This is a genomic window from Ensifer sp. GW821-FHT05G01 (assembly GCF_059419585.1).
In genome coordinates this window covers 105,452-160,739 of record NZ_JBWKSC010000016.1, presented here as the reverse complement: position 1 = coordinate 160,739, position 55,288 = coordinate 105,452, and the positions used below count along the sequence as shown (strand labels likewise).

The window sequence follows — 55,288 nt, the reverse complement described above, 5'->3', positions numbered from 1 at the left end:
GTGAATTCCACCTCGACCTGACGGGAGAGTTCTTCCGCCCCGGTCTCGTGCACGAGGATCTTGATGCGTGCCTTGTACTTGTTGTCGCGACGGCCATGCAGGTTGTAAACGCGCATGATCGCCGTCGTGTAGGACAGAAGGTCCTCTTCCGGCAGGAAATCGCGGATCTTCTTGGCGATCATTGGCGTGCGGCCCTGTCCGCCACCGACATAGACGGCAAAGCCGATGCGGCCGTTCTCATCCTTCTTCAGGTGCAGGCCGATGTCATGCACCTGGATTGCGGCGCGGTCGCGCTCGGCACCGGTAACGGCGATCTTGAACTTGCGCGGCAGGAACGAGAATTCCGGGTGAACGCTCGACCACTGTCTGAGGATTTCGGCATAAGGCCTTGGATCTGCAACTTCATCAGCCGCCGCACCAGCGAAATGGTCTGCCGTCACGTTGCGAATGCAATTGCCCGACGTCTGAAGCGCGTGCATTTCGACACTTGCCAGTTCGTCGAGGATATCCGGCGTGTCGGAAAGGCGCGGCCAATTGTACTGGATGTTCTGGCGGGTGGTGAAGTGACCATATCCGCGGTCGTACTTGCGGGCGATATGGGCAAGCATACGCATCTGGCGGCTGGACAGCGTGCCATAGGGGATGGCGACGCGCAGCATATAGGCATGAAGCTGCAGGTACACGCCGTTCATCAGACGCAGCGGCTTGAATGCATCCTCGGCCAGTTCGCCGTTCAGGCGGCGTTCAACCTGATCGCGGAACTGATCGACTCGCGAGGAAACGAAGGCATGATCGAATTCATCGTAACGGTACATATCGTGTCGGTTCCTCAGGCAGCAAAGTTCGGGCCGGCGAGGCCATTATATCCGGCGGCATAGGGGATCGAAGGGCCTTCGGCGCGGATGCGTTCGCGCATACGCAGCGGCCGCAGAATGCCGTTGACTTCCTCGACGTCGACGACGTTGGCGTCGACCACCTTGTTGTCGTCAAAAGCGAGTTTGCCGGTCGCTTCGAGCGCGGTGACCGCCTCGGCATGGCGGGCAATGAAGGCCTGCTGGAGCTGCTCGACCCAGTTGCCCGAGGCATCCAGCCAGACGGATATGCCATCCGAGAGCCGATTTGCCGTCAATACCTTGTTCACCATGACGTTTCCCTTAATTCACAAACTGTTCGCTGCGCTCAGCGGCAGCTTCGATCTTCTTATGCTTTGCCGTGCGCTTGCCGGCCACCAGCGGCTCGGAACGCTCGAAATTCGCGCCGGCTACGGCGTCGCCGATGATGACCATGACCGGCCCGGAAAGTTCGGTGCGGCTCTCAAGATCCGGCAGGTCCTTGAGCGTGCCGTGCAACAGCCGGCGGTCGGAGCGGCTGGCGTTTTCGATCACAGCCACGGTCGTTTCCGCGGGCAAGCCCGCCTGCATCAGGCGGCCGGCAACCGAGGCCGCGACGGTGCGCCCCATATAGACCGCGATGGTCGCGCCGGACACGGCCAGGCGCGCCCAGTCCGGCAGCACTTCGCCAGTCAGGTCATGGCCGGTCGTAAAGACCAGCGACGATGCAACGCCGCGCAATGTCAGCGGCAACTCGAAATCAGCGGCGGCGGCAAAGGCAGAGGTGATCCCCGGTACGATCTCATAGGTGATATCAGCCTCGCGCAGCGCGGCCATTTCTTCGCCAGCGCGACCGTAGACAAGCGGATCGCCAGATTTCAGGCGAACGACGCGCTTGCCTTCACTTGCAAGCTTCACCAGCAGCTGGTTGATCTCGTCCTGTGATTTCGTGTGGCACCCCTTGCGCTTGCCGACAGAGAGGCGCTCGGCATCGCGGCGCCCCATGTCGACGATCGCCTGTGGCACCAGCGCGTCGTAGACGATCGCATCGGCTTCCATCATCACCCGCTGCGCCCTCAGCGTCAGCAGATCCTCGGCGCCCGGGCCAGCGCCGACGAGCCAGACGTGACCGGAGGCTGCCTGTGCCGTGTCGAGCAGGCGCGAAGCTTCGCGGCGCGCGGCGGCAACATCGCCAAGCGCAACCTTGTCTGCCACCGGCCCCTGAAAGAACCGACGCCAGAAGAGGCGACGCGCGACACCGCGCGGCACGAGCCGATCGACAGCTTCGCGGTAGCTGGCGGCGAGCGTTGCCACGAGCCCGAGCGACGGTGACAGCATCTGATCGATCTGGGCGCGGATCATCTGCGCAAGCACCGGGCCCGCGCCTTCGGTACCGATCGCAACGGCGACCGGGGCGCGATTGACGAGCGCCGGCGTAAAGAAATCGCAGTAATCGGGCTGGTCGACGGCGTTGGCCGGAATTCTCTGTTCGCGCGCGGCAACGACGATTTCGCGATCTTGCGCTGCATCGCCAGTCGCGGCAAACGCCAGGATCGCGCCTTCAAGTTGTTTCGGAGCGAAGGCGGCGCGTACGGTTTCAATCGCGCGCTCGCTCAGAAATGCAGCGAAGTCGGCCTCCGGTGCATCGGCATAAACGACGATCGCGGCCTCGGTGTTGAGCAGCAGACGCACCTTGGCAAAGGCCTCGTCGCCATTGCCGAAAACCGCCACGCGCTTTTGCGCGACGCGAAAGAATGCGGGGAAGACGGAGAGTTGCTGCGGCATGGTCTTGCAATCTGTTCCTTCTACAGGCTCCGCTCAATATCCCGCATAGCCCACAGCAATTGAAGAAACAGAAATTTCAATGGCTTTGAGGTCCCGTATTGTTTTGCTCGACCACGCGGCATTTTGAGCAAATATCTCCGGGACTGTTGCGCAATACCTGCTGTCGGCAGCCATTGCGCCCAAGGGGCAACCTCCGTTAAATGCCGCAACGCATTTGCCGGAGACTGAAGACATGACGCAATCCGAACTGGCCGAACGGCTGCTCGATGTGATCGAACAGGATATCCTGCCCCTGACGGAAAAGGGTGTGGCCGCCGGCAACAAGGTGTTTGGCGCGGCGATCCTGCGCAAGTCCGATCTTTCTCTCGTTCTCGCCGAGACGAACAACGAGACGGAAAATCCGCTCTGGCACGGCGAAGTACACGCACTCAAGCGTTTCTACGAGCTGGCGGAAAAACCTGATACACACGACTTGATCTTCCTTTCGACGCACGAGCCCTGCTCGATGTGTCTGTCGGCAATCACCTGGGCGGGCTTTGACAATTTCTACTACTTCTTCAGCCACGAAGATTCGCGCGACAGCTTTTCCATCCCGCACGACCTGAAGATCCTCAAGGAGGTGTTTCGTCTTGAGCCAGGCGGCTACGCACAGAACAATGCGTTCTGGACGTCATCGTCGATCGCAGCGCTCGCCAGGGACGCCGACCAGGCAACGCAGGAGAAGCTTGCAGCCCAGGATGCTCGCATCCGTGACCGTTATCAGCGCCTGTCCGACAGTTACCAGTCGGGCAAAAGCGACAACGCCATTCCGTTGAATTGATCTTATGAAACCATCACGCGACATCAAGGGCCTTCTCGATATCATGGAAGCACTGCGGCAGCCGGAAACCGGCTGCCCGTGGGACGTCGTCCAGACGTTCGAGACGATCAAGCCCTATACCATCGAAGAAGCCTACGAAGTTGCCGACGCGATCGAGCGCGGCGACATGCATGACCTTTGCGACGAGCTGGGAGACCTGCTGTTGCAGGTGGTGTTTCATGCCCGCATGGCCGAAGAGGCCGGCGAGTTCGCCTTCGGCGATGTCGTCGAGGCCGTCACGGCCAAGATGATCCGCCGCCACCCGCACGTCTTTGCCCGTTCGGACGCGGACACTCCGGAAGCAGTCAAGGCCCAGTGGGACGAGATCAAGCAGGCCGAAAAGGCCGAACGTCAGGCGCGGCGCGCCAACCGGGGTTTGCCGCACGATGGTGCTGCCAGTCATCTGGGTTCGATCCAGCGCAGCTTCCCTGCCCTCGTGGAAGCGCTGAAACTGCAGGAACGCGCCGCCAAGGTCGGCTTTGACTGGTCGGAGCCGGAGCCGATCCTCGACAAGATCGAGGAAGAGATCGGAGAGTTGCGTCAGGCGTTGAAGGAGAGGGACCGTGCGAAGGTGGCCGATGAACTCGGCGATCTGATCTTTGCGGTCGTGAACATCGGCCGCCATGTCGGCACCGATCCGGAAATGGCGCTGCGCGGCACCAATACCAAGTTCCGCCGACGCTTTGCCCATATCGAGCACGAGCTTGAAGCGCACGGAGAAACGCTCGAGGAAGCCACGCTGGAACGGATGGAAGAGCTGTGGCAGGCGGCCAAGGCCATCGAACGGCAACTGACCTGAGGCGACGATCCGCGCCTCAGTTGCAATGTCTTACCAGTCTTCCGCGGCGGGCTTCGGCCCGTTGCCGAGACGCCGCTCCAGATCCACAGCCTCGTTTTCCGTCAGACGCAGATCGAGACTGACGCTGCCGTCCTCCTGATCTTCGCGACCGTCGACGATGGCATGTTCGTAGACCCAGGGCAGAAGCTGCAACTGATCGACACCGAGAACGACGGTGCATTCTGTCAGGACACCGGAAAGCCTACGGCCGATCTCGGCCAGCAGCCCATCAACGCCCTCACCGGTAATCGCCGAGACGGCCACGGTGTTCTCAGAGCTTGCGGCTTTGTTCGTCAAGGCCTCACGCGCTTCCGGCTCAAGCCGGTCGATCTTGTTCCAGACCTCGACAAGCCGGGCCGCAGCCTCCTTCTCGTCAATCCCGAGATCGGCAAGGATGCGCAGAACGTCGCTTGCCTGCGCCTGATTGTCGGGATCGGAGAGATCGCGGACATGCAGGATCAAATCGGCTTCAAGCACCTCTTCGAGCGTCGCACGGAAGGCCGCGACAAGATGCGTCGGCAGATCCGAGATGAAGCCGACCGTGTCGGACATGATCACCATGCGGCCTTGCGGCAGCTTCAGCCGTCGCAACGTCGGATCGAGCGTTGCAAACAGCATGTCCTCAGCCAGCACGCCGGCTCCGGTCATTCGGTTAAAAAGCGTCGACTTGCCGGCATTGGTGTAGCCGACGAGTGCCACAATCGGATGCGGCACCTTCTTGCGCTTGGAGCGGTGCAATTGCCGTGTGCGGCGAACCTGTTCCAGTTCGCGCTCAAGCTTGACGATACGGTCCTGCAGCAAGCGCCGGTCCGCTTCGATCTGGGTTTCGCCCGGGCCGCCCATGAAGCCGCCACCGCCGCGCTGACGCTCGAGGTGGGTCCAGCTCCTGACGAGCCGGCCCTTCTGATAGTTGAGATGTGCGAGATCAACCTGCAACGTGCCTTCCTTGGTGGAGGCGCGGCGTCCGAAGATCTCAAGGATGAGGCCCGTCCGGTCGATGACCTTGGCGTTCCATTCCTTTTCCAGATTGCGCTGCTGCACCGGGGTCAGCGGGTGGTCGACGATGACCAGGCCAGCATCCTGTTCAACGAGGATGTGACCGATCTCCTCGATCTTGCCGGTGCCGAGAAGCGTGCCTGGCTTTGGCTGTGCCACCGATACGATGGCCCCATGAACGACGTTAAGGTCGATCGCCCGTGCAAGGCCGGCTGCTTCCTCGAGCCGACTTTCGTCGGTGCGGGTGCTGGTCGCAGAAAGAGTTTCAGCCGTCTGCCGGCCGGTCTTTTTCAGAACCGGCACGATGACGACTGCGCGCATGTCGTCGCGGAGCGTTTCAAGCTCCGGAATGATCGACGACGACTTTGAATCCCGTTTGGTAATGTGCCTTACGTCCCGTCAGGATGCGGCTTCTTCGTTCTCGAACATCTGCAGCGGCTGGCCCGGCATGATGGTCGAGATCGCGTGCTTGTAGACGAGCTGCGAATGACCATCGCGGCGCAACAACACACAGAAATTGTCAAATGACGTGACAACGCCCGTCAATTTGACGCCGTTGATAAGAAAAATTGTCAGAGAAATCTTTTGTTTGCGGACCGTATTAAGGAAAAGATCCTGCAAGTTCTGAGAACGTTCCGCCATCGCGCCGATTCTTTCTTATTTGCCGGCGTCGCGCGCCGGTGCATTTTGTCTATTTTTTCAATCAGAGGCGTCACAAGTACCCTTCCCCCGACGCCTCTGTCAGTTTGGTATCAAATCAATGTCTTTTCCGCAACGTCGAAAAAGGCTTCACGAATATTCTGTGCTATGCTTCCTGGATGACCGTTGCCGATCGGTTTGCCGTCGATGGAAACGACCGGAAAACAGATGCTCGTTGCGGCCGTGATGAAGACCTCGCGCGCTGCGAGCATCTCGTCCACTGAGAAGGCCCGTTCCTCGATCTTGATGCCAAGGGGCCTGGCCACGTCCATCAGCGTCGTGCGGGTAATACCCCTGAGAATGCCGTGATCGGCCGGGCGCGTACGCAGGACGCCGTCGCGATCGACGATCCAGACATTGGTCGCAGCACCTTCTTTCACCGTGCCATCAGGATCGACGAAGATCGCCTCCTGGGCGCCCTCCTCCTTGGCCTTCTGGCGGGCCAGCACGTTCGGCAGAAGACCGACGGACTTGATGTCGACCCGATCCCAGCGGTTCTCCGGAACCGTTATCGCCGAGATGCCTTCGGCGCCCTTCCGGGCGATTGCCGCCGTATCGGTACGCTTTGCCGTCACCACGATCGTCGGCGCGGTGTCTTTTGCCGGGAAGACATGATCGCGGCGAGCGACACCGCGCGTGACCTGCATGTAGAACAGGCCGTTTCGCACCCGGTTGCGGCGCACGACTTCACGAATGACATGGGTCAGCGCCGCACGGCTCATCGGCCAGTCGATGCGAAGTTCACTCAGCGATCGACCAAGGCGGTCGAGATGGCGGGTCAGATCGACGATGAAGCCATGACGGATCTCGCAGACCTCGTAGACCCCGTCCGCGAACTGGTAGCCACGATCTTCGATATGGATGGCAGCATCGGCGTGCGGCACGTAGGCGCCGTTGACATAGGCAATTCTCGGCATGGCGTTTGTTTGACCTCAGAAGAACTGGATGCTGACGCGGAAGAGCTGTTCGACGTGGCGGACGGCCTCGGCGGCGGCAAAGAGCACGACGCGATCCCTAGCCTTGATCTTGGTGTCGCCGTGCGGGCGGATGAATGTCTTGTCCCGGTAGAGCGCGCCGATGCGAATGCCATCGGGCAGATCCAGCTCCCGCAGTGCTTTTCCGACCAGTGGCGAGGTTTCCAGCGCTTCGGCTTCGATCACTTCAGCCGTGCCCTTCTGGACGGCATAGACCGAGCGGATACGACCCTTGCGCACGTGCTGAAGCACGCGCGAGATCGTCACCGCACGCGGGTTGATATAGGCATCGACACCGGCCGTTCCCGCGAAATCCTGGTAGGACGGTTCGTTGATCAAAACCAGCGTCGATTTGGCGCCGAGCCGTTTTGCCATCATGCTGCCGAGGATATTGATCTGGTCGTTGTTGGTCAGCGCCACCACCAGGTCTGCATCCTGCACGTCGGCCTGCATCAGGATGCGCTGATCCATCGCCGAACCGTTGAGAACGACAGTGTTGCTGAGCTTGTCGGCCATCATCACCGCACGGTCTCGATCGTTCTCGATCAGCTTGACGCGGGTCCTCGGCTGGTTTTCCTCGATCGCCTTGGCGACGAAATAGCCGATATTGCCGCCGCCGAGAATGACGATGCGGCGCGCTTCCTGCTCTTCGTGGCCGAACAGAGCCAGCGTGCGGCGCGCATGGTCGCGGTCGCAGACGACATAGGCAAGGTCGCCGGTCTGCAACTGATCCGACGAATGCGGCACGATCAGCTTGCCGTTGCGGAAGATGCCGGTGACCGTTGCCTGCAGATCGGGAAACAGTTCGCTCAACTGCTGCAGCGGCGTGTCGACCACCGGGCAGTCTTCCATGCACTCGATCGCGACCATCGCGATCCGGTCGTCGGCAAAGCGTACGACATCCGTCGCGCCCGGGAACGAGATGCGCCGCAGCACCAAGCGCCCGACTTCGACTTCCGGCGAAATGGTCACATCGATCGGCACGTTCTCGCGGGAGAAAAGGTTGGCGTATTCCGGCGCCAGATAGTTCTGAGCGCGGATACGGGCGACCTTGGTCGGCACATTGAAGATCGCATGCGCCACCTCACAGGCGACGATGTTGACCTCGTCGAACAGCGTGACCGCGATCAACATGTCGGCCTGATCGGCACCGGCTTTCGCCAGCACATCCGGGTGGGCGCCGTGGCCGACATAGCCACGCACATCGAGGCTTTCGGTAATGTTGGCAATGAGCGCCGCCGATGTGTCGATCACCGAGACGTCATTGTCTTCCTGGGCCAACCGTTCGGCGATGCCGTAGCCGACCTGTCCCGCACCACAAATGATCACCTTCATGTCGTTCTTTCACCAAGGTACAGGCGGCCGTCAGCCAGAAGAAATCTATCGCTCAAACGCCCAGCGACTTCAGCTTGCGGTGAAGCGCCGACCGCTCCATGCCAACGAATTCGGCCGTGCGGGAAATGTTGCCGCCGAATCGGTTGATCTGAGCGATCAGATAATCCCGCTCGAACATTTCGCGAGCCTCGCGCAGCGGCAGCGTCATGATGTGCTGGTCGCCCTGCGCGGAGATCTTCGGCAAGGTATCGCCAACTTCGGTCGGCAGCATGTCGGCCGAGATCGGCGTATCCGGGCCGTCACTGCGAGCCAGGATCATCAGCCGTTCGATATTGTTGCGGAGCTGGCGAATGTTGCCGGGCCAATCGTGGGCCTGCAACACCGCAAGCGCATCGTCGCCGATCTTGCGCGGGCGGATACCTGCCTGCTCGCTGACCTGGCGCATGAACATGTCGACAAGAAACGGAATATCCTCGCGGCGCTCGGCCAGAGCCGGCACCCGCACCGGGATGACCGCGAGCCGGTGGAAGAGATCCTCGCGGAAGAGGCCTTCGGAGATCATGTTTTCGAGGTTGTAGGCCGTCGAGGAGATAATGCGGACGTCGACCTTGACGCGCTTCGTGCCGCCGACCCGCTCGAATTGCTGATCGACGAGAACCCGCAGGATCTTGTTCTGCGTTTCGCGCGGCATTTCGCCGACTTCGTCAAGATAGAGGATGCCGCTATGTGCCTCTTCGAGAGCACCGGTACGGCGCGGTTGCCCCGGCGTTCCCTCGGTTCCGAAAAGCGCGATCTCCATGCGGTCGGGCGTGATCGCCGCGGCGTTCAGGGCCACGAACGGACCGGTCGAGCGGGTCGACTTGCGGTGGATCATGCGCGCCACCAGCTCCTTGCCGGAGCCGGACGGCCCCTGGATCATGATGCGGCTGTTGGTCGGCGCGACCTTTTCGACGGTCTGGCGGAGCTGCGAGACGGCAACGGAGGTTCCGATCAGTTCGACCGGATCGCCCGACTTCTTCTTCAACTCCGAGACTTCGCGCTTCAGCTTGGAGTTCTCGAGCGCGCGCTCGGCAATCAAGATCAGGCGGTCAGCCTTAAACGGCTTCTCGATGAAATCATAGGCGCCGCGCTTGATGGCGTTGACCGCCGTTTCGATATTGCCGTGCCCCGAAATCATCACCACCGGCAAATCGGGATGGCGCGCCTTGATCTCGTCGAGCAGGGCGAGGCCGTCGAGGCGGCTGCCCTGCATCCAGATGTCGAGAAAGACGAGCCGCGGCACGCGGTCGCTGATCGCCGCCAGCGCACTGTCGCTATCAAAAGCCGTTCGGGTCTCGTGCCCCTCGTCGGACAGGATGCCGGAGACGATCTCGCGGATGTCTTCCTCATCGTCTACAACCAGAATGTCAGCGGCCATCGCTCGTACCCTTACCCTTCAAAGTGTCTTCGCCCGCGGCTTCTCCGGCAGGCGGCAGGATCACGCGGATCATTGCTCCAACGCCGCCATCGAAATCGGCCGGTGCGTCGTGCAATTCCAATTGTCCGCCATGGTCCTCAATGATCTTCTTGACGATCGCGAGCCCGAGGCCCGTGCCCTTCTCGCGCATCGTCATATACGGTTCCAATATTCTATGCCGGTTCTCGGTCGGCAGGCCCTTGCCGTTGTCTATGACATCGACGACTAGCCGGCCGGCGGCTCCATCCTGCTGCGCACGCACGAGCACTGTCGGCTCGCCACGAACAGCGTCAGTCGACACCGCCTCGATCGACTCCACGGCATTCTTGACGATATTGCCAAAGGCCTGTCCGAGCATGCGGCCATCGAACATGCCTTGGAGCGGCTCGTCGCCGAACTCGCGGATGAAGCGGATGTGGTTGTTGCCCATCTCGCGCAGAAACACGGCGTCCTTCAAAATTGCGCGCAGATCCACCTTCTCCTTCGTCGGCTTCGGCATGCGGGCAAAGGCGGAGAACTCATCGACCATGCGACCGATATCTTCGACCTGCCTTACGATCGTATCGGTGCACTGATCGAAGACGGCCTTGTCTTCCTGATCGATCTGCTTGCCATAGCGACGTTTCAGGCGCTCTGCCGAGAGCTGGATCGGCGTCAGCGGGTTCTTGATTTCGTGTGCGATACGGCGCGCCACATCGGCCCAGGCGGTGGAGCGCTGCGCAATGACAAGATCCGTGATGTCGTCGATGGTGATGACGTAGGACTCGTTTGCCTCGCCGCCTTCTTCGCGCGTCACCTGGATGTTCAGCGTGCGCTCGGTTCCTCCGCGCATAATGTTGATCTGCTTGCGGAAATTGTTGCGGTAGCGGCTTTCCGCTTCGACCAGCACTTCTTCGATCTCAGGCGCAACCACGCGCAGATCCGCACCGAGCAGATCCGGCGCGGTCTTCTTCAGAAACTCCTCCGAAGAGGAATTGGCGATGGTGATCTGCCGGTCGCGGCCGACGCCGATGACTGCTGCCGTGACGCCCGAAAGAACTGCCTCGATGAAGCGCCGTCGATGGTCGACCTCATCCTTGGCCTCGAGGATCTGCTCCTGTTGGGTGCGGATTTCCGAAACCATCTTGTTGAACGTACGCGAAAGATTGCCGACGTCGCCATCGACGGCACGCACCGGCACGACGACGTCAAGATTACCAGCAGCAACGCTGTCGGCGGCGCCGATCAGCTGCCGGATCGGTCGAACGATGCGGTCCGCGACCGCGATCGCCGTCCAGATGGCCGCCAGAAGCACGATCAGGGCAAAGCCGATATAGAGCACGCCGAAGGCAATCTGCGTAAAGGCGCGCCCGGCTTCGAGCGTCTTATACTCCGCCGTGTTTTCTTCCATCAGCCGCAGCGAACGCATCACTTCCGGATCGACGTTGCGAACGGTGTAGAGATAGGTGCCGGGAATATCGTCAAGCGGGATCACCGCACCCACCAGATTGGTAATCCCGGGCGGTATCAATGTCGGCTGTCCGGAAACCGAGCTTTTGAGCGCATCCGGCGGGATGGCCGGCAGGGGCTTTTCCGTCGAGATGTTGGCCTGCAGAATGGCGCTTCCGTCTGCCCGCACGAGGAAGGCGCCGAGCATGCCGCGCCCTCTGGCCTGGCGCGTCACCAGTTCAGTAAAGCCGGTGCGGTCGAGGCTGTAGAGTTGCCGGTTGCGCTCAAGATCATTGGCCATCGAAACGGTCTGACCCTGGAGATAGCTGGCATTCTCCAGCACATAGGCCTGGGCGACGCTGATCGACGACCGGACGATCGCCTGCGTGCGCAGCGAAAACCAGCGGTCAAGTCCGACATCGAGCGTTATGCTGGCGAAGATCGCGACCAGAATGGCGGGCGTGATGGCGACGATCGAAAACAGCGCGACGATGCGGACATGAAGCCGCGCGGCGGCCCGCCCCTTGCGACGCGCCCGCAGCAGCCTGAGAATTTCGCGAACGATGAGATAGATCAGGCCGACGACAAATAGTCCATTGATCGCGGCACAGGCGATGAAAATGTTGCGTTCCAGCCGAATCGGCGTCAGCCCAAGCAGAACGAGCAGAGACAGAGTGGCGCAGACGAGTGCGCCGATCGCCAGCATGAGGCCCGGTAAGGCAAAGGACGCGCGACGGTCGTGTGCCGCCAATCCGTCATCTGTGCCCAGCGGCAAGGCCATTGCATCCACCATGTAAAAAACGTTCCCCCGACCGGCGCCTATCGACACCAGCAATTCTCACGCACATCCCGGGTCAAGGTATTGACCGGACCGTCAACCGGAGCTGTTGCGCATCAGCCACAGCCCCCAAGGCTAGGCAAAGCAGCGCAACACCGCTCGATTCGGCGGTCATAACACGTTCAAGCAACGCATTGTGGCGAAAATGCAACGGTGGTTGCGGCCAAGTCAAGCCGTCCGTGAGCTGCGATACACAGAGACGCCGAGTTCGCGGATCTTCTTGCGCAGCGTGTTGCGGTTGAGGCCGAGCAAATCGGCGGCCTTGATCTGATTTCCTCGCGTTGCCGTCAAAGCGGCAAGGATGAGAGGATACTCCATCTCGGCGAGCACCCGCTCGTAAAGACCGCTTGGGGGAAGCGCGTCCCCGAAGCTGGCAAAGTATTGCCGCATGTTCTCCTCGACCGCCTGCGAGATCGAAAGAGAGCCGTTGCGCGCCTGCGTCTTTTCGATGGGGCTGTCGGGGATTTCCGACCGCAGTTCATTTTCGATAATCTCCCGCGTGATGACATCCTGCGGGTAAAGGGCGGTCAGTCGTCGCACGAGGTTTTCGAGCTCGCGCACGTTGCCCGGCCACGGATGCGCCTTCATCAGTTCCAGCGCCTCCTGATCGAAACGCTTGACGTCCAGACCCTCTTTTTCGGCCTGCTGGACAAAATGGCGTACGAGATCCGGAATGTCTTCCGCACGATCGCGCAGCGGCGGCAGGCGCAGCGGCACCACATTCAGCCGGTAATACAGGTCCTCGCGGAAGAGGCCCTGGTTGATCGACTGTTTCAGATCCTTGTTGGTTGCAGCGACGATGCGCACATCGGAGCGGATCGGCGTGCGTCCGCCCACCGTCGTATACTCGCCCTGCTGCAGCACGCGCAGCAACCGCGTCTGTGCGTCCATCGGCATGTCGCCGATCTCGTCGAGGAAGAGCGTTCCACCTTCGGCCTGCTCAAAACGACCCGTCGAACGTGTCTGCGCGCCGGTGAAGGCCCCCTTTTCGTGACCGAACAGTTCCGATTCGATCAGGTCGCGCGGGATCGCCGCCATGTTGATGGCAACGAAAGGGCCGTTGCGGCGCTTGCCGTAGTCATGCAGCGCCCGCGCCACCAGCTCCTTGCCGGTGCCGGATTCGCCGGTGATCATCAGCGTGAGATCGGTCTGCATCAGGCGGGCGAGAACGCGGTAGATTTCCTGCATCGCTGCGGAGCGACCGACCAGCGGCATGCCATCCTGCGAATCGTCGTCGATCTTCGCCGGGCGTCGCTTCGGCTCGGCCAGCGCCCGGCCGATGATGCCAATCAGCTCGGTCAGATCGAAGGGCTTCGGCAGGTAGTCGTAAGCGCCTTTCTCGGAAGCCTTGATCGCCGTCATGAAGGTGTTCTGCGCACTCATAACAAGGACCGGCAGGTCCGGTCGCGCCTTCTTGATGCGCGGAAGAAGATCGAAGGCATTCTCGTCGGGCATGACCACGTCGGTGACAACAAGGTCACCGTCGCCCGCGGAAATCCAACGCCAGAGCGTCGCTGCGTTCGATGTAATCCGGACATCGTAGCCGGCGCGGCTCAGCGCCTGATTGAGCACGGTGCGAATGGCTGCGTCGTCATCCGCGACGAGGATCGTGGCGCCCGTCATGCAATGTTTCCTTTTGTCATAGGCATGTCGTCTTCATCCGCCGCCTGCCCCTTTGAGGCCGGCATCAGGACGCGGAAAGTCGTGCGGTTCTGCTGGCTGTCGCATTCGACGATGCCGCCATGCCCGCCGATGATCTTGGCGACGAGCGCCAGCCCAAGGCCCGAACCGTTGGTCTTGGTGGTGATGAACGGATCGAACAGGTGCGGCAGCAGGTCGGAGGGAACGCCCGGGCCGTTGTCGTGGACGCAGAACTCCAGCGGCAGCGAGATCTTCTCGCGTGTGCCGGCGACCGAAAGGCGAATGCCGGGCCTGTAGGCGGTCGTCAGCATGATCTCGCCTTCCGGCCGATCGCCGATCGCTTCCGCCGCATTCTTGATGAGATTGAGAAACACCTGCACGAGCTGGTCGCGGTTGGCAAAGACGGACGGAAGGGACGGGTCGTAGTTTTCCGTCACCTTGATCCGGCGCGCAAAACCGGCCCGTGCGATCGCCTTCACGTGATCGAGCACCGAGTGAATGTTGAGCGGCACGCGATCGACCGGCCTCTCGTCGGAAAACACTTCCATGCGATCGACCAGCGATACGATCCGGTCGGTCTCGTCACAGATCAGCCGGGTCAACGCCCGATCCTCGTCGTTGACGGAGGTCTCCAGCAATTGCGCCGCACCCCGAATGCCGGAAAGCGGGTTCTTGATCTCATGCGCCAGCATCGAGGCAAGGCCAGTGACCGAGCGCGCCGCCGCGCGATGCGTCAACTGGCGATCGATCTTGTCGGCCATCGACCGCTCCTGGAACACGACCACGACGGAGCCGGGCTCCGAAATCACCGGCGCCACATAGAGATCGACCAGCTTGTCGGCACCCAGCCGCGGCGAACTCAGATCGACACGATACTCGTTGACCGGCGCCTTGCGCTCGCGCACCTGCTCGATCAGCGTCAAAAGCGGACTGCCGAACGGGATGAAGGCGCTGATATCGTGGCGGGCGAGGTGATTGGCGCTGGCGCCGAAGAAGGATTCGGCTTCCCAATTGGCAAAGGCGACCAGGCCATTCTGATCGACGAGAATTACCGGGTTCTGAATGGCATTCAGAACGGCCATCGACAGCCCGTTGGCAGCAGCCATGGCTTCCGGCGTGTTAGGCTTGTCCGTCATGCAGCGATCCCTTCGCTAGTGAGGGGCGCATGCGAACTGCGAATGGCCTCCGAGGCACGCGCAGCGACGGATTTGGGATCGGTCGACGTCAGGATCGCTCCCTTCTCCGTCCCGGCAAGATCGGATGCGAAACGGTCCAAGTACCAGCCGACATGCTTGCGTGCATGCCTCAAGCCCGTTTCGGCACCGTAGAATTCGAGCATCATTTCATAGTGCTCCACGAAAATGTCGGCGATCTCCGCCTGATCTGGATGGCCTGCAGCACCGGCGAGAACGCCGACATGCCAGGGTCGGCCCTGCGAGGACCGTCCTGCCATGACGGCGTCGGCGCCGGACCGCCGGAGGATCTCCTGCGCATCCGCGACGGTATCGACGTCGCCGTTGGCGACCAGCGGCACAGTCACGACGTCGCGCACGGCGCGGATCGCGTCCCAATCGGCCTTGCCGGTGTAGAACTGCATGCGGGTGCGGCCATGCACGGTGATCGCCTGGACACCGGCCTCCTGCGCCCTCCTGGCAATCAGCGGCGCGTTGATCGAGTTCTCGTCCCAGCCGAGCCGCATCTTCAAAGTGACCGGCACATCGACCGCGTTGACGGTCGCCTCGACCAAAGACAGAGCGTGATCGGGATCGCGCATCAGCGCCGAGCCGGAATAGCCGCCCGTCACTTTCTTTGCCGGGCAACCCATATTGATATCGATGATATCGGCGCCGTTGGCGGCGGCAATCTTGGCCGCCTCGGCCATCCAATGCGCCTCGCGTCCGGCCAGCTGGACGATATGCGGCTTGATGCCGGAGTTCTTCAGCCTCGCCCAGGATTCCGAGGCGTTACCGACCAGTTCGCGGCTCGCTACCATTTCCGTCACGACGAACCCCGCACCGAAGCGCCAGGCCAAAGTGCGGAACGGCAGGTCCGTGACACCTGACATCGGGGCGAGCGCCACCCGGTTGCGGATTTCGATATTCCCGATCCGAAGCGGTGATGACAAAGCCGGAGCTGGCAAATGCATATCTTTCAGGCACATGTTGTTCTTGCACTATTTTTAGACATTGTTCTCTGGCTTGCCAAGCGATTTCGAAGCGTCGGGCAAATTTCCCTGTTCGGCTGGCAAAGCGCGGACCTTCGCGGTACATCACGGCGAAGATTGGCGAAATCCGGGACCACATACAGAAGATGCAGCCTGAAGAACAGCTTTCCTGCGGCATTGTGATCGTTGCAGCAGGGCGCGGCGAACGCGCGGGACAGTCGACCGAGGGGCCAAAACAGTACCGCACCATCGGCGACAAGCCGGTTATCGCCCATACGCTTGACACTTTCGCGACATGGCCGGGGACTGGACCGATCGTCGTTGTGATCCATCCTGACGATGAAGATCTGTTGGCAGCGGCGCGCAGGCGATCGCCGACACGCGCCCTGATCGTCGTTCACGGCGGCGCAACCCGACAGCAATCGGTGCTGGCAGGCCTGGAAGCCGTGGCAGCAACCGGCTCACGCTACGTCATGATTCACGATGCCGTGCGCCCGTTTGCCGATCATGCCCTGCTCTCGCGCTGCGCGGAAGCGGTGGCGAAGGGAGCGCGCGCCGTGCTGCCGGCAATAGCCGTGTCGGATACGCTGAAGCGCGCCGATGCCGCCGGCATGGTGACCGAAACCGTTTCGCGCAATCACCTTCATGCGGCACAGACGCCGCAAACCTTCGACCTCACGACCATCCTCGACGCCCACAGGGCCGCAGCCAGCAGCGGACGGACGGATTTTACCGACGACGCCTCGATCGCCGAATGGGCGGGTATACCGGTCAAACTCGTCGAGGGCACGGTCGACAACATCAAGCTCACACTGAAAAGGGACATCGCCATGGCCGACGAAAAACTCAAGCGACATCTCATCCCGGATGTCCGCACCGGCAATGGCTACGACGTTCACCAGCTGGTCGAAGGTGATGGCGTCACGCTTTGCGGCGTTCTCATCCCGCACACCAAGAAGCTCTCCGGCCATTCCGATGCCGACGTGGCGTTGCATGCGCTGACCGATGCGCTCTTGGCCACCTGCGGCGCCGGCGACATCGGCGACCACTTTCCGCCATCCGACCCGCAGTGGAAGGGTGCGCCTTCACGCATCTTCCTCGAGCATGCGGCCAATATCGTGCGCCAGCGCGGCGGCACCATCACCAATGCCGATATTTCGCTGATTGCCGAAGCGCCGAAGGTCGGACCGCATCGACAGGCCATGCGGGAGAACCTTGCCGCCATGCTCAGCATCGACCTCGACCGGTGCTCGGTCAAGGCGACGACGAACGAGCGGCTCGGCTTTGTCGGTCGCGACGAGGGTATCGCCGCAATCGCGACCGCAACTGTCGTTTACACCTCAGGGGGCACCCACGATGTGGCCGAATGACATTCAAGCGATGGCCGGCAAGATCATTGCCGATTTCACCGCCCGCGGCCTCAAGGTGGCAACGGCCGAATCCTGCACCGGCGGATTGATCGCCGGCGCGTTGACGGAAATCGCCGGATCGTCGGCAGTCGTCGACCGTGGTTTCGTGACCTATTCCAACGACGCCAAGATCCAGATGCTCGGCGTCGATCCGGCGACGCTCGCGGCCCATGGCGCCGTTTCAAGGCAGACGGCCGTCGAAATGGCGCGCGGCGCTGTCTCACGCTCCGAGGCTGATTTTGCCGTCGCCGTCACCGGCATTGCGGGCCCGGGTGGCGGATCGGCAGAAAAGCCTGTTGGACTGGTGCACTTGTCGGCAACCGGGCGCACGGGCACCGCTCTCCACCGCGAGATGCGCTACGGCGATATCGGCCGCGACGCCGTGCGGCTCGCAACCGTCCGAACGGCGCTGGAGATGCTGGCCGAGGTCGCTTAGACGGCGTAGATCTTGTCGGCGCGCTTCTCGAACGCGTCGGAGAACATGCGGAAGGCGCGGTCGAACATCGAGCCCATCAGAGCTCCAAGGATGCGGCTCTTGAACTCGTAGTCGATGTAGAAATGCACCGACGACTGCCCCTCGCCCGCCGGCTCGAAGCGCCAGCGATTATCGAGATACTTGAACGGGCCATCAATGTATTTCACCTCGATCACCCGCTCGGCCTTGTTGAGCAGCACCTGCGTCGTGAATGTCTCGCGGATCGCCTTGTAGCCGACGGTCATATCAGCCAGCAGCAAAACCTTGCCATCCCTCTCCTTACGCGAGCGCACGGTCAGAGCCTCGCAGAGCGGCAGAAATTCCGGGTAGCGTTCGACATCGGCAACGAGATCAAACATCTGGTCGGCCGTGTGCTTGACGACATGGTTCGTTTCGAAGTGTGGCATAAAGGGGAGTTAAGCGGGCAGACCGAGAAGATCAAGGAGCCCCTGCACCTGGCGACGCGATTTCAACTGCAGAACCGGCACGTCAGGGCCATGCTCTGCCAGGCCTGCGACAATCCGCGGCGAGAATTTCTGCTCGAAGGTCCAGATGAACTCGATGAATTCCCAGTCGACCTTCTCGATGCATCCCGGCGCCATCTCTGGACGGGTGCGCCCAAAGTACCTCAACCAGCGGCTGAGAACGCCCCAGATGCACCGAAGCCTCGGCATGCGCACCCAGATCACGACATCGCTCCGCGGCACGCGCAGATCGAAAGTAGAAGGACCTGTGCCATCCATGACCCAGCGCTCGGCGGCGATCCTCTCGACGATGCGCTGACGTTGCTCGGCCCGATCACGTTGCTGCCAGCCGGGCAGCCACAGGATGTCGCGATCGATCGAGATGTAGCTCAGGTCGAAATGTCGAGCGAGCTTCTGCGAAAGCGTCGACTTGCCGCCACCGGAGCATCCGACGACGAGGATGCGTCGAGCGTTGCGGATACAATCGGCACCCACGGCATCATCGACATAGTTCACCCCTGCCGGTTTTGACGGCTGGTCCATGGGAACTCCCGGCAAATACGGGAACAACGGTAAACAGCGAAACTCCGGCGCTGGGCCGGAGTTTTTGTTGTCTCGAAATACCTCGGCCTTACTCGGCCGCAGCCGCCAGCTTCTTTTCGCGAGCCGCGCGCAGGCGGGCGAAATCGTCGCCGGCGTGGTGCGATGAGCGGGTCAGCGGGCTGGAGGCGACCATGAGGAAGCCCTTGGTGTAGGCAACCGTCTCGTAGGACTTGAACTCCTCCGGCGTCACGAACTTCTCGACCTTGTGATGCTTGCGGGTCGGCTGCAGATACTGGCCGATGGTTATGAAATCGACGTCGGCGGTGCGCAGATCGTCCATCAACTGCAGCACTTCGTTTCGCTCTTCGCCGAGACCGACCATGATGCCCGACTTGGTGAACATCGTCGGATCGAGTTCCTTGACGCGCTGAAGCAGGCGGATTGAGTGGAAGTAGCGAGCGCCCGGACGGACAGTCAGATAGTTGCCCGGCACGGTTTCCATGTTGTGGTTGAAGACGTCGGGCTTGGCAGCGACCACGCGCTCCAGCGCACCGGGCTTCTTCAGGAAGTCAGGCGTCAGGATTTCGATCGTGGTCTGCGGCGAAGCGGCGCGGATCGCCCAGATCACCTTCTCGAAATGCTCGGCGCCACCGTCCGGCAGGTCATCGCGATCGACGGAGGTGATGACAACGTGGGAAAGGCCCATCTGCTTGACGGCCTTGGCGACATTCTCCGGTTCCGCCATGTCGAGCGCATTCGGCTTGCCTGTCGAGACATTGCAGAAGGCGCAGGCGCGAGTACAGATCTCGCCCATGATCATGAAGGTGGCGTGCTTCTTGTCCCAGCACTCACCGATGTTCGGGCAGCCGGCCTCTTCACAGACGGTGACCAGCTTGTGCGAGCGCACCAGTTCGCGCGTTTCCTGGTAGCCCTTCGAGGTCGGCGCCTTGACGCGGATCCACTCCGGCTTGCGCAGCATTTCGGTATCGGGCTTGTGGGCCTTTTCCGGGTGGCGGACGCGTTGCGCCCGTTCAGAGACGGCATCGAACACCGTTACCATACTGTCTTCCTCGTCGCGGCGGCTGCGGCTTCGTGCCGACAGACCCTTTTTCGATCTATATAGATGGCTCGACGGGAAATGTCAGGCCACCTTTTGCGCGATGGCCCGACCGCAAGCGCTCAAAGCGTCGCAGGCTATCGCTTGACAGCGCGGCCGACGGCAATCAGCAGGCAGGCGCCGATAAAGCCGGTGACCAGATAGGCAAGCCACCCGGCAAAGGCCATGCCGAAGGCCGCCAGAATGAAATTCAGCACCACCGCACCGATGATGCCGAGCGCAATGTTCATGAACAGCCCCATATCGCTGTTCATGAAACGCTCCGCGAGCCATCCGGCCAACCCGCCGATGATGATCGCAGCCAGAATGCCGACGCCGTTCAAGCTCATGGTGATCTCCGTTCATTGAGGACAAGTCCTCAATGCCGGATGGCGCCAAAAAGTTCCGGCCTCAGCCTTTTGGATTAGGCGTTCAGTGCACGTCCGTAAGCATCGAGCACGCTTTCCTTCATCGTCTCCGAGATCGTCGGATGCGGGAAGATCGTGTGCATCAGGTCTTCCTCCGTCGTTTCCAGGTTCATGGCAACGACGAAGCCCTGGATCAGTTCGGTCACCTCGGCGCCGACCATGTGGGCGCCCAGAAGCTCGCCGGTCTTCTTGTCGAAGATCGTCTTGACCATGCCCTGGTCTTCTCCCAGCGCAATCGCCTTGCCGTTGGCAACGAAGGGGAAGCGCCCGACGCGGATGTCGCGGCCTTCGGCCTTCGCCTTGGCTTCGGTGATGCCGACGGAGGCAACCTGCGGGTGGCAATAGGTGCAGCCCGGGATCTTCAGCTTGTCCATCGGATGGACGTTCGGCAGCCCGGCGATCTTCTCGACGCAGATGACCGCCTCATGCTCAGCCTTGTGCGCGAGCATCGGCGGGCCGGCAACGTCGCCGATTGCATAGACGCCGGGAACGTTGGTCTTGCCGTAGCCGTCGATGACGATGCAGCCGCGGTCGGTCTTGATCCCCAGCGCTTCGAGACCGAGATTCTCGATATTGCCCTGAACGCCAACGGCAGAAATCATCCGGTCCGCGGTGATCTTTTCGACCTTGCCGTCCTTCATCTCGACATGGGCGGTGATCGAATTGGCACCCTTCTCGACCTTCGTCACCTTGGCTTCGAGGTGGATCTTCATGCCCTGCTTCTCGAACCGCTTCTTGGCAATGCTCGAGATCTCGGCATCTTCGACCGGCATGACGTTCGGCATGACTTCGACAACGGTCACGTCGACGCCCATGGTGCGGTAGAACGAGGCAAATTCGATGCCGATCGCGCCCGAGCCCATGACCAGCAGCGACTTCGGCATTTCCTCAGGCTTCATCGCCTCGAAATAGGTCCAGATGAGCTTGCCGTCCGGCTCGATGCCCGGCAGCGCGCGCGGACGCGCACCGGTGGCGATGATGATGTGCTTGGCGGTGTAGGTGCCCTCGCCCTTGGTGTTCTTCGGCAACGGCGCCTGCGGCTGGACGGCCGGCTTCGTCGACTTGCCGACGACGATTTCGCCGGGCTTCGTCAGCTTGGCTTCGCCCCAGATGACATCGACCTTGTTCTTCTTCATCAGGAAGCCGACGCCGCCGTTCATGCGCTCGGCAATGCCGCGCGAGCGGGCAACGATCGCCTTCAGATCAGGTGTCACCGCACCCTCGATCTTGATGCCGTAGCTGCCTGGATGCTGGGCGTAGTGCAGCACTTCGGCCGAACGCAGCAGCGCCTTGGTCGGAATACAGCCCCAGTTGGAGCAGATGCCGGCCAGGTGCTCGCGCTCGACGACCGCGGTCTTGAGACCCAACTGTGCCGCACGAATGGCGGCGATATAGCCGCCCGGACCCGAACCGATGACGATGACGTCGTAATTCTCAGCCATGTGTTTCCTGCCTTTGTCTCAAGCGACCTTGCGGGTGAAGAGCACCCAGTCGTGTTTTCTGCTGCCTTCGAAGAGCGGTACGGCCTCAGCGCGAGCCGCCTCCTTAAAGCCGTTTTTCCTGTAGAGCGCCTGCGCCGCGTCATTGTGGCTTTCGGTGATCAGGCTCACCGGCGCCGAGCCGGCGCGTGCAATTTCATGTGCAAGCAATCTGCGTCCGATGCCGCGGCCGCGCCGATGGCGGTATACACCGAGGCTATCGATGAACCAGTGACCAACCACCTGCCGCTGCAATGCCAGCAAAGGTTCGATCACCGCATGCCTTGCTTCGGTTTCGACTGCGGATACGTCGATGCCGTAGCCGATCGATACGCCCGCGATCTCATCCTCGACATCGGCAACAACAGCGTCGCGCCAGTGTCCCGGCCCAACATCCTCGCGCAGCTTGTTGCGCCCGCGCTCGAACGCCGTATCGGCCGCCCCATTGAGAACGGCGCCGGACCAGAGCCAGGCGGCAAAGCCATGCGAGGCGATGTCAACGAGAACCGCGAGTTCCGCCGCCTCTTTTCGTTCCGCCGGTCTGATCGTGACGTCACCCGTCATCTCAAACCCCGAGCATCATCCGGACGACCGGCTCGAGGCCACGGCCGATCGCGCGGGTGTTTTCAGAATCGAGATGCACGCCGTCGAGCGGTGTCGTCCTCGCAACCGATCCCGCATCGAAGAAGCCGCAATCGAGTTCATCGGCCAGATCACGGTAGAGCGGCGCCAGCATGCCCGACTGCTCGATGCCGCCGGCGAACATCGCACCGAAGGCGGCATTGGCCGTTTCGCAAAGCTGCGGCGGCGAGACAATCAGAATATCCGGTCCGCCCTCGCTCTCCACCGGCCAGTCGTGCCGGCGCACCAGATTGACGAGGCGCTCGATGCCCTTCACGGCGCCGAAGGCTGTTCCGTGAATGATCGGCTTCATGTCGTTGGCGCCGAGCAGAAAGATGATCAGATCAAGCGGCGCATGGCTGTGGAGAATGGTCGGCAGCACCTTGGCGCCATTGCGATCGCAATCGGCGAGGTGATCGTCATAGGCGGTCGTACGGCCGTTCAGCCCTTCGGCAATGATCTGGACGTCCGAGCCCAGGGCTGTCTGCAAGACGCTCGGCCAGCGATCGGCAAGCGCATGGCGGCCGCCATCCGTGGCATCGTAGCCCCAGGTCAGACTATCACCGTAGCAGAGAACTGTTTTCATCGTCCGAGCCCGCCTTCGACTGCGCGAAAAGGAACGGACCGGCCCGAAGGCCGGTCCTTATCCACCTCAGACCAGCATGCCCATCGGGTTTTCGATGTAGCGCTTGAAGGCTCCGAGCAGCTCGGCGCCGAGCGCGCCATCGACGCAGCGATGGTCGGTCGACAGCGTGACGGTCATGACATTGGCGATGACCATCTGCTTGTTCTTGACGACGACGCGCTCCTCGCCGGCACCGACCGCGAGGATCGTGGCGTGTGGCGGGTTGACGACGGCGGCGAAGTTCTTGACGCCCATCATGCCCATGTTGGAGACCGCAGTGGTGCCGCCCTGATATTCCTCGGGCTTCAGCTTGCGGTCCTTGGCGCGCTTGCCGAGGTCTTTCATCTCGTTGGAGATGGCCGACAGGCTCTTCAGCTCTGCCTGGCGGACGATCGGCGTGATCAGGCCGCCCGGAATGGACACGGCAACGCCGACATCGGCGTGCTTGTGCTTGACCATGTTGCTGTCGGTCCAGGACACGTTGGCATCCGGAACGTCGCGCAGGGCCAGGGCCAGAGCCTTGATCACCATATCGTTGACCGAGAGCTTGTAGACCGGCTTGCCGTCCTTTTCAGGGGATGCAGCGTTGAGCTGGGCGCGGAGCGCCAGAAGCGCGTCGAGTTCGCAATCGACCGAAACGTAGAAGTGCGGGATCGTCTGCTTGGATTCGACGAGGCGCTTGGCGATCGTCTTGCGCATGCCGTCATGCGGCACGAGCTCGTAGGAACCGGGCTCGAACAGCTTGAGGACGGCGTCTTCCGACATGCCCTTGGCAAGCGGCGCTGCAGCAGGAGCTGCTGCACCAGCTGCTGGCGCAGCTACCGGCTTGGCACCGCCACCGGCAACAGCCGTTTCGACGTCCTTCTTGATGACGCGGCCATGCGGGCCGGTGCCTGCGATTGCCGAGAGATCGATGCCGGCGTCCTTGGCGAGGCGACGGGCGAGCGGCGAGGAGAAGACGCGGGCGCCGGTGTCGGCCTTTGCCGCCTGCGGTGCTGCCGCCACGGCTTGAGCTGCGGCAGGTGCCGGAGCACTGGCGGCTGCAGGTGCTGCCACTGCCTCTTCCTTCTTTTCGGCCGGGGCAGATGCTGCACCATTGCCGCCCTTGGCGGCCGCGGCGACATCTTCGCCGTCGGCGGCCAGAACTGCGATCAGTGCATTGACCTTCACGCCTTCGGTGCCGGCGGGAACGACGAGCTTGGCAACGGTGCCTTCGTCGACAGCCTCGACTTCCATCGTCGCCTTGTCGGTCTCGATCTCGGCGATCACGTCGCCGGACTTGACCTTATCGCCTTCCTTGACCAGCCACTTGGCCAGATTGCCTTCTTCCATCGTCGGGGAGAGGGCAGGCATTGTGATGTTGATAGGCATCGAAGGGCCCTCCCCTTATTTGTAGCAAACGGCTTTCACCGCATCGACGACTTCTGCGACGTTCGGAAGCGCGAGCTTCTCGAGGTTCGCGGCGTAAGGCATCGGCACATCCTTGCCGGCGATCGTCAGGATCGGGGCATCGAGATAGTCGAAGGCCTGCTGCATGACACGGGTCGCGATCTCGGTGCCGACGGAAGACTGCGGGTAGCCTTCTTCGACGGTGACCAGACGGCCGGTCTTCTTGACCGATTCGATCACCGTCGGCAGATCCATCGGACGAATGGTGCGAAGGTCGATCAGCTCGACGTCGATGCCCAGCGCTTCAAGCTCGGCAACTGCCTTGACCGCATAGGTCATGCCGATGCCGAAGGAAACGATGGTGGCATCCTTGCCGACCTTGTGGATTCGCGCCTTGCCGATCGGCAGGACGAAATCGTCAAGCTTCGGCACTTCGAAGGTCTGACCGTAGAGGATTTCGTTTTCGAGGAAGATGACCGGGTTCGGATCGCGGATCGCCGCCTTCAGCAGGCCCTTGGCGTCGGCTGCCGTGTAGGGCATGACGACCTTGAGGCCCGGGATGTGGCTGTACCAGGCGGCATAGCACTGCGAGTGCTGGGCTGCGACACGGGCCGCAGCACCGCTCGGGCCTCGGAACACAATCGGCGCGCCCATCTGGCCACCGGACATGTAAAGCGTCTTGGCAGCGGAGTTGATGATCTGGTCGATCGCCTGCATGGCGAAGTTGAAGGTCATGAACTCGACGATCGGACGCAGGCCAGTCATGGCAGCACCGACACCGACGCCGGCGAAGCCGTGCTCGGTGATCGGCGTATCGATGACGCGACGGGCGCCGAATTCCTGCAGCAGCCCCTGCGTGATCTTGTAGGCGCCCTGGTACTCGGCAACTTCCTCACCCATGATGAAGACGTCGTCGCTCAAGCGCATTTCTTCGGCCATGGCGTCGCGCAGAGCTTCGCGCACGGTCATCGTCACCATTTCGGTGCCGGCCGGGATCGCCGGGTCGGCAGCAACTTCGACCTTCGGCTGGGCGGCAACCGGTGCCGGCGCAGATGCGGCGGCGGCAGGTGCTTCGCTTGCGGCAGCGGCCTTCGGCGCTTCCGCCTTCGGTGCGGCAATTTCGCCAGCGCCTTCGCCGTCCTGCAGCAGGACCGCGATCGGCGTGTTGACCTTGACGCCTTCGGTGCCGGCAGCAATCAACAGCTTGCCGATCGTGCCTTCGTCGACGGCTTCCACTTCCATGGTGGCCTTGTCAGTCTCGATCTCGGCAATGACGTCGCCGGAGGAGACCTTATCTCCTTCGTTCTTCAGCCATTTCGAGAGCGTGCCTTCCTCCATCGTCGGGGAAAGGGCGGGCATGAGAATTTCTACTGGCATGTTTGAGCCTCCCCGGATCAAAGCAGGATATCGGTGTAGAGCTCGGATACATCCGGCTCGGGATCAGCCTGGGCAAAATCGGCGCTGTCGGCGACGATATCGCGGACGTCCTTGTCGATCTGCTTCAGCTCGTCCTCGCTCGCCCAGCCCTTCTCAGCCAGACGCGCCTTCACCTGCTCGATCGGATCGTGCTCCGACCGCATCTTCTGCACTTCGTCCTTGGAGCGGTACTTCGCCGGGTCGGACATGGAGTGACCGCGGTAACGATAGGTCTGCATTTCCAGGATGATCGGGCCCTTGCCGGAACGGCAATACTCGACTGCCTCGTCGCCCGCAGCCTTGACGGCGCGAACGTCCATGGCATCGACCTGGAAACCAGGAATACCGAAGGAAACACCGCGCTTGGAGAAATCGGTCTGCGCCGAGGCGCGGGTGACCGAGGTACCCATGGCGTAACGGTTGTTTTCGATCACGTAGATCACCGGGAGCTTCCACAGCTGCGCCATGTTGAAGCTCTCGTAGACCTGGCCCTGGTTGGCCGCGCCGTCGCCGAAGTAGGCGACGCTGACATTGTCATTGCCGCGGTAGCGGTTGGCAAACGCCAGACCGGTGCCGAGCGACACCTGGGCGCCAACGATACCGTGACCGCCGTAAAAATGCTTTTCCTTGGAGAACATGTGCATCGAGCCACCCTTCCCCTTGGAAAGACCGCTGCGACGACCCGTCAGTTCGGCCATGACGCCACGGGCGCTCATGCCGCAGGCCAGCATGTGGCCATGGTCACGATAGGCGGTGATGACCTGATCGCCGTCTTTCAAAGCCATCTGCATGCCGACGACGACAGCTTCCTGGCCGATATAGAGGTGACAGAAGCCGCCGATAAAGCCCATGCCATAGAGCTGGCCGGCCTTCTCCTCGAAACGCCGGATCAGCAGCATTTCGCGGTAGGCTTTCAGTTCGTCTTCTTTGGTGAATTCGGCGATATTGCCGCCGCTCAAGTCCTTCTTGGCCGGCTTTGCTGCGGTCTTACGGCTGGAGACGGACGCGTTTTTTCGCGGAGCCATTCATTCCTCCCAATGGTTAGCCTTTGAGAGTTACCATAGGGAAAGAAAAGCGCCACAGCAATGCCATATTTGCATGGCTCGCATTCCGCGCAAGATGTTGAATTAAAACAAGAAATATCAATTAACCGAATTTCGGTTAATTCGTCATGCGGTGGAAAATAACGATTTCGTCGCTCCGCGACATGTTGAGCGCGAGGCGAGCTTTCTCATCCAGCATGTCGCGCTCCAGCGAACCGTCGCTCATCAGCTGGACCTCTTTTTCGAGAGTCGTACGCTGCTTTGTGAGCTCGTCCAGCCGTGCCTGCCGCTCAACGATCTGGCGATCGAATTGTTCCGTCGCCTTCAAGCCGTAGCCGCCATGAATGGAATGATAGCCGAAATAGGAGAGAAAGGCGACCGCGATCAGCGGCAGCACCAGCCGGCCCAGTTTCCGTTTCTTATGATGCCGTGTCCACATCCCGTCACACCCTGATACGCATTACGGAATAGAGACTAGCGGGCATTGATTAACCGACCGTTGACCATGAATGGCCGGATAAAGCAAAACCCGCCCACGGAGGCCGTGAGCGGGTCAAAATTTCAACGATCGATCGAGGCTATCAGCCGCGCAGGATCGAGCGGCCTGCGTACTTGGCCTGCAGGCCGAGCTGCTCTTCGATGCGGATCAGCTGGTTGTACTTTGCGAGCCGGTCGGAACGGGCAAGCGAACCGGTCTTGATCTGGCCGCAGTTGGTGGCAACCGCGAGGTCGGCGATCGTCGCGTCTTCGGTCTCGCCCGACCGGTGCGACATGACGGCGGTGTAGCGCGCCTTGTGCGCCGTCTCGACCGCGTCGAGCGTTTCCGACAGCGAACCGATCTGGTTGACCTTGACGAGGATCGAGTTGGCGACGCCCATCTTGATGCCGTCGCGCAGGCGCGCGGAATTGGTGACGAACAGGTCGTCGCCGACGAGCTGGCACTTGTTGCCGATGAGATCGGTCACGGCCTTCCAGCCATCCCAGTCGTCTTCCGCCATGCCGTCTTCAATCGAGAAGATCGGGTACTTGGCAGCGAGTTCGGCCAGGTACTCGGCCATGGCGCCCGGCTCCAGCGTACGGCCTTCGCCTTCGAGAACGTACTTGCCGTCCTTGAAGAATTCGGTCGCAGCGCAATCGAGCGCGATGAACATGTCTTCGCCCGGCTTGTAGCCGGCCTTTTCGATCGACTTCATGATGAAGTCGAGTGCCGCCGGAGCGGAAGCGAGGCCCGGCGCGAAACCACCTTCGTCACCGACATTGGTGTTGTGGCCTTCGGCAGAGAGCTGCTTCTTCAGCGTGTGGAAGACTTCCGAACCCATGCGGACCGCATCGCGCATCGTATCGGCACCGACAGGAACGATCATGAATTCCTGGAAGTCGATCGGGTTATCAGCATGGGCGCCACCGTTGATGATGTTCATCATCGGTACCGGAAGCACGTGCGCGTTCGGGCCGCCGACGTAACGGTAGAGCGGCAGACCGGAGGCTTCTGCAGCGGCCTTGGCGACAGCCATCGAAACGCCGAGGATGGCGTTGGCGCCGAGGCGCGACTTGTTGGCCGTGCCGTCAAGCTCGATCATGGTCTTGTCGATCTGGATCTGGTTTTCGGCATCGAGGCCGCCGATCGCTTCGAAGATCTCGCCGTTGACGGCGTCGACAGCGCGCTCGACGCCCTTGCCGAGGTAACGCGTTCCACCGTCACGCAGCTCGACAGCCTCATGCGCACCGGTCGAAGCGCCCGACGGGACTGCCGCCCGGCCGAAGCTTCCGTCTTCCAGGTAGACGTCGACCTCGACGGTCGGGTTGCCGCGGCTGTCCAGAATTTCTCGGCCGATGATGTCGATGATTGCAGTCATGATCTCTTCCCTACTTGAGGACGGTGGTGGGGTCGGGCCTGTCATAAGCGAAGGCCCGGGAATTTCAATGGCGCGCAAGATGTAAAAACAACCGCGCCACCGGGGTTCATGAAAATTTCACGAGGCTGTCTCAGCCCTTGGCAACGGCATCGAAGGCCAACAGCTTTTCGAGCAGCCGCGGCATGTCCTTCAAGTGCACCATATTGGGGCCATCGGACGGAGCGTTGTCAGGATCCTCGTGGGTTTCGACAAACAGGCCGGCAATGCCGACGGCAACGGCCGCCCGCGAAAGCGTCTCGACAAACTCGCGCTGGCCACCGGTCGAACCACCCTGCCCACCGGGCTGCTGCACCGAGTGCGTGGCGTCAAAAACGACGGGTGCGCCGAGCGAAGCCATGATCGGAAGCGAGCGCATGTCGGACACCAGCGTGTTGTAACCGAAGGACGCGCCGCGTTCGCACAGGAGAATGTTGGGGTTGCCACTTTCCGTGAACTTGGCAAGCACGTTCTTCATGTCCCAAGGCGCCAGGAACTGGCCCTTCTTGACGTTGATGGTGCGGCCGGTCTTGGCGGCTGCCACCAAAAGATCGGTCTGGCGCGAGAGGAAGGCCGGGATCTGCAGGATGTCGACGGTCTTGGCGACGAGCCCGCACTGCTCCTCGGTGTGGACGTCAGTCAGCACCGGGAAGCCGAACTCCTTCTTGAGGTCGGCAAAGACTTCCATCGCCGTGTCGAGGCCAATGCCGCGCTTGCCCGAAAGCGACGTGCGGTTGGCCTTGTCGAAGGACGACTTGTAGACGAGGCCGATGTCGAGCGACTTGCAGAGTTCGACAAGTTTTCCGGCCATCATGAAGGCGTGTTCGCGGCTTTCCATCTGACAGGGGCCGGCGATCAGCGACAGCCGCTCCTTCTGCGAGAAGGCGACCTGCTTTGAACCCTCACCGACAACTACTCTGGCATTCGTTTCCATTATCAAGCTCCAAACGCGAAGATCACCCCTTGCCCCGGCATTTCGGGAACAATGAGGCGTCCGCCCATTTCTGAAAATTCGATATCGTTGCGCGCAAAGTGCGCGCGCGTCACCTCGAGGTCGGCGACACGGAAGACCACGGCCCGGCCACGCAGGCCGCGCTCGGCGCTGCGAACGGAACGGCCGAAGAAAGCTTCCATGCCGGCGGCGCTCAGCACCGAGATCTTGGCGTTCGTCGTCTCGATGTCCATGCCGAAAGAATGCGCTTCGACTTCACGCTCATCGACTGCCTCTTGCAGGAGGTACTGGAAATCGGTCGGGTTCGTCTCCGATAGCACGACCTCGGAAATCCCGAGCACGCCGTTGTCGTGCCGCTCCAGCGCACCGCGCTCGCTCGGAAGCGCGCGCACACGCTGACAGCTGAACAGGAAGAAATCCGGCGAGCGCAGGTCTGCGGCAAAAGCCAGCCGGAACGAGCCCAGCCCTTCCCGGCCGTCGGGAAGCCGCATCGGCCGCGAAAACTCCAGCATGTCGCCGCCCGAGATACCATGGGCGCGGAACCGCATGTGGTCAGAGGCTGCGTCCTCGGTGCCGAGCACGATCGCCGACAGCCCCTGCGGCCCCTGACGGAAACGGAATGCCTGGTCGCGGGCGACGAAGGCGTTGCCGTCCAGGGCGGCGGCTTCGCATTCCTCGCGCGAAGCGACGGCAAGCGGCTCGAGATAGGTGCTGTCGGAAAAGAAGACGCAGGCGTTTTCGGTGCCGAAGGGATGGCGTGCATCCTCGGCCACGGTGAAGCCGAGATCATTGAGCCGTCGCCGCGCCTGTTCAAGTGCGTCCACCGGCAGCACGAGATGATCGAGCGGGCGGGTGGTGCGCTTGGAGAGGCTCATGGCGGTTTCCCTGATGGTTTGCCGCTGTTTGCAACTTTTGCCCGGCGAATGCAAGCCGGCTGCCGGCCATGGCGCCGATTGGCCGCCTTGACCCAGACATCCTCAACAAACACAACCCGTCCGCGCCGGGCACCGCCCGCCGCGGTTTTACGGCTGCCAGCAGGCGCCGAACTGCCTCGGCGTCAATAGTAGCCTGGAGCCGCCGTGGCATTGCCCGTACTCGAGGCTCCGAGTCCGGGGGCGGATGTTTGCGGCTGCGCGTAGGTCGTATTGCTCGACGACGTCGTGGCACAGCCCGACAGCCCCAGCAGGGCAATCGTCAGAGGCACAAACAACAAAGCTATGTAGCGCATATGCATTGACCCTTTCCGGTTTCGCTGGAGAACAGAAAAGAATGAATCCGATGATTTGGCGAGTACGTAACAGTAACACGACGTAACATGGGATTACGAGCGGCGTTGGGAACCGCAGCGTCGCGTCGGGTGCTGCGGTTGTCCTCGTTACCTCTGTGTTTACGACCCGAACAGCGGGGTCGGCTCAAGCGCGCTAAAGACCAAGATCGCTCTTGATGGCGCAGGTGGCGATAAAGGTCGGCATGAACCTGTCAATCAGGAAGCGCGGCACCGGTTGCCGATCCTCGTGGAAGCCAGCCAGCACGAAACCGGCCCGGAGTTGGCCATCGATCTGCTCAGCCAGGCTGTGCCCAAACACCAGTGCGTCGCCCCTTTCGATCTTTGACCGCACCAGGTCGGGGGAGACATGCTCGGCCTCGACAAAGGGAAGCGCGTAGGCCGGTCGGATGAGCCCCTGCTCGGCATGGCTCGGGTCGCGGTCGCCGATAAAGACGACCGGATTGTAAAAGCTTGCCAGCAGCCGACCGCCCGTCTTCAGCACCCGGTGGCATTCGCGCCAGACCGGCTGGACATCCGGCACATAGAGGTTCGATATCGGATGGAAGACGATATCGAAGGCACCATCGGCAAAGACCGAGAGGTCGCGCATGTCGCCCTGGACGGCCTTCAGCGCCAGACCTTCGCGCTGCGCCACCAGCCGGTCCTGATCGAGTTGGCGTTCCGAAATATCGAAGACGGTGACCTCGGCACCGGCCGCCGCCAGAATAGGTGCCTGCTGACCGCCGGCCGATGCCAGGCACAGGATCTTCAGGCCGCTGATGTCGGGCAGCCAGCCTTTCGGGAGGTCACCGGGCGTCAGCCGCGCTTGCCATTGCCCGTTGCGGGCGGCAGCGATCAGTTCCGGCGTCACCGGTCTTGACCATTCGCGTTGCTCGCTTGCCTGGCGGTCCCAGGCCTGGCGGTTGTGATCGATGATATCGAGCTTATTCGTTGTGTCTTGCATAATCGGTCCTTGGAAACATGTCCAAACATGACCGCTCACGGGGAATGGAATTTGCAGGCAAAGGTGCCTTTGCGTCTGTCCGTTGTGCGGGTCGAGCAATGCCATCGTCCATCCCCTTCGCGAGCGAAGTTGAGGCGAATTCGGTTTTCACCGGGCATTACTGGCGCATTGGACGACGCTCCTCTTATTGACCCTCGGAAATTAGCGCCGGAGTTGCAAGCGGTCAACGCTGGATAGAAGCCGTCCTTGAGGCAAAGACTGCGGTGAGACGTCGCATCTTTTCTGGGTGCGCGTAAAAACCTTACGGAGATCGAAGAATTCGCGGCGCCCAAACGTCATCATCTCAGCAGCGACTGGGGCCGCTTGTGAAGCGGACGCAATCGCGTAAAGTCGGCAAATGCAGCCTGAGGTTACGACAGGCCTGCCATTTTGAGGGCCACCATTTGATCAATGCATTGCACAGCGTGAGACGCATCCGGGCACGAGGGGCGAAGCGCCCTTCAACAACGGCATCTCTTGCGGGTGAGATCGAAGCAGCATGATTCGCGATTTTCTTGCCAAGCTCGCTTCAGTCGCCATCATGATGTTTGCACGTGCGCTGACCGCTGCCAGGGCACTCTGGCACGAAACCGGCCTGCCTCCGAGGCAAAGCGTCTATTTCGCCAATCACTCAAGCCATGGCGATTTCATTCTGATCTGGGCCGTGTTGCCGCCGTGGCTTCGCCAACGCGCCCGCCCTGTCGCCGGCGCCGAATACTGGCTGAAGTCAAAGCTGACATCCTTTATCGGCCGCGACGTCTTCAATGCCGTTCTGATCGAGCGCGATCCCGCCGCTCGCACCAGCGACCCGGTCGAGCAGATGGCAACCGCACTCGACGAAGGCGCCTCGCTGATCGTCTTTCCCGAAGGCACGCGCAACCAGACAGACGCCAAGCTGCTGCCGTTCAAGAGCGGGCTCTATCACCTCGCGCGCAAGCGGCCGGACGTGGCGCTGGTCCCGGTGTGGATCAACAATCTCAACCGGGTGATGCCGAAGGGCGAGTTCGTTCCGATCCCGCTGATCTGCACGATCAACTTCGGCGAACCGCTCAAAGTCGAAGCTGACGAGAGCAAGGAAGACTTCATCGCCAGGGCACAAGGCGCACTGCTGTCCCTCGCCCCGACCCAGACGGACAACGACGCATGAGCACGACGACTTCCGACATGGTCACCCTGCTGCTCGGCGTCGGCGGCATCCTGCTGTTCGCCTCGTCGGTCGGTTACGTTCTGCAGCGCAAGCTGTCGCCGGATGGCTCCAATGGCGCGATCGAGAACCTCAACGCCCGCATTAAGGCGTGGTGGGCAATGGTCTTCCTCATCGCCATCGCCTTCATCGCCGGACGTGTCGGGGTGCTTCTGCTTTTCGCCTTCTGCTCGTTTGCAGCGCTGCGCGAATTCATCACGCTAATCAACACAAGGCGGGCCGATCACTGGGCGATCGCTGCGGCCTTCTTCCTTGCATTGCCGATCAACTACTATCTGCTTTGGGCCGAAGAGTACGGCATCTATGCGATCTTCATTCCCGTCTATGCCTTCCTGCTGATGCCGATCATCGCGGTGTTGCGAGGCGACACGCAAAACTTCCTGCTGCGGATTTCGGAAGTTCAATGGGCACTGATGATCTGCGTCTTCTGCGCCTCGCATGTGCCGGCGCTTTTGACGCTGCAGATCCCCGGTTACGAAGGGCGCAACGTGCTCCTGATCGCCTTCCTGGTGATCGTCGTGCAATCGAGCGACGTGCTGCAATATGTCTGGGGCAAACTCTTCGGGCGCACCAAGATCGCGCCGAAACTCTCTCCGTCGAAAACAGTGGAGGGGTTTGTCGGCGGCGTTGCGAGCGCCACGCTGCTCGGCGCCTCGCTCTGGTGGATCACGCCATTCACACCGCTTCAGGCAGGCGTGATGTCTCTCATCATCACATTGATGGGCTTTTTCGGCGGACTGGTGATGTCGGCGATCAAGCGGGACCGTGGCGTAAAGGACTGGGGCCATCTGATCGAAGGGCATGGCGGCCTGATCGACCGTCTGGATTCCGTGGTGTTTTCGGCACCGATCTTCTTCCATCTGACGCGATACTGGTGGTCGCTGACATGAACAGCCATCTGCGCGCCCTTGCTCGCAGCAGCGTCGTCCACGTGCTTTTTGCCTTTGTGGCCATGGGCGGATGGGCGCTGTTTGCCAACAGGCTTCACCCGATGCCGCGGCCGCTCGTTGCCGGCATTGTGCAGGGCGCGCTTTCAGCGGCGCTGACGCTTTGCCTGAAGTCGACGATCGACACGCTGTCGCTTCGTTTCCGCGGCATCACACGGTTGTGGATGCCGCCGCTTCTGGCCTGCCTTGCCTCGACGAGCATTCTCGTTGCAATCCACGCGGCAACCGGAACCCCGGAAATCCTGAAGACCATTGCCGTACCGCTCATGGTCTCGACCAGCTATGCGGTTGCCTACAACTATTCGATCAGCCGCGGGGGAACTTGAACCATGACAGACACCGGTGACCGAAGGCCGCTCGCGAGCCGCAATACCCGCTGGGCGCAGACGATCGCTCGGCGGCTCGCAGCGATGGCGATCACGCCCAACCAGATATCGCAGGCGAGCATGGCGGCCGCGGCGCTGGCAGGCCTTGCCTTCTGGCTGACGAGCGAGACCCAGGACGGACTTCGCTCGCTTCTCTTCATGGCGGCGGCTCTGTTCTGCCAGTTGCGTCTGCTCTGCAATCTGTTTGACGGCATGGTTGCCGTCGAGGGTGGCAAGGGGGCACCGGATGGTCCCTTCTGGAACGAATTTCCCGACCGGGTCGCCGACCTCTTCATTCTCGTCGGTGCCGGCTACGGCATCGGCCTGCCAGCACTCGGCTTTGCCGCAGGCGCGTTCGCCGTGCTCACTGCCTATGTCCGCGAACTCGGACGCGCCAATGGTGCGCCGAGCGACTTTTCCGGCCCGATGGCAAAACAGCACCGCATGGCGGCAATCACGCTCGCGGCCGTGGTTTCCGCTTTTGAGGGGCTGTGGCTTGGCGATGGCGAAGTGTTGCTCGCCGCACTTGTCATTGTCGCACTCGGCGCGGCGCTCACGGCGCTGCGTCGCGCCCGGCGCCAGACCGTCTGGCTGAGGACCAACGCCACACGTAAATAGTCGCGTCAGCCGGACTGCAATCTCCAAAACCGATCCCTTGACCACCCTCGCCCATACCGGCCCGGTGAGAGCCTTGACGTTACCGTCGCTAATTATTAGATAGATTACTCTATTTATTAAATAACGCAACCTGACCACCGTTGAACGGCTGACGCGGCGCACTACCGAGATGGATGATTGAAGCGGCTAAATCGGCCATGCAATCGCCCGATCCGTTCTCCGATACATGTTTTGAATCAGTTGGATCCGGTGGGAGCCATAGCGCCTGCCGAAACGGAGATGACCATGACCACCCAAGACCGCATAGACGGGGTCGATGCACTGCGCGGGTTCGCGTTGCTCGGCATCCTGCTTGTCAACAGCATGGCGTTCGCTTCGGCATTTTACGGCCTCGAACTGCCGGATCCGTCGTACGATACCGGCCTCGACCGCGCCGTGCACCTTATCGTCGCGCTGTTCTTCGAGATGAAGTTCTACCTGCTCTTCTCCTTCCTCTTCGGCTACAGCTTCACGCTGCAGATGCGCTCCGCCGAAAAAGCCGGCGATGCCTTTGTGCCGCGCCTCCTGCGGCGCCAAGTGGGGCTCTGGCTGATCGGGCTGGCGCATGGGGTGCTTTTGTTTCACGGCGACATCCTGACGACCTACGCCGTTCTCGGCATCGCGCTGATGATGCTGCGGACACGAAGCGATGCCACCCTCTGGCGTCTCGCTCGCTTTCTGGTGATCGGCACGGCTCTCGCATGGTTCGCTCTTGGCGTCGTCGCCGTCCTGGAACCTCCTTCGCTTGACCGGGATGCAATCGTCGCCGCGGCCGCAGCGACGGAAGCGGCCTTCCGAGGCAATTGGCAATCGATCATCGGACAGCACCTGACGGAACTGTCGTCAGTCTGGGTGATCCTTGGTCTGTTGCAGGCGCCATCGGCGCTCGCCATGTTCCTCGTCGGCCTGATTGCCGGGCGCCGGCAGATCCTGTCTCGCCCGCAGGAAAACCGCGGCCTGCTCCGGCGGCTCGTTCGGCTCGGCCTCTTCGTCGGCCTGCCCGGCGCCGTCGTTTATGCCTATACCGGCGTCGAGATGAGCGATACGCCGCTGGCGATCATCGGGCTTGCCATTGGGCTCCTGACAGCACCGTTGCTGACGGGAGCCTATGTCGGCGCCATGGTGCTGCTCCTTGACAGTGCCGGCGGCCGATGGCTGCGCGATCTGCTTGCACCGGCTGGCCGCACCGCGCTTTCGAATTATCTGCTGCAGTCGCTCATCTGCGCCCTCATCTTCCATGGCTACGGCCTCGGCTTGATCGGCCATGTCTCGCCGCTCGAAACCGTATTGATTGCCCTTATCATCTACGCCGCACAGCTCGTTCTCAGCGGCTGGTGGATGCGGCGCTTCGCCTATGGTCCACTGGAGTGGCTGTTGCGCTTCATCACCATCTGGCGCATCCCGCAATGGCGCAAGCTCGCAAGCGCCGATCAGCAATAGCCCCCGGCTTCAGGCGCAATCTCCATGCACCCGGCGCGTTTCGCGACGTGTGTTTTGCTGTTCAGCGCGATTCGTTCTTCGCGTTGACTCTAATTAGATAATTATCTAACTATTGAGTTACAACGGAACATGAACATGCGGATCAACACCGTCTTCGAAGCGCTTTCACACCCGGTACGGCGACAAATTCTGACCCTGCTGAAAACCGGTCCGATGAGCGCCGGCGAGCTCGCCGGTCATTTCGATCTAACCAAGCCGACGCTTTCGGTGCACTTCAACAAGCTGCGCGATGCCGAACTGGTCGCGGTGGAACGCCGGGGCACCAGCCTCATCTATCATCTCAACATGTCCATCCTGGAAGAAGCCTTGAGCGGACTTCTGGGCAAGAAGGATCAAACGCCATGACCTCTGTGCTGCGTTCTCCGCTGGTGCTGCCCTTGGCCGCCGCGCTCGTCGCCACGACGATCGCCGGCTATCTCATGATACCGTCCGCCACCGAGCTTCCGATCCATTGGGGTATCGACGGCAAGCCGGATGCGTTCTGGCCGCGCGACCGGGCGCTGCTGACGGCTCCGGTCGGCGCAACGGTCGTTCTGGCTTTGATGGCCTTTACCGAGCGCTTCGCACCCGGACGACAGGCCGGCCGCCATGTCGTTGCCGCGGCTTCGACCGGCATCCTTGCACTCTTCATGGCAATCCAAACCGTCATCGTGCTCATAGGTCTCGGGTTCGATATATCGATGGTCAACGTCATCGCATTCGCGATGGGCCTGCTTTCCGTCGTCATCGGCAACGTGATGCCGAAATCGCAACCCAACAGCATTGCCGGCCTCCGCCTGCCATGGACCCTCGCCGACCCGGAAAACTGGGTGGCGACGCATCGCCTCACCGGCCGCTTGATGCTGGTATCCGGCAGCCTGCTGATGCTGGCCGCATTGGCCCTGAACGCAGGACCGCTGCTCGCGCCGGTAACGATTGCAGCCTTCATGCTGCCGTTCGCCGTCGGCGGCCTGTACAGCTACATCTTCTCACGGCGGCAAGGACATCAGTCACGCCGGTGACGATGCAGCACAGGACGCTGAAACGACGACGGCCGGTCACAAGGGACCGGCCGTCATTTTCAGAACCGCGATCGCGGATCAAACCAGGCGCGACTGTTCCAGCGCGGCTTCAACGAAGCTCGCGAACAGAGGGTGCGGATCGAGCGGACGCGATTTCAGCTCCGGATGGTACTGTACGCCGATGAACCACGGGTGATCAGGGTACTCGACGGTCTCGGGCAGGATGCCATCAGGCGACATGCCGGAGAAGACCAGGCCACAGGATTCGAGCTGCGGCTTGTAGTCGACGTTGACCTCGTAACGGTGGCGATGACGCTCCGAGATGTCGGTCGTGCCGTAGATGTCGGCAATCTTCGTGCCACCCTTCAGCGACGCGCGATAAGCGCCAAGGCGCATGGTGCCGCCGAGATCGCCGGAAGCGGAACGCTTCTGGAGTTCGTTGCCCTTCACCCATTCGGTCATCAGGCCGACGACCGGCTCCTTGGTGGGGCCGAACTCGGTCGAGGACGCCTTGTCGATACCGGCGAGATTGCGCGCCGCTTCGACAACCGCCATCTGCATGCCGAAGCAGATGCCGAAATACGGCACCTTGCGTTCGCGGGCGAAACGCGCCGCGTTGATCTTGCCCTCGGAGCCACGCTCGCCGAAGCCGCCGGGAACCAGGATGCCGTGCACTTTTTCAAGATACGGCGCCGGGTCTTCCTTTTCGAAGACTTCCGACTCGATCCACTCGAGCTTGACCTTGACCCGGTTGGCAATGCCACCGTGATAGAGCGCTTCGGTCAGCGACTTGTAGGCATCTTTCAGGCCGGTGTACTTGCCGACGATCGCAATCGTGACTTCGCCTTCCGGCGTACGGATACGATCGGCAACCTCTTCCCACGCTGCCATGCGCGGCTTCGGTGCCGGCTCGATGCCGAAGGCGGCAAGCACTTCGTTGTCGAGACCTTCCTTGTGGTAGGCGATCGGCACGTCGTAGATCGAGGCAACATCGAGCGCCTGGATAACCGCCGAATGCCGGACGTTGCAGAACAGCGACAGCTTGCGGCGTTCGGCTTCGGGGATTTCGCGGTCGGCGCGAACCAGCAGGATGTCGGGATGAATGCCGAGCGCCTGCAACTCCTTTACCGAATGCTGCGTCGGCTTGGTCTTCAGTTCGCCCGCCGCCGGGATATAGGGCATCAGCGTCAGGTGCACATAGACGGCCGTGCCACGCGGCAGATCATTGCCGAGCTGGCGGATCGCTTCCATGAACGGCATCGCTTCGATGTCGCCGACGGTGCCGCCGATCTCGCACAGCACGAAATCATAGTCGTCGTTGCCTTCGGTAACGAAATTCTTGATCTCGTTGGTAACGTGCGGGATCACCTGAACGGTTGCGCCGAGATAGTCGCCGCGGCGTTCCTTGTCGATGATGTTTTTGTAGATCCGGCCAGTGGTGATGTTGTCGGTCTTCGTCGCCGAACGCCCCGTGAAGCGTTCATAGTGGCCGAGATCCAAATCGGTCTCGGCACCGTCGTCGGTGACGAACACCTCGCCGTGCTGGGTCGGGCTCATGGTGCCCGGATCGACGTTGAGGTAGGGGTCGAGCTTGCGCAGTCTCACCCGGTAGCCACGCGCCTGCAGCAATGCTCCAAGAGCAGCCGCAGCTATGCCTTTTCCGAGGGAGGAAACCACGCCGCCAGTGATGAATACATATCGCGCCATGGGAGTCACCGGATACCTTTTAACAAACGATTCCGCCACCGAAAAATTCGTCTATCCGAATTTTTCCGTCTTCGAAGGGAATCTGATTTTCACACAAAACAAAACCGGCGGATGGTGCCATCCGCCGGCGGGTTCTTCTAATTTGCGACCTTATTGGCCGCTGGGAACTTGCGATCCCGTATTGCCGTTGGCGCCGGCTGCCGGCGTCTGCGTTGTTGTCGCACCGCCGGCCGGAGCCTCGCCTGTCGTGGCGGGAGCCGGTGCAGTAGCGCCGTTGCCGGTCGCCGGCTGCTGCGTTGCGCCACCGGCCGGAGCCTGGGTGTTGCCGCCGCCAAGCGAATCGAGCACGCCGCCACCCGAGCTGGTGCCCGGAATACGGTCAAGGATGTCGGTCGCCTGCGGCTCGTAACGGGCAAGGATGCCCATCGCCAGGGCCAGAACGAAAAACAGCGCGGCAAGGATCGCCGTGGTGCGGGTCAGCGCATTGGCCGTGCCGCGTGCGGACATGAAGCCCGAGCCGCCACCGATGCCGAGGCCACCGCCTTCAGAACGCTGAATGAGAACGACGCCGATCAGGGCAACGACGACCATGAGATAGATGACGAGTAGTACGGTCTGCATCAGCTTCCAGTCCTGCCCTTTGGGCAAACGAATCAAATCTTGCGCGGACACGGGGTTTCCCGGGCGCAATTTTCGCGCCTCTTTATACCAACCTGTCCGCTATTCCAACCCCCTGCCCGATTTGTGCCGGACAATCAGGCCGTCAAATCTTCATAAGCCCGGTAAATGGCGAGGAAGTCTTCGGCTTTCAAGCTCGCACCACCGATCAGTGCCCCATCGACATTGGCAACGCCCATCAGCTCGCGGGCATTGGACGGCTTGACCGAACCGCCATAGAGGATGCGCATCTTGGCACCGGCGTCGGCGAAGCGCGACACCAGTTCGTTGCGCATGAAGGCATGCGCCTCCTCGACGTCGGCAGTTGTCGGCGTCAGGCCCGTACCGATCGCCCAGACCGGCTCGTAGGCGATAACTGTGTTTTCCGCCGTGGCGGTATCGGGCAGGCTTTCGGCGAGCTGACGCTTGAGCACGTCGAGCGTCTTGCCCGCCTTGCGCTCGTCACCTGTTTCGCCGATGCAGACAATGGCGATGAGCTCGGCAGCGTGTGCAGCGTCGGTCTTTTTGCGCACCAGCCCGTCCTGTTCGGCATGGTCGGTGCGGCGCTCGGAATGGCCGACGATCACATGGGTACCGAAGCAATCGGCGATCATCTCGGCCGAGATGTCACCGGTGTGTGCGCCGGACTGCTTCTGATGGCAATCCTGAGCTCCGATCATCAGAGGACTGTCGTCGCACAGCGCCGTCGCCACATAGAGCAACGTCGCGGGCGGGCAGATCAGCGTCTCGACCTTACCTGACAGATCGCCCTTGACCCCTTCGGCCATCGCCTTGATCTGATCGAGCGAGGCGCGCGTTCCGTTCATCTTCCAGTTTCCGGCGACGAGCGGGCGGATGTCAGGCGTCATGAAATTTCCTCCGGGTCAGGTACGTTTCTCCGGAAAGCGGCCTAGCAAATGCCACCGGCAAAGGAAAGCATGCGGCACGCAATATTCCCGACAGGGCCAAAACGAGTGGCCCTGTCGGTCGTTTGTTGCTCAGGAAGGGCGAGCCATGTGGATCACAGCAAAAGGCAACCCTTCATCATCCGTCTCTTGCCGGCTGGTCTCGACAAAACCGCGACGGCGATAGAATTCAACGGCACTGGCATTATCGGCATAGACGCCGACATCGAGATGCCCGAGCCTCGCTGCCGCGTGCTCGATCAGCCCGCGGCCGATGCCGGCACCATGGATTTCCGGATCCACAAACAGCCCGCCGATAAATCTGTCGATCAGGCCGATGAAGCCGGCCGGACGCCCGTCCACTTCCGCAACCCAATTATCCGCCATCGGCAGGTAGGTGTCGCGAACCATCCCGAGCTGGGCGAGCAGGCGCTCTTCGCCAAGGAAAGGGTGCCCGACGCGCGAGGCGGAGAGCCAGATATCGACCAGCCTGTCACGATCCTCTGCGCGGTAGGGTCGGATGTTTGCCTCGGACCGCTTCCCTGCCGAAACCTGCGTTGTCGCGTCTGGTTTCGCCGCCGCAATCGCATACATCAGCGGAACGCTGGGCATGGTTTCGGGTGGCAGCATCCGCCCGCCACCACTGTCGCGCATCGCCTCGAAGCCGACCCAGCCGTTGGCATAGGGATATTCCTTCAGGCATTCGACCTTGAGACCGGCGTTGATCAGCGCCTGGACGACGTCGGCGATGCCCCAATTGAACTCGAATGAGGGGTGGGGGTTGCGGAAATCCACCACCCCCTGCTCGTAGCCATCCGGTGCCAGACCCGTCCCGGAAGCTGCGACGTAATCGCCAACGCCCGCTTCGGAGATCGGCTCTCGCGGTGCATAGTCATAACGTGGCGTCCACGTTTCATCGAAGACCATCGCAAACGGATGAAACTCGATGAAGGCGAACCGGCCGCCGGGTTTCAGCACCGAAGCGATACCTCGAGCCCACGGCCCGAGGTCGGATAACCAGCATATGGTGCCATAGGACGCAAAGACGCGATCGAACACAGCGCCGCGTGCTCGAGCGCCTTCGAACCAGTGGAAAAGGTCGGCGCGCTCGAAAGTCGCCGCAATGCCGCTTTCGCTCGAAAGCCGTGTGGCAAATGCGATGGCTTCGTCGGAAATGTCGACGCCAGTGACGTTGGCACCCAGGCGGGCAAGGCTCAAACTGTCCTGGCCGGAGTTGCATTGCAGATGCAAGAGATCGAGGCCGGCCAAGTCGCCGAGCAATTCGATCTCTTCGGGATAGAGCGTCGAGCCGCCGTTGCGGAAGAACGCGCCTTGATCACCCTTGTGGCTGTTGTGCGCGGCGGTTGCCGCGTTCCATGAGAGGCGATTGGCCTCGTGCAGGTCGTTTTGCATGTCTCTCTCGTAAATATTCCAGGCGACGCCTGGTCGAGCGCCGCCAATGATGTCTCGTTCAGGCCGCAAATTTCAGCACGGCCTCCGGCTCTTCGCCGTAGCTGTCACCTGTTCGAACAAAGCCCAGTCCCTTGTAGAAGCCTTCCGGGCTTGCCTCGCCCAGGCCGTAGCTGGTGTAAAGCTCGCGGATCCCGCGCGCCTTGAGGTCGCGCACTACAAGGTCGATCGCCTTCTTGCCGATGCCCTTGCCCTGAAAAGGTCGGGCGATCATGAAGCGCCAGAGGTAGACGCCGGGGCAATCGATGCCATCGTCCCAATCCGATCCCTGGTGCAGCATGACGAAACCGACAAGCGTTTCCTCGGCGTAGATTGCGCGAAACCAGGCACTCTCGGAGAAATGTGCTTCGGCAATCGACGTGCCGTTGTCGGCCACCATGTTGCGCTGTTCTTCGCTCAGCGTTTCGCTGAGTTCGCAGACGTCGCAGACAGTCAGTGCCGAGATACGGCGGAAGGTAATTTCGGCATCGGACGGCAATGCATGTTCGCTCATGAGCGTTTCCTGAAAATCAATGGATGAAAACGAAGACCAGACCAAAAAGGCCGGCCGCGGTTTTAGATCGTCCGCCAACGATTTGAGCCAACGCTCAAATTGGACATATGATCAAATCTGCGCTATGTCAACCGGATACAACCGGAGACTGAATATGGTGTACATGACCCGCCTCGCCCGGCGTGAGGCGATCATCGCGGCGGCCATTGCCGTCATGCTGAAGGACGGCTTTGACGGGATGACGACACGGCGGGTAGCCGCCGAAATGGGAGCGGCAAACGGCATCATCCACCATCACTTCAAGACCGCAAGCGAACTCAAATGTGCGGCCTTCCAGCATTACGAGGCTGCGGCCCGGGCCGAATTCGTAAAGATGAGGCCGACGCTCGCAGCGACGTCGGCACTCAAGCTCTTCGTCAGCGACCACACGGACAACGCGCGCGAGAACGGCATGCGCTTCTGGGCGGAGGCATGGAGGGCGGCCCAGGCCGACATCGCGTTGGCAGAGGCTTACGCTGAGGCCGTTTCCTGTTGGCATCGCCTTCTCTGTGACATCATCGCGGATGGCATTGCAGCCGGTGAATTCCGCATAGGCGCCGTGTCGGAAACGATCGCGTGGCGGATCCTCGGTCTCGGTATTGGCCTTTCCAGCATGGCGGTGCTGCCGGTGCCCCTGCTGTCGCCGCCAGCCGTCCGCAATCTCATGATGCAGACCGTGACCGACGACCTCGGCATCGCGCTTCAGGAGATGACCGGGGCACCCTGACCTACGCCTTCACCGCAAGCGCCCTGCGGATTTCCGCCAGGTGCCGCCGGTCGAACAAATTGAACACCTCGTCACCCACCAACCGGTGGACGTCCTGGATATGGGGATAGGCGTTCTCGGCCTCGCCGAGTGCCAGGTAAGAGCGTGCAATGGTCATCGATGCGAGCGGCTGGCGCAGTGAAAGCGCCCACGCACGAACAAGCTTCGAAACGGCGATGCTGTCGCGGTGACGACCGACGTCGTGAAGCGCAGCACCGTAACCACCCTTGACCCAATAATAGAGATCTTCCCCCTCGAAATTTGCGTCCGCCAGTTGCGCGGCCAGCCGCCACTGTTCGAGCGCGTCCTCGAACCGGCGCTCCGTCGCCAGTGCAATGCCGGCGTTTGCGTGGTCCAACACCACGTTTTCAAGTGGGATCAACTGGTGTGTCGGCTTATTCTCGGTCATGATTGATGTTCCGCGATAGGTTGGATTTTTGCAGAGACCAGACCAGCCAGCCCGCGGCCTGATCACAAGCAAATGAGGCGTCTTTCGCGCGCATCAACGTAAACGGCCCGCAGATTTACGGTATCGTCGGCGAATAAAAGCCAGGGCCTGTGGGTCCCATCCGAGCGACCAGAGCGAAGTCTTGGACTTCGTCTGAAATCGCGGGAGCTTGCCATGCTGCGAAACAGCAGATCGACATTCGGTTGCGTGACGATCGTCCTCCATTGGGCGATCGCCGCTTTGATCCTTGGCCTGATCGCGCTCGGCTTCGCCATGCGCAGACTATCGCTGGATCCGGCGTTGCAATTCTCACTCTACCAATGGCACAAATCGTTCGGCTTTACCGTGCTTGCTCTCGCGGCGCTTCGGGCCGCCTGGCATCTCCTCGAGCGGAAACCAGAGGCGACCGCGGGCCTTTCGCCACTTGAACGGCAGGCATCGGCAACAACGCATGTTGTGCTGATCGTTCTCACCTTGGCGGTGCCCCTTGCCGGCTGGGCGGTCGCGTCGACATCGACCCTGAACATTCCGAGCTTCTATTTCGACTGGTTCGTCATCCCGCATCTGCCGATGGCGAAATCAGAGGCGGCCGAGACCGTCTGGACGTCAACGCACGCGATCCTGGCCTACGTGATGCTCACCCTCGTCCTCGTCCACGCCCTGGCCGCTCTCTACCACCACATCATCAGGCGCGATGAGGTTCTGGCCCGCATGTTGACGTTGCGACAGCGGCGTCACGGCGAAACCGAGAAAGCCAGCGGCGCGCCCCTGGTTGCCAAGAGGAAATAACCCATGATCATGCAGAAATCGAAACCATCGCCATCAGCATTGGCACTTTGTATCGTGCTCACGAGCGCATCTGGACCAGATATTGCCAGAGCCAGTGCTCCGCAACTCCAGGACGCTGCCGGCAACTACGGCATCACCGGGGCGTCGCGCGTCCATTTTTCCGTCGCCCAAGTCGGTGGCGGCGGCATTGTCGGCGACTTCGGCAAATTCTCAGGCAATTTTCGCATAGACGGCAACAATATCAGCCGCTCGTCAGTCGAGTTCACGCTCTATCCCGACAGTGTCGAGACCGGAGAAAGTCGCGTCGAAGACTTCCTGAAGTCGAGCGCAGTCTTCGACAGCGCAACCTACCGCACCGTCACCTTCCGCTCGACCAGCATCACGCAGACCGGCCCTGACTCAGCCGCTGTCGAAGGCACCCTGACCGCGCGCGGCAAAACCCGGAAGGAACGTTTCTCGGTAAAGCTGACGGACTGGAACAGCCGCTCGATCTCGTTCATGATCCGGGGCAGCATCTTTCGCTCGCCCTATGGCATGGCCGTCGGGACACCGATCTATTCCAACGTCGTCGAATTCGACATGAACATAAAGGGGCAGAAGCACTAAGCGCCCTGCCCCCTCTCAATCGATTGCGAACGCTATCAGCTGCCGATCTGACTGCCGACGAAGTCCTTGACGATACGCACGATCCCACGGCCCAGGAGCGCGTCGAGCGCGGCAATGAACTGGTCGACATGAGCACGTTCGCAGATCAGCGGCGGCTCAAGGCGGATGACGTTGCGATTGTATTCGGTAAAGGCGACAAGCACGTCGTAGTCGCGCAGAAGCAAGGCGCCGATGAAGCCCGAGAGCGATCCCTTCAGCTTGTCGTCGAGCACGGAAACCACGGGACGCAGTACCATCGGCAATGTCTGGCTGAAATCCTGGAACTCCAGGCCAACCATCAGGCCCTTGCCGCGCACATCCTTGATGATCTTCGGATACTTCTCCTTCAACGCCTGCAGACGCTCAAGCAGATAGTCGCCGCTGTCGGCGGCGCGATCGATCAGATGATCATCGTAGAGCACGTTGATGCCCTCGATCGCTGTGACGCAGGCTTCACCCATGCCGCCGAACGTCGCCATGGCGTGGATCATCGCCGTCTTCGATGTGCCATAGGCTTTCATGTAGACTTCGCGCCGCGCGATCATCGCGCCAACCGCCGCCTTGCCGGCACCGAGCGACTTGGCGAGAGCGGTAACATCAGGCACGACCCCATAATGCTCGAAGGCATAGAAGCGGCCCGAGCGGCCATAACCGCATTGCACTTCGTCCGCGACCCACAGAACGCCATAGCGATCGCACAGAGCGCGGAGTTGCTGCCAGTACTCGGCCGGTGCCTGGATGATGCCGCCGCCGCCCTGGATCGTCTCGAGCACGATGACGCCGATCTCCGGATCGGACTGGAAGGCTTTCTCCACGGCCGCGATATCGGCGAAGGGAACACGGACCGTGTTGTCAGTGAGCTTGAAATCGGCGCGGTAGAGCTGGCCGTCGGTGATGGCAAGCACCCCCTTGGTCTTGCCGTGGAAAGAATTTTCCGCGTAGACGACCTTCGGTCGCTTTGGGCCGGCGGCGCGTTCGGCAAGCTTGATCGCTGCCTCCATCGCCTCGGAACCGGACGACCCGAGGAAGACCATGTCGAGGTCACCGGGCGAGCAGGCGGCGATGTTCTTGGCGAGCGCCGCGGCATATTGCGACATGAAGGCGATGGCGATCTCGTGGCGCTTCTCGTCCTGGAACTTCTGACGCGCTTCGAGAATGCGCGGGTGGTTGTGGCCAAAGGCCAGCGAGCCGAAGCCGCCGAAGAAATCGAGGATCTTCCGGCCGTTCTGGTCGGTGTAATACATGCCCTCGGCGCTTTCGATCTTCACCTTGTGAAAACCAAGCAGCTTCATGAAGTGCAACTGGCCTGGATTGAGGTGGTCCTTGAAGGCCGTGGTGATATCGCCGATCGACATGGCTTTCGCCTGCTCGACCGTGAGCAGGTTTGGCCTTGCGACGCCACCTTCTTGCGACGGTGCCGAGACGGCTGTGCGGTTCGGTCTATCCAGCATGGTCATTCCCCTCACTCGGCCGGTACGGCAGTGGCGTTTTGTATCGTGGCACCGGACTTCTTGGCCCGATATTCGTCATAGGCGGCAACCAGCATATCGCCGTCGTTGAACTCCGGCCGCCAGCCGAGCTGATGCTTCAGCTTGCCCGTCTCGCGCACGCACAGTTCGTCGGCAATCAGGTACTGCTCCGGATCCATGATCGGCTTGTTGATCAGATCGAAGAGTGCAAGCGTCTGCTTGACCGCGAAGGCGGGCGTCGGCAGCAGGAAGGATTTTGAGCCGGCATGCTTGATCAGGTTGCCGAGCAGTTCGCGAACCGATGGCGGATTGTCGGAGCCGAGGTTGTAGGCCTCGTTGGGCACGCCGCCTTTCCAGGCAAGCCGCGCCGCTTCGGCGCAATCGAACACCGAGATGAACTGGTATGGCACCTTGCCAGAACCGATCATCGGCACCGGCAGGTTCATGTCGATCAGCTTGAACAGTTTTTCGAGAATGCCGAGACGACCGGGGCCGATGATCAGGCGCGGGCGGAAGATCGAGATGCTCATGCCCTGCTTGCGCCATTGCACGGCCAGTTGTTCTGTCGCCCACTTCGACTTTCCGTATTCGCCGAGCGGCTTTGCCGGATGGTCCTCGGTCTGCGGTGACTGAACCGTGTGGCCGTAGATCATGTCGGTGGTGAACTGCACAAGCCGCGAGGCGTTCGCTACACCCATGGCCTTCATGATGTTCTCGGCGCCGTAGTAGTTGACCGGCCAGAAGAAATCCCAACGCTTCGAGCGGATCTGCAACGGCGACAGCATCTTGGCCGCCATGTTGTAGACCATGTCGTCCGGACCGATGCCGACCTTCAGCACATCGCTCACCTGCGTCACGTCGCAATGGACGAAGCGCGCGCGGCTGTAGTGCGGCAGATCGGATTTGACGATATCGGCGACGACGACATCTTCGCCGTCCTGAACGAGGCGCTGCGCCAGATGCCGCCCGACGAACCCGTCGCCACCAAAGATAATATGCTTCATGACTTGCTCCCGAAATCTGCTGTTCTTGCTCCAGCCGCATCGGCCGGCGTTTCGTCGCTATGGGAAGACATGCCCGACTGGGCGATCAGGACCGTTCCGACGCAGATGAGCGCGATGCCGGCGATGCGCCAGGCATTGAGATCCTCGCGGAAAACAAAGTAGGCGAAGATCGCAACCGCCACGTAGGCCAGGCTCAGGAACGGATAGGCGAAGGAAAGCTCCACCTTCGACAGCACGTAGAGATGCGATGCCATGGAGATGACGAAGGTCGCGAGCCCCGCAAAGACCCATGGATTGAAAACGATCTGGAACAGGCGAACGATCGCCGTCTCTGCCGTCATCGAGATCGGCCCGAGCGACATCATGCCCTGCTTCAGCATCAGCTGTGCGGCCGCATTGGTCAGCACAGTGAAGAGAATGAATGGAATATATTTCATAGTTTTACTCCCAGTCCCGGGAACTGAACTACACGCAAGAGGCGCATATTCCGTGAAGTTCGCGCATTTAATTTAATAAAATTGTCCGCATTCTCATTTTGACAAAGCCAACGCGGTGCGGCGCCAGAAGTTCGACGTCAGCGCCGGATCGCGCAACGCCTCGAGCTTCCGCCAAGAAGTGAAAGACTTTTCAAAGACTTGTGGGCTCATGCGCGCATCCTTGTAAGGATTGATCGCGCCCTCGGCCTCGATGACGATCGCGTCCAAGCGGTCCAGCAGCTTTACCGTCCGTTCACCCTGATTGGCGAAGTCGAGCGTCAAGGTAAAACCAGGCCGGGGAAACGACAGCAGGCCGCGCGAGGCGACGTTCCCAAAGCGCTTCAACACCGTGAGGAAGGATGCATGTCCGGCACGACGCGCCGTGTCCATCAGGATCGCAGTGATTTCCCGGGCATTCTCGGCAGGGTAGACGCTCTGGTGCTGATAGAGCCCCTTTGGACCGTAAAGCCTGTTCCACGCGCCGATGGCATCGAGCGGATAGAAGTAGGACGTCCACGGCACCGTCGAAACGGTTTCGCCCGGCTTCTCCTTGCGGAAATAGTATTCGTTGAACGCCTTGAGCGTCGCGAAGTTGAGAAGGTTGAAAGGTGGCGAGAACGGCACCGAGAGTTTCATGCCTTTCGGCATGTCCGGAAACTCGCACGAGCCATCCGCATGATCCCCGGCGAGCAGGACCCCACGGCCCATGCGCCGTCCGGTTGCAAGCTGGTCGATCCAGGCGACGGAGTATTCATGCTCCTCGTCGACGCCGTCGACCAGACCGAAGTATTCGTCGAGATTGTCGAAACGAATGGCGTGCTGCTGAACATGTGGCGACGGCACTTTGTTGAGACGAAGGCTCACGGTCAGGATCAAACCGGTCAGCCCCATGCCGCCGATCGTGGCTGCAAACAGCTCCGGGTTTTCCTGTGGCGTGCAGGTCAAGCGTTCGCCATTGGACCGCAAAAGCGTGAAGCCGGTGACGTGATTGCCGAAGGTCCCCCGCGCATGATGGTTCTTGCCGTGAACATCGTTGGCAAGCGCGCCACCGATCGTGACGAAAGCCGTGCCGGGCGTCACCGGAAGAAAGAAACGGTGGGGAATGGCACGTGCAAGAACGTCGCCAAGGGTAATGCCCGCCTCGCAGGTCATCATGCCGGTGCCGGGGTCGAACGCGAGTATGCGGGCGTGGCGGCGATTGTCGATCAGTACGCCCAGATCGTTGTGGCAGCTGTCGCCATAGCTGCGACCGTTGCCGAACGGGAGGAACGTCTCCGGCTCGATCGAACCGATGCGATCTTCGTAGTCGTCCGGCGAAATGCCCTGCCGCGGCCGGCGATCGAGCCGGCCCCAGCTTTCGTAATCTTGCGTGTTCATTGCGGCCCGACAGCTCCGAAAAGGATGAGTAACGCCCCGACCAGCATGGTCAGCTGGCTGCGCCAGTCGCGCATGATGAAAACGACAGGATCCTCGTGCAGCATGCCACGACGTGCAAGCATCCAGATCCGCAACAGCATATAGAGCACCAGCGGGCAGAGCGGCCACAACGCCCACGGCGTCGTGTACATTTCCTGCAGTTCCTTGCTGTGCACATAGAGCGCAAGCACCAGGGCCGAGGTGAAGGCTGAGGCCACGCCTGCCTGTCCGACCATTTCGAAATCGACCGCGAGGTAACCACGGCCAGGAACGGCGCCACCATCCTTGTCGTCGAATTCATGCAGTTCAACGTAGCGCTTCACCAGCGCCAGGCTCAGGAAGAAGAAGATCGCAAAGGACACCAGCCAGAAGGAGAGCTCCGTTCCGGTCGCAGCGGCGCCGGCGACGATACGGGTGGTGTAGAGGCCGGCGAGCGTGAAGACGTCGACGAGAAGCTTGCGCTTGAGCACGAAGGTGTAAGCCGTCGTCGCACAGGCATAAAAAGCGAGTACGCAGGCAAATTTCCAGGGAAGCAGAAAGGTCAGCGAAACCGAGGCGAGGATCAGGCAGACTGCCAGCATCAATGCTGTCGGCACCGACATCTGACCGCTGGCCAGCGGCCGGTTGCGCTTCTTTGCGTGCCGCCGGTCGTTCGCCAGATCGGACAGATCGTTGATGACGTAGACGGCGGAGGCGAGGAAGCTGAACGCGAAGAATGCGATGATAACACTCACGAGCGCATCGACATGCAGCACTTCGTGATTGAGGATCATCGGCACGCCGATCAGCACGTTCTTCGCCCACTGATGGACCCGGATCGACTTCAGCGGGGCAAGCATGCTGACCTTGCCGGTGTCGAGTTTCTCCGCGTCGTGGTTGCGGCGCCATTTCTCGGCGGCCGCATCGGGTGCCACGACGATCGCCCGGCGCGCAACGTCGAAAACCGCGATGTCGTCGCGGCTGTTGCCCATATAGTCGAAACCGCCTTTGCCGAAGCGTTCGACCAGCGCGTCACGCTTCCGGCTGCTCGTCATGTTGAGCGTCTCTGATGAATGCATGATCGACGCAAAGAGGCCGACATGTGCTGCGACGTCGTGGGCGACGGAAGCTGCCGCGCCGGTCACCAGCACAATCTCGCGTCCGTCGGCACGTTCGGCCGACAGGCGGTCCAGGACGACCTGGCGGTACGGCCAGTCCTCCGCCTTTCGGCCCGAGCGCAGGGCAACCTCATGTTTCAGGCGTGCCTTGCCCTGCCACAACCACATAAGCATCGGCACAAGCATCAGCGGGTTGCGCAGCAGAATGATCGCGGCGCCTTCCCATAGCGTATCGGCGGCCAGCAATGTGCCGTCCAGGTCGACACACAGCGGAACCTGCCGTGTTTCGGTACGCGCATCCATGAAATATACCCCAGCAATATCTGCCGAAGATCATCGCGCCGATCGCTTTCAAAGGTGGAAACAAGCGGCCAGGTTGCACCCGGAAATTGCCGGTCTGGTTAACAAATGCCGAGTGCTGGACGGTGCGTTTCAGCGACTGCCGATCCAGTTCAAGGCGTCGCGCCAATCGGTCATGCGAACCGGCGTTCCGTGCGAACCGGTTTCAAACAGCACGAAGCGGGTCGGGTATCCCTGCCCTTTCAACGCACCATAGAGGGCCTTCTGGCTCTCGGCCGGATAGACGCTATCCTTGCTGCCATGGCTGAAGAACATCGGCAGCCTTGCCTTGTACGCGGCACTCTTGGTGAATTCGGGATCGGCGACGCCGCCCATGATCATCATGCCGCCAAGGGCCGCAACGGCACCGGCATCTCGGGCCACACCCCAGCAGATGAAGCTGCCCATGGAAGCGCAAGCCAGCACGACCGGCCGACCGCCGGAGCGCTCGGCAACAAGCTTGATCAAGCCGGCAACATCCGCCGCCCCGGCCGTATCGAACGACCGGACGCTCGGTGCATAGTAGACGCCGCCATTGGCGACAGCCAGGTTCTTCAGGCGATTGAAGTTGCCACCGAACGAAAAGTCGTTGGCGCCTAGCCGCCGGTCGCCGCCTCGCCCGTGGATGAAGATTACGCTGAATGCGGCGCCCTGCTCCCGACCGACGCGTGTTACATCAAGAGAACGCCCACCGATTTCGATAGTTTCGTTGACTTGATCTCCCTTGACACCAAGCGAAACGAAGGCACGCTTGACCCGCCGCTCTGGAATTTCGTCACGCCCATTGATGTCGCGCAGCTCCTGATAATCGACGACGCGGTAATCGCCGTTGTCGCTCTGCTCAAGCACGGTGCCGTAGGAAAACAGATCATCCTTGTATGGCTTCAACACCTGCGCCGCGGCGGAAGTAGTGGCCCCGGCAACAAGCCCGAAGGACAGCACGATGGCGCTAAGCCGACGAAAGCAAAAATGAGCTGTGGACACGGACAACGAAGGGCTCCCTGGTTCGTCGCAAAGCCTTGCCATCGGCTCGGCACCAAAGCAACAGTTGGTGACAGGTGCCAACGCTCAGGCTTTAATTTGCAGGCATTCGGCGCCGCCATTCTCCTTTTGTTCGCACAATCGGCAAGAGTCTGGCAGAATTCGGGTGATTCGAATGACTGGGGATGGCGACAAGACCACGGTCTTGCTATGGCCTTGACCACCTCCGCACGACAGGAATGATCTAGACGCCCCATGGACGACAGCAACGACCTCTTCTCTGCAATGCCCGAACAACCGAAGCCCGTTGCGCCGGAAGCCGCGCCCGCTGCACGAGCGGCACCGGTCCCGCGTGAGGAACCGCGCCCTGCCCCCAAGAACAGCGGCAGCGACGACTACGACGCTTCGGCAATCGAGGTGTTGGAAGGGCTGGAGCCGGTCCGTCGGCGTCCGGGCATGTATATCGGCGGCACCGACGAAAAGGCGCTGCACCATCTCTTCGCCGAAGTCATCGACAATTCGATGGACGAAGCGGTGGCGGGCCATGCCAACTTCATCGACGTCCATCTCGATGCCGACGGCTATCTGTCGGTGACCGACAACGGCCGCGGTATTCCGGTCGAAAACCACCCCAAATTCCCCGGAAAATCGACGCTCGAAGTCGTCATGACGGTGCTGCATGCGGGCGGCAAGTTCGATGGCAAGGCGTACGAGACCTCCGGCGGTCTGCACGGCGTCGGCGTTTCCGTGGTGAACGCGCTTTCGGACGATCTGGAGGTCGAGGTCGCCAGAAACCGCAAGCTTTATCGTCAGCGCTTTTCGCGCGGCGTACCGCAGGGCGGGCTGGAAGAACTAGGTGACGTCCACAATCGGCGCGGAACGCGGGTTCGCTTTCATCCCGATCCGCAGATCTTCGGACCGCATGCCCGCTTCGAGCCGGCGCGGCTATTCCGCATGGCCCGCTCCAAGGCCTATCTGTTCGGCGGCGTCGAGATCCGCTGGTCGTGCGATCCGTCGCTGCTGCTGGAAGGCTCCGAAATTCCGGATCGGGCGGTGTTCCATTTCCCGGGCGGCCTGAAGGACTATCTCGCCGCCACGCTCGGCAAGGAATTCACCGTCACCCGCGAGATCTTTGCCGGCAAATCCGAGAAATCGAACGGCCACGGCTCGCTCGAATGGGCGGTCACCTGGTACGGCGGCGACCAGCAGGTCCATTCCTATTGCAACACCATTCCCACACCCGAAGGCGGGACGCACGAGGCGGGTTTCCGCATCGCGCTCACCAAGGGTCTGAAGAACTACGCCGAGCTGACGCAGAACAAGCGTGCCGCGATCATCACCACCGATGACGTGATGATTTCAGCCGCCGGCATGCTGTCGGTTTTCATCCGCGAACCGGAATTCGTCGGCCAGACGAAGGACAAGCTGGCAACCGTCGAGGCGCAGCGCATCGTCGAAAACGCCTTGCGCGACCCCTTCGACCATTATCTTGCCGACAATCCGGCGGAGGCTGCAAAGCTGCTCGAATGGGTGATCGAGCGTGCCGACGAGCGCGTTCGCCGCCGCAAGGAAAAGGAAGTCAACCGCAAGACCGCCGTGCGCAAGCTGCGCCTGCCCGGCAAGCTTGCCGACTGCTCGCAGAACACCGCTGATGGCGCCGAACTTTTCATCGTCGAAGGGGATTCGGCTGGCGGCTCGGCCAAGCAGGCGCGCAATCGCGCCAACCAGGCCATCCTGCCGCTGCGCGGCAAGATCCTGAACGTCGCCAGCGCCGGCCGCGAAAAGCAGGGCGCCAACCAGCAGATCGCCGACCTGATCCAGGCGCTCGGCTGTGGCACGCGCAGCAAGTACCGCGAAGAGGATCTTCGCTACGAGCGCATCGTCGTCATGACCGACGCCGACGTCGACGGCGCACATATCGCCTCGCTGCTGATCACCTTCTTCTATCAGGAGATGCCCGAGCTCATCCGCGGCGGCCACCTCTATCTCGCCGTGCCGCCGCTTTATCGCCTGAGCCAGGGCTCAAAGACGCTTTACGCGCGCGACGATGCCCATCGTGAAGAACTGATGCGCACCGAATTCAACGGTCGCGGCAAGGTGGAAGTCGGCCGTTTCAAGGGTCTTGGCGAGATGCTGCCGGCCCAGCTCAAGGAAACGACGATGGACCCGAAGTTCCGCACGCTGCTGAAGGTGCAGATCGACGACGTCGATTTCGAAGGCACGCGCGAAGCCGTCGACAACCTGATGGGTACGAAGGCTGACGCACGCTTTCGCTTTATCCAGGAGCGGGCAGTGTTCGCCGACAATCTCGACATCTGATCGACCGATCCGTCGCGGTGCCTATCTGCCTGCAGGCAGACGGGCACCCGCTGTGGCGCCAGAAGCGACAAGGCCTATCCGTCGAGATCAGCCGGCTGCAGCACCTTCTCCATGAACAGGCTTAGCGGGTCCAGCTGATAGCCGCCGAAAGGCGGACGCTCGACATATCCGCTGTTTCTGTAAAGTCCGATTGCTTCCGGTTGGTGAATGCCGGTTTCAAGTCGGATCACGTCAAGCCCGATGCTCACGGCGTGATGCTCGAGTGTCTGTAAAAGGTGCTTGCCGACTTTCAGCCCCCGCGCTTGCGGATCGACGAACATGCGCTTGATCTCCGCCGTGCCATCGCCGGCTTCCACCAGCGCGCAGCAACCGACGATCGCCCCGTCGAAGCGGGCAACGAAGAATGATACGTCCGGCTGCTCCAGCGCCGATACATCGACAAGATGATTGCTTTCGGCGGGATAGAGCGAGGCGGCATAGGCGTCCGACATCTCCAGGAGGCGCAGGATTTCCGGCTGCCGCGGCGGCTCTTCGGCAATCGTGACTTCAGGCAATTTTTGATCCATGGCTGATTCTGAGTTCTGGTACGGTTCGCGGAAGAAACTACGGTCGGGCGTATCGGGAGCCAATACGTCAAATTGCGCAACAAA

At 61.3% G+C, this 55,288-nt stretch carries 55 protein-coding genes (1 of these 55 only partly in view); 15 read left to right on the top strand and 40 right to left on the bottom strand.

The annotated features are described in order from the left end of the window. The 3 genes in view from AC07UR_RS30760 to cysG are tightly spaced (at most 14 nt apart) and all read right to left on the bottom strand, a layout consistent with a single transcriptional unit that may run on beyond the window. Positions 1-815, bottom strand: partial view of a nitrite/sulfite reductase gene (locus AC07UR_RS30760; protein ID WP_209792909.1) — the start only. It extends 859 nt beyond the left edge of the window; 815 of the gene's 1,674 nt are visible here — the first part of the coding sequence; its start codon is at positions 813-815; its stop codon lies off the left edge, out of view. Between the two features lie 14 nt (positions 816-829). Then, the gene (locus tag AC07UR_RS30755) at positions 830-1,144 is read right to left on the bottom strand and encodes a DUF2849 domain-containing protein (RefSeq protein WP_209792907.1); all 315 of its coding nucleotides are present in this window, start codon (positions 1,142-1,144) and stop codon (positions 830-832) included. Between the two features lie 10 nt (positions 1,145-1,154). Further along, complete coding sequence (cysG, locus tag AC07UR_RS30750; RefSeq protein WP_209792905.1) at positions 1,155-2,615, bottom strand: siroheme synthase CysG; 1,461 nt, start codon at positions 2,613-2,615, stop codon at positions 1,155-1,157. 232 nt (positions 2,616-2,847) lie between these two features. Between cysG and AC07UR_RS30745 the strand changes: the two genes are divergently transcribed. Further along, positions 2,848-3,435: a nucleoside deaminase gene (locus AC07UR_RS30745; protein WP_209792903.1), complete on the top strand. Its 588-nt coding sequence runs from the start codon at positions 2,848-2,850 to the stop codon at positions 3,433-3,435. 4 nt (positions 3,436-3,439) lie between these two features. Next, positions 3,440-4,273, top strand: a complete 834-nt coding sequence (gene mazG, locus AC07UR_RS30740) for a nucleoside triphosphate pyrophosphohydrolase (RefSeq protein WP_209792901.1) — start codon at positions 3,440-3,442, stop codon at positions 4,271-4,273. Between the two features lie 30 nt (positions 4,274-4,303). Here mazG and hflX read toward each other — a convergent pair whose 3' ends face one another. The 9 genes from hflX to dusB all read right to left on the bottom strand — a co-directional run bounded on the left by hflX (position 4,304) and on the right by dusB (position 15,840). Then, entirely contained in the window at positions 4,304-5,629 is a 1,326-nt protein-coding gene (gene hflX, locus AC07UR_RS30735) for a GTPase HflX (RefSeq protein WP_209792899.1), read from the bottom strand. A gap of 78 nt (positions 5,630-5,707) precedes the next feature. Further along, entirely contained in the window at positions 5,708-5,950 is a 243-nt protein-coding gene (gene hfq / locus AC07UR_RS30730) for an RNA chaperone Hfq (RefSeq protein ID WP_003535434.1), read from the bottom strand. A gap of 110 nt (positions 5,951-6,060) precedes the next feature. Next, entirely contained in the window at positions 6,061-6,924 is an 864-nt protein-coding gene (locus AC07UR_RS30725; protein ID WP_209792897.1) for a D-amino-acid transaminase, read from the bottom strand. Between the two features lie 15 nt (positions 6,925-6,939). Then, positions 6,940-8,316, bottom strand: a complete 1,377-nt coding sequence (trkA, locus tag AC07UR_RS30720; protein ID WP_173419821.1) for a Trk system potassium transporter TrkA — start codon at positions 8,314-8,316, stop codon at positions 6,940-6,942. 52 nt (positions 8,317-8,368) lie between these two features. After that, entirely contained in the window at positions 8,369-9,733 is a 1,365-nt protein-coding gene (ntrX, locus tag AC07UR_RS30715) for a two-component system response regulator NtrX (RefSeq protein ID WP_077498329.1), read from the bottom strand. Continuing rightward, positions 9,723-11,993: a sensor histidine kinase NtrY-like gene (locus tag AC07UR_RS30710; RefSeq protein ID WP_209792895.1), complete on the bottom strand. Its 2,271-nt coding sequence runs from the start codon at positions 11,991-11,993 to the stop codon at positions 9,723-9,725. Before AC07UR_RS30710 ends, ntrX begins: the two co-directional genes overlap by 11 nt. A 213-nt stretch (positions 11,994-12,206) precedes the next feature. Continuing rightward, on the bottom strand, positions 12,207-13,661 hold the full coding sequence (gene ntrC, locus AC07UR_RS30705; protein WP_077498331.1) for a nitrogen regulation protein NR(I): 1,455 nt from the start codon (positions 13,659-13,661) through the stop codon (positions 12,207-12,209). Further along, a complete protein-coding gene (locus AC07UR_RS30700) occupies positions 13,658-14,815 on the bottom strand; it encodes a two-component system sensor histidine kinase NtrB (RefSeq protein WP_173419819.1) in 1,158 nt (385 codons plus the stop codon). The genes ntrC and AC07UR_RS30700 overlap by 4 nt, the downstream gene beginning before the upstream one ends. Continuing rightward, positions 14,812-15,840 (bottom strand): tRNA dihydrouridine synthase DusB, encoded by a 1,029-nt coding sequence (dusB, locus tag AC07UR_RS30695; protein ID WP_209792893.1) that lies wholly within the window; start codon positions 15,838-15,840, stop codon positions 14,812-14,814. Before dusB ends, AC07UR_RS30700 begins: the two co-directional genes overlap by 4 nt. A 149-nt stretch (positions 15,841-15,989) precedes the next feature. Here dusB and AC07UR_RS30690 point away from each other — a divergent pair, with 149 nt between their 5' ends. Both AC07UR_RS30690 and AC07UR_RS30685 read left to right on the top strand, forming a co-directional pair. Continuing rightward, a complete protein-coding gene (locus AC07UR_RS30690) occupies positions 15,990-17,213 on the top strand; it encodes a bifunctional 2-C-methyl-D-erythritol 4-phosphate cytidylyltransferase/2-C-methyl-D-erythritol 2,4-cyclodiphosphate synthase (RefSeq protein WP_209792891.1) in 1,224 nt (407 codons plus the stop codon). Continuing rightward, the gene (locus AC07UR_RS30685; RefSeq protein ID WP_209792889.1) at positions 17,200-17,688 is read left to right on the top strand and encodes a CinA family protein; all 489 of its coding nucleotides are present in this window, start codon (positions 17,200-17,202) and stop codon (positions 17,686-17,688) included. The genes AC07UR_RS30690 and AC07UR_RS30685 overlap by 14 nt, the downstream gene beginning before the upstream one ends. Here AC07UR_RS30685 and AC07UR_RS30680 read toward each other — a convergent pair. From AC07UR_RS30680 to AC07UR_RS30610, 15 genes are all read right to left on the bottom strand, one after another. Continuing rightward, positions 17,685-18,134 carry a type II toxin-antitoxin system RatA family toxin gene (locus AC07UR_RS30680; RefSeq protein WP_173419815.1) on the bottom strand — a complete coding sequence of 150 codons (450 nt, stop codon included), beginning with the start codon at positions 18,132-18,134 and terminating at the stop codon, positions 17,685-17,687. The genes AC07UR_RS30685 and AC07UR_RS30680 overlap by 4 nt on opposite strands. Before the next feature lie 9 nt (positions 18,135-18,143). Further along, positions 18,144-18,734, bottom strand: a complete 591-nt coding sequence (locus AC07UR_RS30675; RefSeq protein WP_209792887.1) for a P-loop NTPase family protein — start codon at positions 18,732-18,734, stop codon at positions 18,144-18,146. Between the two features lie 88 nt (positions 18,735-18,822). Further along, positions 18,823-19,794: a lipoyl synthase gene (gene lipA / locus AC07UR_RS30670; RefSeq protein ID WP_209792885.1), complete on the bottom strand. Its 972-nt coding sequence runs from the start codon at positions 19,792-19,794 to the stop codon at positions 18,823-18,825. 134 nt (positions 19,795-19,928) lie between these two features. Then, positions 19,929-20,180, bottom strand: coding sequence for a GlsB/YeaQ/YmgE family stress response membrane protein (locus AC07UR_RS30665; protein WP_173419812.1), 252 nt, complete (start codon positions 20,178-20,180; stop codon positions 19,929-19,931). Positions 20,181-20,254: 74 nt separating this feature from the next. Beyond that, positions 20,255-21,700, bottom strand: coding sequence for a dihydrolipoyl dehydrogenase (gene lpdA / locus AC07UR_RS30660; protein ID WP_209792884.1), 1,446 nt, complete (start codon positions 21,698-21,700; stop codon positions 20,255-20,257). 18 nt (positions 21,701-21,718) lie between these two features. Further along, positions 21,719-22,300 carry a GNAT family N-acetyltransferase gene (locus AC07UR_RS30655; protein ID WP_209792883.1) on the bottom strand — a complete coding sequence of 194 codons (582 nt, stop codon included), beginning with the start codon at positions 22,298-22,300 and terminating at the stop codon, positions 21,719-21,721. A 1-nt stretch (position 22,301) separates the two neighbouring features. Further along, the gene (locus AC07UR_RS30650) at positions 22,302-22,943 is read right to left on the bottom strand and encodes an SGNH/GDSL hydrolase family protein (protein WP_173419809.1); all 642 of its coding nucleotides are present in this window, start codon (positions 22,941-22,943) and stop codon (positions 22,302-22,304) included. Between the two features lie 66 nt (positions 22,944-23,009). Beyond that, complete coding sequence (locus AC07UR_RS30645) at positions 23,010-24,353, bottom strand: pyruvate dehydrogenase complex dihydrolipoamide acetyltransferase (RefSeq protein WP_173419808.1); 1,344 nt, start codon at positions 24,351-24,353, stop codon at positions 23,010-23,012. 15 nt (positions 24,354-24,368) lie between these two features. Further along, the gene (locus AC07UR_RS30640) at positions 24,369-25,748 is read right to left on the bottom strand and encodes a pyruvate dehydrogenase complex E1 component subunit beta (protein ID WP_209792882.1); all 1,380 of its coding nucleotides are present in this window, start codon (positions 25,746-25,748) and stop codon (positions 24,369-24,371) included. 17 nt (positions 25,749-25,765) lie between these two features. Beyond that, positions 25,766-26,812, bottom strand: coding sequence for a pyruvate dehydrogenase (acetyl-transferring) E1 component subunit alpha (gene pdhA / locus AC07UR_RS30635; protein ID WP_173419806.1), 1,047 nt, complete (start codon positions 26,810-26,812; stop codon positions 25,766-25,768). A gap of 136 nt (positions 26,813-26,948) precedes the next feature. Then, positions 26,949-27,269 carry an FtsB family cell division protein gene (locus AC07UR_RS30630; RefSeq protein WP_173419805.1) on the bottom strand — a complete coding sequence of 107 codons (321 nt, stop codon included), beginning with the start codon at positions 27,267-27,269 and terminating at the stop codon, positions 26,949-26,951. A 142-nt stretch (positions 27,270-27,411) separates the two neighbouring features. Further along, positions 27,412-28,686, bottom strand: a complete 1,275-nt coding sequence (gene eno, locus AC07UR_RS30625; protein ID WP_173419804.1) for a phosphopyruvate hydratase — start codon at positions 28,684-28,686, stop codon at positions 27,412-27,414. 130 nt (positions 28,687-28,816) lie between these two features. Then, a complete protein-coding gene (kdsA, locus tag AC07UR_RS30620; RefSeq protein WP_209792929.1) occupies positions 28,817-29,659 on the bottom strand; it encodes a 3-deoxy-8-phosphooctulonate synthase in 843 nt (280 codons plus the stop codon). Beyond that, positions 29,659-30,549, bottom strand: a complete 891-nt coding sequence (locus AC07UR_RS30615) for a VOC family protein (RefSeq protein ID WP_209792881.1) — start codon at positions 30,547-30,549, stop codon at positions 29,659-29,661. Before AC07UR_RS30615 ends, kdsA begins: the two co-directional genes overlap by 1 nt. Positions 30,550-31,095: 546 nt before the next feature. Then, complete coding sequence (locus AC07UR_RS30610) at positions 31,096-31,905, bottom strand: class I SAM-dependent methyltransferase (protein WP_209792880.1); 810 nt, start codon at positions 31,903-31,905, stop codon at positions 31,096-31,098. 538 nt (positions 31,906-32,443) lie between these two features. Between AC07UR_RS30610 and AC07UR_RS30605 the strand changes: the two genes are divergently transcribed. From AC07UR_RS30605 to AC07UR_RS30575, 7 genes are all read left to right on the top strand, one after another. Further along, on the top strand, positions 32,444-33,091 hold the full coding sequence (locus AC07UR_RS30605; protein ID WP_209792878.1) for a lysophospholipid acyltransferase family protein: 648 nt from the start codon (positions 32,444-32,446) through the stop codon (positions 33,089-33,091). After that, on the top strand, positions 33,088-34,038 hold the full coding sequence (locus AC07UR_RS30600) for a phosphatidate cytidylyltransferase (RefSeq protein ID WP_077498349.1): 951 nt from the start codon (positions 33,088-33,090) through the stop codon (positions 34,036-34,038). Before AC07UR_RS30605 ends, AC07UR_RS30600 begins: the two co-directional genes overlap by 4 nt. Further along, positions 34,035-34,421, top strand: coding sequence for a hypothetical protein (locus AC07UR_RS30595; RefSeq protein ID WP_209792875.1), 387 nt, complete (start codon positions 34,035-34,037; stop codon positions 34,419-34,421). The genes AC07UR_RS30600 and AC07UR_RS30595 overlap by 4 nt, the downstream gene beginning before the upstream one ends. Before the next feature lie 3 nt (positions 34,422-34,424). Next, entirely contained in the window at positions 34,425-35,078 is a 654-nt protein-coding gene (locus AC07UR_RS30590) for a CDP-alcohol phosphatidyltransferase family protein (RefSeq protein WP_209792873.1), read from the top strand. A gap of 285 nt (positions 35,079-35,363) precedes the next feature. Beyond that, the gene (locus AC07UR_RS30585; protein ID WP_234942061.1) at positions 35,364-36,557 is read left to right on the top strand and encodes a DUF418 domain-containing protein; all 1,194 of its coding nucleotides are present in this window, start codon (positions 35,364-35,366) and stop codon (positions 36,555-36,557) included. A 135-nt stretch (positions 36,558-36,692) separates the two neighbouring features. Then, positions 36,693-36,962: an autorepressor SdpR family transcription factor gene (locus AC07UR_RS30580; RefSeq protein ID WP_209792869.1), complete on the top strand. Its 270-nt coding sequence runs from the start codon at positions 36,693-36,695 to the stop codon at positions 36,960-36,962. Continuing rightward, on the top strand, positions 36,959-37,618 hold the full coding sequence (locus AC07UR_RS30575; protein WP_209792867.1) for an SdpI family protein: 660 nt from the start codon (positions 36,959-36,961) through the stop codon (positions 37,616-37,618). Before AC07UR_RS30580 ends, AC07UR_RS30575 begins: the two co-directional genes overlap by 4 nt. Positions 37,619-37,696: 78 nt before the next feature. Here AC07UR_RS30575 and pyrG read toward each other — a convergent pair whose 3' ends face one another. From pyrG to AC07UR_RS30550, 5 genes are all read right to left on the bottom strand, one after another. Then, complete coding sequence (pyrG, locus tag AC07UR_RS30570; protein WP_327795898.1) at positions 37,697-39,334, bottom strand: CTP synthase; 1,638 nt, start codon at positions 39,332-39,334, stop codon at positions 37,697-37,699. Positions 39,335-39,475: 141 nt separating this feature from the next. Next, complete coding sequence (gene secG, locus AC07UR_RS30565; protein ID WP_209792865.1) at positions 39,476-39,946, bottom strand: preprotein translocase subunit SecG; 471 nt, start codon at positions 39,944-39,946, stop codon at positions 39,476-39,478. 134 nt (positions 39,947-40,080) lie between these two features. Beyond that, positions 40,081-40,851, bottom strand: a complete 771-nt coding sequence (gene tpiA, locus AC07UR_RS30560; RefSeq protein ID WP_209792863.1) for a triose-phosphate isomerase — start codon at positions 40,849-40,851, stop codon at positions 40,081-40,083. Between the two features lie 129 nt (positions 40,852-40,980). After that, positions 40,981-42,300, bottom strand: a complete 1,320-nt coding sequence (locus tag AC07UR_RS30555) for a GNAT family N-acetyltransferase (protein ID WP_209792861.1) — start codon at positions 42,298-42,300, stop codon at positions 40,981-40,983. A 58-nt stretch (positions 42,301-42,358) separates the two neighbouring features. Continuing rightward, complete coding sequence (locus AC07UR_RS30550; protein ID WP_209792859.1) at positions 42,359-42,850, bottom strand: GNAT family N-acetyltransferase; 492 nt, start codon at positions 42,848-42,850, stop codon at positions 42,359-42,361. Between the two features lie 154 nt (positions 42,851-43,004). On the opposite strand from AC07UR_RS30550, the gene AC07UR_RS30545 reads away from it, so the two are divergent. Further along, positions 43,005-43,616: a TetR family transcriptional regulator C-terminal domain-containing protein gene (locus AC07UR_RS30545; protein WP_209792856.1), complete on the top strand. Its 612-nt coding sequence runs from the start codon at positions 43,005-43,007 to the stop codon at positions 43,614-43,616. Position 43,617: 1 nt separating this feature from the next. On the opposite strand, the gene AC07UR_RS30540 is transcribed toward AC07UR_RS30545, so the two are convergent. Further along, positions 43,618-44,064: a hypothetical protein gene (locus tag AC07UR_RS30540; protein WP_209792854.1), complete on the bottom strand. Its 447-nt coding sequence runs from the start codon at positions 44,062-44,064 to the stop codon at positions 43,618-43,620. Positions 44,065-44,277: 213 nt separating this feature from the next. On the opposite strand from AC07UR_RS30540, the gene AC07UR_RS30535 reads away from it, so the two are divergent. Beyond that, on the top strand, positions 44,278-44,892 hold the full coding sequence (locus tag AC07UR_RS30535) for a cytochrome b (RefSeq protein WP_209792852.1): 615 nt from the start codon (positions 44,278-44,280) through the stop codon (positions 44,890-44,892). Positions 44,893-44,895: 3 nt separating this feature from the next. Further along, positions 44,896-45,498 (top strand): YceI family protein, encoded by a 603-nt coding sequence (locus AC07UR_RS30530; RefSeq protein WP_209792850.1) that lies wholly within the window; start codon positions 44,896-44,898, stop codon positions 45,496-45,498. A 35-nt stretch (positions 45,499-45,533) separates the two neighbouring features. Here the strand turns inward: AC07UR_RS30530 and AC07UR_RS30525 are convergent, their stop codons facing one another. The 6 genes from AC07UR_RS30525 to AC07UR_RS30500 form a co-directional block, all read right to left on the bottom strand. Further along, positions 45,534-46,988, bottom strand: coding sequence for an aspartate aminotransferase family protein (locus AC07UR_RS30525; protein ID WP_412728419.1), 1,455 nt, complete (start codon positions 46,986-46,988; stop codon positions 45,534-45,536). Between the two features lie 11 nt (positions 46,989-46,999). Further along, positions 47,000-48,010: an NAD-dependent epimerase/dehydratase family protein gene (locus AC07UR_RS30520; protein ID WP_209792846.1), complete on the bottom strand. Its 1,011-nt coding sequence runs from the start codon at positions 48,008-48,010 to the stop codon at positions 47,000-47,002. Then, positions 48,007-48,447 carry an EamA family transporter gene (locus AC07UR_RS30515; protein ID WP_173419787.1) on the bottom strand — a complete coding sequence of 147 codons (441 nt, stop codon included), beginning with the start codon at positions 48,445-48,447 and terminating at the stop codon, positions 48,007-48,009. The genes AC07UR_RS30520 and AC07UR_RS30515 overlap by 4 nt, the downstream gene beginning before the upstream one ends. 93 nt (positions 48,448-48,540) lie before the next feature. Then, the gene (locus tag AC07UR_RS30510; RefSeq protein WP_209792927.1) at positions 48,541-49,863 is read right to left on the bottom strand and encodes an FAD-binding oxidoreductase; all 1,323 of its coding nucleotides are present in this window, start codon (positions 49,861-49,863) and stop codon (positions 48,541-48,543) included. Continuing rightward, the gene (locus AC07UR_RS30505) at positions 49,860-51,302 is read right to left on the bottom strand and encodes a UbiA family prenyltransferase (RefSeq protein WP_209792845.1); all 1,443 of its coding nucleotides are present in this window, start codon (positions 51,300-51,302) and stop codon (positions 49,860-49,862) included. Before AC07UR_RS30505 ends, AC07UR_RS30510 begins: the two co-directional genes overlap by 4 nt. Positions 51,303-51,431: 129 nt before the next feature. Beyond that, positions 51,432-52,364, bottom strand: coding sequence for an alpha/beta hydrolase (locus AC07UR_RS30500; protein ID WP_209792844.1), 933 nt, complete (start codon positions 52,362-52,364; stop codon positions 51,432-51,434). Between the two features lie 210 nt (positions 52,365-52,574). Here AC07UR_RS30500 and parE point away from each other — a divergent pair, with 210 nt between their 5' ends. Further along, positions 52,575-54,638, top strand: coding sequence for a DNA topoisomerase IV subunit B (gene parE, locus AC07UR_RS30495; RefSeq protein WP_173419784.1), 2,064 nt, complete (start codon positions 52,575-52,577; stop codon positions 54,636-54,638). Between the two features lie 74 nt (positions 54,639-54,712). Here parE and AC07UR_RS30490 read toward each other — a convergent pair whose 3' ends face one another. Then, entirely contained in the window at positions 54,713-55,192 is a 480-nt protein-coding gene (locus AC07UR_RS30490; protein ID WP_173421007.1) for a GNAT family N-acetyltransferase, read from the bottom strand. Positions 55,193-55,288 lie beyond the last annotated feature (96 nt).

What these genes read in the sequence shown, in the direction of transcription:
- AC07UR_RS30755 (WP_209792907.1), bottom strand. Translation starts at nt 1,144, where the DNA reads ATGGTGAACAAGGTATTGACGGCAAATCGGCTCTCGGATGGCATATCC.
- cysG (WP_209792905.1), bottom strand. Translation starts at nt 2,615, where the DNA reads ATGCCGCAGCAACTCTCCGTCTTCCCCGCATTCTTTCGCGTCGCGCAA.
- AC07UR_RS30745 (WP_209792903.1), top strand. Translation starts at nt 2,848, where the DNA reads ATGACGCAATCCGAACTGGCCGAACGGCTGCTCGATGTGATCGAACAG.
- mazG (WP_209792901.1), top strand. Translation starts at nt 3,440, where the DNA reads ATGAAACCATCACGCGACATCAAGGGCCTTCTCGATATCATGGAAGCA.
- hflX (WP_209792899.1), bottom strand. Translation starts at nt 5,629, where the DNA reads ATGCGCGCAGTCGTCATCGTGCCGGTTCTGAAAAAGACCGGCCGGCAG.
- hfq (WP_003535434.1), bottom strand. Translation starts at nt 5,950, where the DNA reads ATGGCGGAACGTTCTCAGAACTTGCAGGATCTTTTCCTTAATACGGTC.
- AC07UR_RS30725 (WP_209792897.1), bottom strand. Translation starts at nt 6,924, where the DNA reads ATGCCGAGAATTGCCTATGTCAACGGCGCCTACGTGCCGCACGCCGAT.
- trkA (WP_173419821.1), bottom strand. Translation starts at nt 8,316, where the DNA reads ATGAAGGTGATCATTTGTGGTGCGGGACAGGTCGGCTACGGCATCGCC.
- ntrX (WP_077498329.1), bottom strand. Translation starts at nt 9,733, where the DNA reads ATGGCCGCTGACATTCTGGTTGTAGACGATGAGGAAGACATCCGCGAG.
- AC07UR_RS30710 (WP_209792895.1), bottom strand. Translation starts at nt 11,993, where the DNA reads ATGGTGGATGCAATGGCCTTGCCGCTGGGCACAGATGACGGATTGGCG.
- ntrC (WP_077498331.1), bottom strand. Translation starts at nt 13,661, where the DNA reads ATGACGGGCGCCACGATCCTCGTCGCGGATGACGACGCAGCCATTCGC.
- AC07UR_RS30700 (WP_173419819.1), bottom strand. Translation starts at nt 14,815, where the DNA reads ATGACGGACAAGCCTAACACGCCGGAAGCCATGGCTGCTGCCAACGGG.
- dusB (WP_209792893.1), bottom strand. Translation starts at nt 15,840, where the DNA reads ATGTGCCTGAAAGATATGCATTTGCCAGCTCCGGCTTTGTCATCACCG.
- AC07UR_RS30690 (WP_209792891.1), top strand. Translation starts at nt 15,990, where the DNA reads ATGCAGCCTGAAGAACAGCTTTCCTGCGGCATTGTGATCGTTGCAGCA.
- AC07UR_RS30685 (WP_209792889.1), top strand. Translation starts at nt 17,200, where the DNA reads ATGTGGCCGAATGACATTCAAGCGATGGCCGGCAAGATCATTGCCGAT.
- AC07UR_RS30680 (WP_173419815.1), bottom strand. Translation starts at nt 18,134, where the DNA reads ATGCCACACTTCGAAACGAACCATGTCGTCAAGCACACGGCCGACCAG.
- AC07UR_RS30675 (WP_209792887.1), bottom strand. Translation starts at nt 18,734, where the DNA reads ATGGACCAGCCGTCAAAACCGGCAGGGGTGAACTATGTCGATGATGCC.
- lipA (WP_209792885.1), bottom strand. Translation starts at nt 19,794, where the DNA reads ATGGTAACGGTGTTCGATGCCGTCTCTGAACGGGCGCAACGCGTCCGC.
- AC07UR_RS30665 (WP_173419812.1), bottom strand. Translation starts at nt 20,180, where the DNA reads ATGAGCTTGAACGGCGTCGGCATTCTGGCTGCGATCATCATCGGCGGG.
- lpdA (WP_209792884.1), bottom strand. Translation starts at nt 21,700, where the DNA reads ATGGCTGAGAATTACGACGTCATCGTCATCGGTTCGGGTCCGGGCGGC.
- AC07UR_RS30655 (WP_209792883.1), bottom strand. Translation starts at nt 22,300, where the DNA reads ATGACGGGTGACGTCACGATCAGACCGGCGGAACGAAAAGAGGCGGCG.
- AC07UR_RS30650 (WP_173419809.1), bottom strand. Translation starts at nt 22,943, where the DNA reads ATGAAAACAGTTCTCTGCTACGGTGATAGTCTGACCTGGGGCTACGAT.
- AC07UR_RS30645 (WP_173419808.1), bottom strand. Translation starts at nt 24,353, where the DNA reads ATGCCTATCAACATCACAATGCCTGCCCTCTCCCCGACGATGGAAGAA.
- AC07UR_RS30640 (WP_209792882.1), bottom strand. Translation starts at nt 25,748, where the DNA reads ATGCCAGTAGAAATTCTCATGCCCGCCCTTTCCCCGACGATGGAGGAA.
- pdhA (WP_173419806.1), bottom strand. Translation starts at nt 26,812, where the DNA reads ATGGCTCCGCGAAAAAACGCGTCCGTCTCCAGCCGTAAGACCGCAGCA.
- AC07UR_RS30630 (WP_173419805.1), bottom strand. Translation starts at nt 27,269, where the DNA reads ATGTGGACACGGCATCATAAGAAACGGAAACTGGGCCGGCTGGTGCTG.
- eno (WP_173419804.1), bottom strand. Translation starts at nt 28,686, where the DNA reads ATGACTGCAATCATCGACATCATCGGCCGAGAAATTCTGGACAGCCGC.
- AC07UR_RS30615 (WP_209792881.1), bottom strand. Translation starts at nt 30,549, where the DNA reads ATGAGCCTCTCCAAGCGCACCACCCGCCCGCTCGATCATCTCGTGCTG.
- AC07UR_RS30610 (WP_209792880.1), bottom strand. Translation starts at nt 31,905, where the DNA reads ATGCAAGACACAACGAATAAGCTCGATATCATCGATCACAACCGCCAG.
- AC07UR_RS30605 (WP_209792878.1), top strand. Translation starts at nt 32,444, where the DNA reads ATGATTCGCGATTTTCTTGCCAAGCTCGCTTCAGTCGCCATCATGATG.
- AC07UR_RS30600 (WP_077498349.1), top strand. Translation starts at nt 33,088, where the DNA reads ATGAGCACGACGACTTCCGACATGGTCACCCTGCTGCTCGGCGTCGGC.
- AC07UR_RS30595 (WP_209792875.1), top strand. Translation starts at nt 34,035, where the DNA reads ATGAACAGCCATCTGCGCGCCCTTGCTCGCAGCAGCGTCGTCCACGTG.
- AC07UR_RS30590 (WP_209792873.1), top strand. Translation starts at nt 34,425, where the DNA reads ATGACAGACACCGGTGACCGAAGGCCGCTCGCGAGCCGCAATACCCGC.
- AC07UR_RS30585 (WP_234942061.1), top strand. Translation starts at nt 35,364, where the DNA reads ATGACCACCCAAGACCGCATAGACGGGGTCGATGCACTGCGCGGGTTC.
- AC07UR_RS30580 (WP_209792869.1), top strand. Translation starts at nt 36,693, where the DNA reads ATGCGGATCAACACCGTCTTCGAAGCGCTTTCACACCCGGTACGGCGA.
- AC07UR_RS30575 (WP_209792867.1), top strand. Translation starts at nt 36,959, where the DNA reads ATGACCTCTGTGCTGCGTTCTCCGCTGGTGCTGCCCTTGGCCGCCGCG.
- secG (WP_209792865.1), bottom strand. Translation starts at nt 39,946, where the DNA reads ATGCAGACCGTACTACTCGTCATCTATCTCATGGTCGTCGTTGCCCTG.
- tpiA (WP_209792863.1), bottom strand. Translation starts at nt 40,851, where the DNA reads ATGACGCCTGACATCCGCCCGCTCGTCGCCGGAAACTGGAAGATGAAC.
- AC07UR_RS30555 (WP_209792861.1), bottom strand. Translation starts at nt 42,300, where the DNA reads ATGCAAAACGACCTGCACGAGGCCAATCGCCTCTCATGGAACGCGGCA.
- AC07UR_RS30550 (WP_209792859.1), bottom strand. Translation starts at nt 42,850, where the DNA reads ATGAGCGAACATGCATTGCCGTCCGATGCCGAAATTACCTTCCGCCGT.
- AC07UR_RS30545 (WP_209792856.1), top strand. Translation starts at nt 43,005, where the DNA reads ATGGTGTACATGACCCGCCTCGCCCGGCGTGAGGCGATCATCGCGGCG.
- AC07UR_RS30540 (WP_209792854.1), bottom strand. Translation starts at nt 44,064, where the DNA reads ATGACCGAGAATAAGCCGACACACCAGTTGATCCCACTTGAAAACGTG.
- AC07UR_RS30535 (WP_209792852.1), top strand. Translation starts at nt 44,278, where the DNA reads ATGCTGCGAAACAGCAGATCGACATTCGGTTGCGTGACGATCGTCCTC.
- AC07UR_RS30530 (WP_209792850.1), top strand. Translation starts at nt 44,896, where the DNA reads ATGATCATGCAGAAATCGAAACCATCGCCATCAGCATTGGCACTTTGT.
- AC07UR_RS30525 (WP_412728419.1), bottom strand. Translation starts at nt 46,988, where the DNA reads ATGCTGGATAGACCGAACCGCACAGCCGTCTCGGCACCGTCGCAAGAA.
- AC07UR_RS30520 (WP_209792846.1), bottom strand. Translation starts at nt 48,010, where the DNA reads ATGAAGCATATTATCTTTGGTGGCGACGGGTTCGTCGGGCGGCATCTG.
- AC07UR_RS30515 (WP_173419787.1), bottom strand. Translation starts at nt 48,447, where the DNA reads ATGAAATATATTCCATTCATTCTCTTCACTGTGCTGACCAATGCGGCC.
- AC07UR_RS30510 (WP_209792927.1), bottom strand. Translation starts at nt 49,863, where the DNA reads ATGAACACGCAAGATTACGAAAGCTGGGGCCGGCTCGATCGCCGGCCG.
- AC07UR_RS30505 (WP_209792845.1), bottom strand. Translation starts at nt 51,302, where the DNA reads ATGGATGCGCGTACCGAAACACGGCAGGTTCCGCTGTGTGTCGACCTG.
- AC07UR_RS30500 (WP_209792844.1), bottom strand. Translation starts at nt 52,364, where the DNA reads ATGGCAAGGCTTTGCGACGAACCAGGGAGCCCTTCGTTGTCCGTGTCC.
- parE (WP_173419784.1), top strand. Translation starts at nt 52,575, where the DNA reads ATGGACGACAGCAACGACCTCTTCTCTGCAATGCCCGAACAACCGAAG.